This window comes from Rathayibacter sp. AY1B6 (assembly GCF_002932755.1).
In the GTDB taxonomy this organism is placed as follows: domain Bacteria; phylum Actinomycetota; class Actinomycetes; order Actinomycetales; family Microbacteriaceae; genus Rathayibacter.
Map to the genome: position 1 here is coordinate 1 of NZ_PSWL01000023.1, position 56,762 is coordinate 56,762.

Genomic DNA, 56,762 nt, shown 5'->3' on the forward strand with positions numbered 1-56,762 from the left:
GCTATCGCCCCGCCCGTAACCTGCGGATCGCCTGAGAATCGGATCCCCCGACCCGTCCGGGCCTTCCGGAGGCCCGGACGGGTCGGGGGATCCGATTCTCAGGCGATCCGCAGGTTACGGGCGGGGCGATAGCAGCGCCAGAGGAAGCGGGGCACGCGGGCTTAACGGGGGGTGACGCATCGGCGGGCTATTGCCGGGGAGGCCGGACGGCCGTGGTCCGAGGGGTCGATCCGGATGGCGCACTCGAGGAGCTCGGCGCTCCTCCACAGGGCGCGGATCAGCGCGGGCATCTCCGTGAAGCGATCGTGACGATCCGGAGCCCTCAGGACTCGGAGCCCCGCCGAACCCGCAGCCGCGTCTCCTCGAGGTCGAGCAGCGACTGGGCGTCGCGCAGGATGCGCTGCGGGTAGGCGCGGCGCGAGCGCGCGTCCAGCAGCGCCTCCCGCTCGGCGGCGACCACGGCGAGCCGCAGCGCCCGGTAGAGGCGGTGCGGAGTGTCGGCGACCGACCGCTCCGTGCCGCGCGAGCGCTCCCAGGCGGCCTCGGAGCGGAGGAACGACGTCTGGCGCACCCGCTCCAGGACGTCCGGAGCGACGGCGTCGGCGCCCTCGACGGCGTCGCCCGGGCGCTCGAGCACCGAGAGGCCCTTCTCGGTGATCTCGTCGAGCAGGCCCGCGAGCGCGCGCTGGTCCTCGGGCACGTCGATCCCGCGGATGCCCAGCGCCCGGATCAGCAGCGGCAGCGTGCTGCCCTGGACCAGCAGGGTCGCGACGGCCACGGTGAAGGCGATCAGCACGAGCTGCGGGCGGTACGGGATGTCCTCGGGCAGCGACTGCGCGGCCGCGAGGGTCACCACTCCGCGCATCCCGGACCAGCCGAGCACCAGACCGCCGCGCCAGCCGATGCCGTTGCGGCTGAAGTGCCGGTAGTCGCTGCGCCGCAGCAGGTAGCGCCGCTTCGCCCGGCCGCGCTCCTCCTTCGGCAGCTCCTGCGCCTCGGGCGACTCGAGCAGCTCCTTCTGCTCGCGGGCCCGGCGCTCGGCCCGGCGGGTCTGCCAGCGCTCGCCGAGGAGGACCGGGCCGACCCAGAGGAAGCGCACGACGATCAGTCCGACCACCGCGATCAAGCCGATCCCGACCGCTCCGGGCACGGAGAGGCGCGCGCTGTCGGCGTCGTGGATCAGCGAGCGGATCTCGAGCCCGATCAGCAGGAACACGCCGTTCTCGAGCAGGAACTGCACGGTCCGCCAGTTGATCCGGTCGTTCACCCGCGACTGCGCGGTGAAGGCGCGGGAGGAGGCGTGCCCGGTGTGCAGACCGGCGACGACCACGGCCAGCACGCCCGAGGCGCCCAGGCCCTCGGCGGGGATGAACGCGACGAACGGGACGATGAAGGAGAGGACGGTGTTGAGCACCGGGTCCTCGAGCCGCGAGCGGACGAAGACGGTGACCACGCTGGCCACGAACCCGACCACGACGGCCACGACGACCGCGTAGAGGAAGTCGCCGATCGCCGCCCACGGCGTCGCGAGCGTCCCCGCGGCGGCGGCGAGGGCCGAGCGGAGGAGGACCAGCGCGGTCGCGTCGTTGATCAGCCCCTCGCCCTCGAGCAGGGTGAGCAGCCGCGGCGGGAGGCCCAGCCGCCGGCCGACCGAGGTCGCGGCGACGGCGTCGGGCGGGCTGATGATCGCGCCCACGGCGATCGCCAGGCCCAGCCCGAGGTCGGGGAGGAGGAGGAAGAGGAGCGCGCCGACGCCGGCCGCCGAGATCAGCACCAGCACGACCGACAGGCCGGTGATGGTGGTGAGGTTCCGGCGGAAGTCGATGAACGGGACGCTGAGCGCCGCCGCGTACAGCAGCGGCGGCAGCACGCCGTCGAGCACCCACTCGTGCGGGACGACCACCTCCGGCACCCCGGGGATGTACGAGAGGCCGACGCCGGCGAGGACGAGGACGATCGGGGCGGCGACGCCGAGGCGCCGCGAGAAGACGGCGACCGCGACGAGGACCGAGACGCCGACGATCGCGGCGATGCCCAGCTCCATCAGCGGAGGCTCTCGAGGGCGCAGAAGGGCATGGTCTCGTCTCCAGGGGGTGGCGGGCGATCGCCCGGGACGAGTCTGCGCCTCTCGGCGGATGCGGTGCAGGGGGTTGCGAGCGCCCGGAGTCCCGCGCCGGGGTCAACCGTCGTCGCGAGCGGTGCGCCGGTCGAGCAGGCGGGCGAGCGCGAGGAGGAGCGCCATGGCGCCGAGCGCGGCGACGGCCAGCGCGAGCGCGGCGCCGGGCTCGAGCGTGATCCCGCGCTCGACGACCTGCGCGCGCAGCACCGGGTCGGCCGAGACGACGAGCAGGCCGATCGAGGCGGCGGCGAGGACGAGGCCGTAGAGGACGGCGCCGGCGCGGATCCGCGGGCGTGCCGGGCTCGGCGTCCGGGGTGGAGTCGTAGACGCGGATCGAGCCGCCCTCCTGGGCGATGCGGACGACGAACGGCTCGGCGTCCGGATCGCCGAAGGTCTGCGTCCAGAGCTGGCGGCCTCCGGAGGTGCGGACGTCGCGGGGCGCGTCGATCGCGCCTTCGTCGGCGTCGACGACCCAGAGGTCGGTGTCCTCGGTGGTCGCCTCCAGGCGGACCGCCGTGCCCTCCGTCGTGGCGACGGACACCTGCCCGTAGCCGATCCAGAGGTCCAGCGGCTCGCCGGAGTCCTCGGAGCCGGGAGCGACCGTCACCTGCAGGTCGCTCGCCACGAGGGTCGCGAAGCGGCCGGGAGCGGCGCTGGAGAAGCCGTACGAGCCCAGCACGGGGAGCAGCTCGCGGTCGGTCGGGAGCACGGCGGCGCAGGCGGCCGTCACCAGGGCGACCGTCGCGAGGGCGATCAGTGCGATCGCGCGCCTCCGGAAGAGGCCGGCGAGAACGATCACCACGGCCAGCACGAGCGCGGCGGAGGCGGCTCCGACGACGAGGGCCGTCGGTCCGGAGGCGGTGAGCGAGACCAGCGCGCCGGTCAGAGCCGCGGCCCCGAGGGCGAGCAGCGTGAGGCTCGCCCGCAGCCGGGGGTTCGCGGCGCGTCGGAGGCGCCGGCGCTCCAGGCGCGCAGCGGTGGCGGCGGCGGCGGCGAGTCGCGCCTCCTCCGCCCGGGCGCGGGCCGTCTCACGGGCCGACGCGCTCTGCTGGGCGCGGAACGCCTCCCGCTCGGCCCGCCACGCCTCCTGGCGCTCGCGCCACTCGGCGACGGCCTCGGGGGACGAGGGGCGCTCGTCCTGCAGTCCGGGGTCGGGTGCGGGGTAGCCCGCAGCGGCGGGCGCCGGGTACGGGAGCGTCGCGGAGGGGTGCGCGGACGGGGGGGCCTGGGCCGGGGCGGCGGCCGCGTCGTCCGATCGCCGGCTCCGCCGCACGACCCAGACCACGAACGCCACGATCAGCCCGAGCACCACGAGCGACCACAGCGTCCGCCCGGTCGCGGGCGCCCAGGGCATCGCCCCGGTGTAGGCGCCGCCGAGCGACCAGAAGCCCTGCGCCACCGGCAGCATCGAGGCGAGCACGAGGACGCCGATCCCGGCGTGCACCCGGTCGAGCGAGCCGCGCAGCAGCCGCTCCACCGGCAGGGCGCCGTCCTGGTCGGGCAGCAGCAGCCAGGCCGCGGCGTAGAGGAGGAGCGCGGGCCCGCCCAGCACCGCGACGACGAGCACGATGCCGCGCACGATCAGCGGGTCGATGCCCAGCCGGTCGGCGATCCCCGCGCAGACGCCGCCGATCCAGCCGGGACGGCGGGGCAGGTCGAGGCCGCGCAGCCAGAGCACGAAGCGGTTCTCGGGCGCGCGGGGCGGATCGGCGGGGCCGGGGGCTCCCGGGCCGGGGCGCTCGGGGCCGGCGCTGTCGGGGCCGTCGGCTCCGGGGTCCGTCGAGATCGGCGTCGTCGACGTGCTCGCCGCCTCCGCGCCGTCCGGCTCCGGGGAGCCCGGCGGGGTCGTGCTCTGTCCTGTCATGCTGCGAGTCTCCCGTGCGCTCCGCGGCCCGGGCCATCGGGGGAACCCCTGATCCGACCCCGAGAGCACCCCCGATCGTGCGGCCGACCTGTTTGGATGCAGGGGTGAGCACAGTCCCCGGCACCGCCGTCCGCCCCCCGCTGCGGCGCCCGCGGACGATGCTGCTCGGCGGAGTGTGCACCGCGGTCGCCGACCACCTCGGCTGGAGCGTGCGGAGGACCCGCCTCCTCGCTGTCCTCACGACCGCGCTCGGCGGCGGCGGCGCGCTCCTCTACCTCTGGCTCTGGGCGCTGGTGCCCCTCGCGCCGCTCGACTCGCGCGACGCGGATCCGGCCGTCCGCCGCTCCGCTCCCGTCGCCGGCCTGCTGACCCTCGCCGCCGCCGTCGCGGCGCTCGCCGTGCTGATCACCGTCGATCGCGGCGACGACGCCGACATCACGCGCGCGCTGGTCGCCGTCGGCCTGCTCGCGGGAGGCGCCGTCGGCTGGAGCCTCGGACTCGACCGCGGCGACGCCGTCCGCCCCGCCCGGTACGGCTCCGCGGTGCGCCTCGCCTCCTGCGCGCTGCTGGTGCTCGCCGGAGCGGCCGTGCTCACGGGCCGCCCGAGCGCCCTGAACGCGGTGCTCGCCGTGGGCGTGCTGCTGATCGCCGCCGGCGTGCTGGCCGCGCCCCGGGTGGTGACCCTCTGGTCCGAGCTGATGGGCGAGCGGGCCGCGCGCGTGCGCCAGGAGCAGCGGGCCGAGATCGCCGCGCACCTGCACGACTCCGTGCTGCAGACCCTCGCGCTCATCCAGAACCGCGCCGGAGCCTCGAGCGAGGTCGCCCGCATCGCCCGCGCCCAGGAGCGGGAGCTGCGCGACTGGCTGTTCGAGCGCGACGTCCCGGTCGCCAACGACCTGGCCGCCGAGGTCCGGGCGATCGCCGCCGCCGTCGAGCTCGACTACCCCGTGCACCTCGAGGTGGTGGCCGTCGGCGCCTCCGTGCCCGGCGCCGCCGCGCTCCTCGCCGCGACCCGCGAGGCCGTGCTGAACGCGGCCCGGCACGCGGGCGGCGACGTCTCGGTGTACCTCGAGTCCTCCGTGCAGGGCGTCGACGTCTTCGTGCGCGACCGCGGCCCCGGCGTCGTCCTCGACGAGGTCCCCGGCGACCGCCTCGGCATCCGCGAGTCGATCATCGGCCGGATGGCGCGCGCCGGCGGCAGCGCGACCGTGCGACCCGGGGTCGGCGGCACCGGCACCGAGGTGCACCTGCGGCTCCCCGCGGAGGTCGAGCGGTGACCCGCGTGCTGCTGGTCGACGACCACTCCATCTTCCGCTCGGGCCTGCGGGCCGACCTCGCTCCCGAGCTCGAGGTCGTCGGGGAGGCGGCCGACGTCGACTCCGCCGTCGGCCTGGTCGCCTCGCTCGCGCCCGAGGTGGTGCTGCTCGACGTGCACCTGCCCGGCGGCGCGGGCGGAGGAGGAGCGGAGGTGCTGCGGCGCAGCGCCGGCTCGTCGTCGCGGTTCCTCGCGCTCAGCGTCTCGGACGCCGCGGAGGACGTGGTCGGCGTGATCCGCGCCGGCGCCCGCGGCTACATCACCAAGGCCAGCTCCGGAGCCGAGGTGAGCCGGGCGGTGCTCGCGGTGGCGGGCGGGGACGCCGTGTTCTCGCCGCGCCTGGCCGGCTTCGTGCTCGACGCCTTCGGGGCGCTGACGGGCGAGCAGGCGGAGTCGGTGGACGAGCTCGACCGCCTCTCGGCCCGCGAGCGCGAGGTGATGCGCCTGATCGCCCGCGGCTACGCCTACAAGGAGGCGGCCGCCGAGCTCTTCATCTCGGTCAAGACGGTCGAGTCCCACGTCTCCGCCGTCCTCCGCAAGCTGCAGCTCTCCTCCCGCTACGAGCTCACCGCCTGGGCCTCGGCGCGGCGTCTGCTGTAGGAGTCGAGGGGGGCAGGCGTGCGCGCCGCTCCGGGTGCCACCGTGCGATTCGCAGGGGATCCGCCGCCCAGGAGCCGCGCCGCGCGGCGGAACGCCCTTCTCGACGCTGATCCCCTGCAGATCGCACGTTCGGCGGGCCTGCGAGGAGCGCCGCTCCGGGTGCCACTGTGCCATTCGCAGGGGATCCGCCGCCCAGGAGCTGCGCCAGGCGGCGGAACGCCCTTCTCGACGCTGATCCCCTGCAGATCGCACGTTCGGCGGGCCTGCGAGGAGCGCCGTGCCGGGTGCCACTGTGCCATTCGCAGGGGATCCGCCGCCCAGGAGCCGCGCCGGGCGGCGGAACGCCCTTCTCGACGCTGATCCCCTGCAGATCGCACGTTCGGCGGGCCTGCGAGGAGCGCCGCTCCGGGTGCCACTGTGCCATTCGCAGGAGATCTGCCGCCCAGGGGCTGCATCAGGCGGCGGAACGCCCCTTCGCGCGCGGATCCCCTGCGAATCGCACAGCCCGCCTCACACCTCCGGGTCGTCCTCGGCGGCCGCGCGGCGGCGCGCTCCGAGGCCGAGCGCGGTGGCGCCCGCTGCCAGGAGCGCGGTGGCGCCCGCGATCAAGCCGACGCTCTCGACTCCGGTCGAGGCGAGCCCGCCGCCCGACCCGCCGACGGGCAGCGGGGTCGGCGTGCCGGTCGGCGCGGCCGTGGGCACCGGGGACGGAGCCGCGGTGGGCGCCGCGGTCGGCCCGGCGGTCGGTGCCGCGGTCGGTGCCGTGGTGGGAGCCGCGGTGGGCGCGGTCGTCGGAGCCGTGGTGGGCCCGGCGGTCGGCGTCGGAGTCGGCGCCACCACCTGCGACGCCGGCAGGATCTGCACGATGGTCGGACGCGGTGCCGCCACCGCTCCCGCCGCCGTCGATCCGTAGTCCGGGAAGAACGAGGTCGGCGCCTCGAAGGTGCCCTCCTCGCCCGGGTGCTGCACCGCCACGAACACGTGCTGGTCGAGGTCGTGGACGATCGGCCCGCAGGTCTCGGCGTCGCGCGGCACCGAGAGGAACTGCTCCACCCTGCCGCGCGTCGCGCCCTCGAGCGCCACCGTGAAGAGTCCGTCGTTGTAGCCGATGCCGCTCGGGGCGCCGTCGGTCGAGATCCAGAGGTTCCCGACCGAGTCGAAGGCCAGGTTGTCCGGGCACGAGATCGGCGAGACCTGGTCCGCCGGGAAGCCGGAGAAGTAGACGACGTCGCCCTGCGCCTGGTCGCCGCAGAGCATCAGCAGATTCCAGGTGAAGGTGCGGCCGGCCTGGTCGCCGCCGTCCTCGATGATCTCGACGATGTGGCCGTCGCGGTTCTCGGTCCGCGGGTTGACCTCGGTCGCGCCCTCCTTGCTCCCCTCGGTGCCGCGGGCGGAGTTGTTGGTGCAGGCCACGTAGATCCGCCCGCTGACCGGGCTGGGCTGCACGTCCTCGCAGCGGTCCATCTTGGTCGCGCCCGCTGCGTCCGCCGCCTGGCGGGTGTGCACGAGCACCTCGGCGACGCTCATCCCGGCGATCGTCGAGGCGCCGTTCAGCACCAGGGGCAGCCACTCGCCGATCCCGTCGAACCCGCCGTCCGAGGGGACCGCGCCGGTGCCGGTGATCTCGGCCACGGGGGAGTCGCCGGTGAAGCGCGCGACGTAGAGGTCGCCCTCCTCCAGCAGGGTCTTGTTGTGGGCGCGGTCGCCCTCGATGTAGCCCTCCGTGGAGACGAACTTGTAGAGGTAGTCGAAGCGCTCGTCGTCGCCCTGGTACGCGACCACCCGGCCGTCCGGCGCGACGACGACGTTCGCGCCCTCGTGCTTCAGCCGGCCGAGAGCCGTGTGCTTCTTCGGCGTGGAGTCGGGGTCGAAGGGGTCGAACTCCACGATCCAGCCGAAGCGGTTCGGCTCGTTCTCGTAGCCCGGGGTGCGGGCGTCGAAGCGGGGGTCGTCGAGCTCCCAGAGGCGCGAGGTCTCGGAGTCGGCGAGGCCGTAGCGCTTCTCGGCGTCGCTCGTGCCGACGGCGCGGAAGTAGCCGTTGAAGTTCTCCTCGCCCGAGAGGATCGTGCCCCACGGCGTCGTGCCGCCGGAGCAGTTGCCGAGCGTGCCGAGCACGGTGCGGCCCTCGGGGTCGGCGACCGTCTTCAGCAGGTCGGTGCCGGCGGCGGCGCCGGTCACCTCGTAGGGGGTGTCGATCAGGTAGCGGCGGTTGCGCTCGCCCCCGCGGACGTAGGCCCACGGGCGGTCGACCGCGGTGCGGACCAGCTCGACGACGCTGAGGCCGTGGGCGGCGCGGCCGACGGCGCGCACGCGCTCCGGCTCCGCCTCGAGCTGCGCGGCCGGGAACATGATGCTCTCGTTCGTGTACTCGTGGTTCACGACGAGCAGGGCGCGGAGGCGCTTCGAGCCCGGGATCTCGACGATGTCGGTGTAGTCGTTGTTGTAGCCGAACTGCGCGGCCTGGGCGGCCTCCGTCTGGTCGGCGATGTCGAAGGCGGGGCTGTCGGCGAAGAGCGGGTCGCCCCAGCGGATGATCGGCTGCCAGGCGAAGCCCTCGGGGACGGTGAACCGGTCGACGGTGTACGGCACCGGAGCGATCGGAGTGAAGGCGAGCGGCGAGCCGTCGGCCGCGGTCGCCACGGCCGCCTCGGCGGTGGGCGCTCCTCCGGCGGAGGCGACGGCGACGGTGATCGCGCCGGCCAGGCCGAGGCCGAGGGCGCTGCGGCGGGAGAGCTGCGACGAGACGATGTCGCGGAAGTAGCTGTTGTGCGAGGTGTTGCAGGTCGCGGTGGAGCAGGCGTTGGCGCACTTCAGCGCGCAGGTGACGGGGCTGCGCTTGCCGCGCACGTGGCCGGCCATCGGGAGGAGGAGCGGGCGGCGGGCGGTGTCTGACATGGAGGTCCTTCGATCACGAGCAGGAGATGCGATCGAGGCAAGCAGGGGGAGGGGGCGCCGATGCCGCCGGGCGGAGGCTCCTCCCTGAACGGAATATGAACGTTCTCACAAGAAGGCGAGCCTCACCTTCCCTCCCGGCGGCCCTCCGAGCGGGCCTCCAGGACCGACCCGACGTTCCCCGCGATCCACTCGACGACCGGCAGCAGCCGCTCCGCCAGCTCCGCCCCCAGCGGCGTCAGCCGGTACTCGACGTGCGGCGGGACGACCGGCCGCGCCTCGCGGTGCACGAAGCCGTCCTCCTCCAGGGTCCGCAGCGTCTGGGCGAGCATCTTCTCGCTGATCCCGCCGATCCTGCGCCGCAGTCCGCCCCAGCGCAGCGTGCCCGGCGCGAGCGCCGCGAGCACCAGGACGCCCCACTTGCTGGTCACGTGCCCGAAGATCTCGCGGCTCGGGCAGTCAGCGGAGTAGACGTCCCCGACGAGCAGGGGGGAGTCGGCGATGGTCATGGGGCTCCTCGGGATCAGGGGTGGTGACAGTACTAACAAAATAGTGGGTACTGCATTCCGGGAAGCAGGAGGAGGATGCGCCGGTTGCACCCTCCTGGCGGCGGACCCCGCCCGCCCCACCCGTCAGGAAGGACCCCTCATGACCCTCGTCGTCACCGGAGCCACCGGCCACCTCGGCCGACTCGCCGTCGAGCACCTGCTCGCCCGCGGCACCGCCGCCTCCGACATCGTCGCCACCGGCCGCGACGCCGCGAAGCTCGAGGCGCTCGCCGCCGACCTCGGCGTCCGCACCGCCGTCGCCGACTTCGACGACCCCGCCTCGCTCGACGCCGCCTTCTCCGGCGCCGAGGCCGTCCTCCTCGTCTCGGGCTCCGAGGTCGGCAGGCGCGTGGCGCAGCACACCGCCGCGATCGAGGCCGCCGTCCGCGCCGGCGCGCGCCTGGTCTACACGAGCGCCCTGAAGGCGACCACGAGCCCGCTCATCCTCGCCCCCGATCACAAGGCCACGGAGGAGGCGATCGCCGCCAGCGGCGTCCCCGCCGTGATCCTCCGCAACGGCTGGTACAACGAGAACTACGAGCAGACCGTCGCCGAGCTCGCCGCCACCGGCAGCACCCTCTCGAGCGCCGGCGAGGGCCGCGTCGCCAGCGCCGCGCGCACCGACTACGCCGAGGCCGCCGCGGTCGCCCTGACCGACCCGTCCCTCGTCGGCACCGTGCACGAGCTCTCCGGCGACACCGCCTGGAGCTTCGACGAGCTGGCCGCGATCGTGGCCGAGGTCGCCGGACGCGACGCCGCGATCAGCCACGTCTCCTCCGACGAGCACGCCCGCGTCCTCACCGGCGCCGGCGTCCCCGAGGGCGGAGTCGGCTTCGTCGTCGGCCTCGACGCGAACATCGCCGACGGCCTCCTCGGCGGGACCGACGGCTCGCTCTCCCGTCTGATCGGGCGGCCGACCACGACGATCCGCGCGTACATCGAGGAGCAGCTCGGGCGCTGACGCTCCGGCGTCCCCGCCGGCCCCGTCCGGCTCGCGAGGAGCACCCCGCTCCCGCGAGCCGGACGCGGGCGCGCCCGTCCGGCCTCCCGGCGCCTGGCGCGCCCGGCCCGCCGCCCCTCGCGCCACCGTGTCGGCGCCCCGACGTAGGCTGTCCGCCATGACCTCGACGACGCCTCGCTCCGGTATCGACCGCTCCGAACTCGACCCCGCGACGCGCCCGCAGGACGACCTCTACCGGCACGTCAACGGGCTCTGGATCGACCGCACCGAGATCCCCTCCGACAAGGCGCGCTACGGCTCCTTCCACGTCCTCCAGGAGGAGGCGGAGAAGGCCGTGCGCGACATCATCGTCGAGGCGCAGACCGCGCAGCACGGCACCGAGGAGCGCCTGTTCGGCGATCTCTACGCCTCCTTCATGGACGAGGAGCGGGCCGAGGAGCTCGCAGCCACCCCGATCGCCGACGACCTCGCCGCCGTGCAGCGGGTCGACTCGATCCCCGGCCTGCTCCGCGCGGTCGGCGCCTTCGAGCGCACCGGCGTCCCCGGCCTCTTCGGCCTCTTCGTCGACAACGACCCGGGCAGCCCCGAGCGCTACCTCGTCTTCGTCAACCAGGGCGGCCTCGGCCTGCCGGACGAGAGCTACTACCGCGAGGAGGAGCTCGCCTCCGTCCGCGAGGCCTACACGCCGTTCGTCGCGCGGATGCTGGCGCTGGCCGGCATCGACGCCGCCGAGGCCCGCGCCGAGCGCATCGTCGCCCTCGAGACCGATCTGGCCGCCGCGCACTGGGACAAGGTCCGCAGCCGCGACAGCCAGGCGACCTACAACCTCCGCTCCTGGTCCGAGGTCGAGGAGCTCGCCGCGGGCGTCGACCTCGGCGTCTGGCTCACCGCGATGGGCGCTCCGGAGGGAGCGCTCGCCGAGGTCGTCGTCCGCCAGCCGAGCTTCCTCCAGGGCCTCGCGGGCCTGCTCACCGAGGACCGGCTCCCCGCCTGGCGCGACTGGCTGTCCTGGCAGGTGATCCGCGGAGCCGCGGCCTACCTGTCCAGCGGCTTCGTCGACGCCAACTTCGACTTCTACGGCCGCACCCTCACCGGCACCCCGCAGAAGCGGGAGCGCTGGAAGCGCGCCGTCTCGCTCGTCGAGGGCTCGCTCGGTGAGGCGGTCGGCCGCACCTACGTCGCCCGCCACTTCCCCGAGACCGCGAAGGCCGCGATGGACGTGCTGGTCGCCAACCTCATCGAGGCGTACCGCCGCTCCATCGTCGACCTGGAGTGGATGAGCCCCGCCACCCGCGAGCGCGCGCTCGAGAAGCTCGCGAAGTTCACGCCCAAGATCGGCTACCCGGTGCGCTGGCGCGACTACTCCGCCCTCTCGATCGACCCGGCCGACCTGCTCGGCAACGCGCGCCGCGTCGCCGAGTTCGAGTTCGCCCGCGAGCTCGGCAAGATCGGCCGCCCGCTCGACCGCGACGAGTGGTTCATGACCCCGCAGACGATCAACGCGTACTACAACCCCGGCTTCAACGAGATCGTCTTCCCGGCCGCGATCCTCCAGTTCCCCTTCTTCGACGAGGACCGCGACCCCGCCGCCAACTACGGAGCCATCGGCGCCGTCATCGGCCACGAGATCGGCCACGGCTTCGACGACCAGGGCTCGCGCTTCGACGGCGACGGCCGCCTCACCGACTGGTGGACCGAGGAGGACCGGGCCGCGTTCGAGGAGCGGACGAAGGCGCTCATCGCGCAGTACGACGCGCTCGCTCCCGCGACCACGCCCGGGCACCACGTGAACGGCGCCCTGACCATCGGCGAGAACATCGGCGATCTCGGCGGCCTCGGCATCGCGTGGAAGGCGTATGTGCTCTCGCTGGGCGGCGAGGAGCCGCCCGTCGTCGACGGCCTGACCGGCGCCGAGCGCTTCTTCCTCTCCTGGGCGCAGGCCTGGCAGCAGAAGTCGCGCGATGAGGAGACGATCCGCCTCCTCGCCATCGATCCGCACGCTCCGGCCGAGTTCCGGTGCAACCAGATCGTCCGGAACATCGACGAGTTCTACGCTACTTTTGACGTCTCCGAAGGCGACGCCCTCTGGCTCTCCCCGAGCGAGCGCGTCACCATCTGGTAGTCGCCGCCGACCACCTCCGCACCACGGACGAGGAGCCCCGGGCATCGAGAGCCGACCGATGCCGCGGGGTCGTCCGCCGATCGCGCGTCCTGCCGGCGCGTGAGGACCCAGGTCCCCCCTCCGCACGACCGCACTCCCGACCCGTAGAGGGGCCGTACCCGTGGTGATCCCCACCAGCGAGACCCGCCGTGAGAGCCGACGCAACCGCCGGGGGCGCCACAAGGGCGGCGGCGACCGCGAGAACTTCCAGCGCGGGTTCGACGCCCTCGGGCGTCTCGCGATCGACGGGGTCGTCGTCTCGGCTCGCGCCGTCGACCTGGCGACCGGCCGCACGCTCTTCGCGGTCGACGACTCCGTCTCGATGCCCACCGCCTCCCTCGGCACTGTCGTGCTGCTGATCGAGGTCGCCGCCCGGCTGGCGAACGAGCCGCAGGAGAACCTGCGCCTGGTCGACCGGACCGCGGCGGACGCGGTCTCCGGTTCCGGGCTCTGGCAGCACCTCCAGGTGCCGTCGATGCCGATCGCCGACCTCGCCGCCCTCGTCGGGGCCTCGAGCGACAACCTCGCGACCAACGTCCTGCTGCGCCGCGTCGGCCTCGACGCCGTGCGCGAGCGGGCCGAAGCGCTCGGCCTCTCCCGTACCGCCCTGCTCGACGTCGTGCGCGACGAGCGCGGCCCGGACGACGCGCCGCAGCTCTCGATCGGCTCCGCCCGCGAGCTGACCTGGCTGCTCGCCACCCTCGCGAACGGCGAGATCGTCGACGCCGCCGTGAGCTCGCGGGTGATCGGCTGGCTCTCGCTCGGCACCGACCTCTCGATGGTCGCCGCCTCGTTCGGGCTCGACCCGCTCGCGCACCGCCACCCCGACCACGGTGTCCTGCTCGTCAACGCGACCGGCACCGACGTCGGCGTCCGGGCCGAGGCGGGCGTCCTCCGCGGCCCGCGCGCCGGAGTCGCCTACGCCGTCGCCACCCAGTTCGACGACACGACCCTGCACTACCGCCTCGCAGTGCTGGAGGGCATGCGCACCCTCGGCGCCGACCTGCTCGAGTACGTGCACTGACGACTGCCGAGTCGGATGCTCCTCCGGGGCAGGCCGACCAGGCGGGGCCCCTCGTGCGCCTCGTCAAGTCCGTGACCGCCCGCGGGGGCGCGACCTAGGCTGCCCGCAGCGGCGCCGCCTCCCGGCGCACCGCGGAGAGGGAACCATGAGCAGCTTCGGCTTCGACGCCCCCGAGGACGTCACCGACACCACCCGCCCCGACGGCGACTCCCTGCCGGTCCCGCCGGAGGACCCGGCCGAGATCGACGACCCCGAGGCGATCGACGAGGCGCTCGACCAGGGCGCCGACGCCCGCCTCGACGACGACCAGGACCCGCCGGAGCACCCCTTCATCCCGTCGCCCAGCTGATCGGCGGGCCGGGCGCCCGAGCGGCGCCCGGCTTCCTCCGAACAGGCTGCTCCTCCGAGCGGACTACTCCTTCGAGCCCGGCTTCAGGCGTTGCGCGAGGCGCTTGATCGGGTGGGCGGGCTCGCGCTCCGCCGGGTCCTCGACCTCGAGGCCGTAGAACGTGCCGATGTCGCCGACGAACGCCTTGCGGCGGGCCCTGTCGTAGGCGCGGATCTCGCGGCGGAAGGCGATCACCGTCGCGACGCACATCAGGATCATCACGACGCTGAAGGGCAGGGCCGAGAGGATCGCCGCGGTCTGCAGGGCGTCGAGGCCGCCGGCGATCAGGAGCGACAGCGCGAGCAGCGCGGTGGCGACGGCGAAGAACACGCGGATGCGGTTGCGCGGCTCCGGTTCGCCGCCGGTCGCGATCATCGACATCACGAGCGCGCCGGAGTCGGCGGAGGTGACGAAGAAGACGCCGATCAGGAGGATGGCGCCGATCGTCAGCACCGATCCGGCGGGCAGTCCCTGCAGCATCGAGAAGAGCGCCAGGTTGGTGTCCACCGAGCCGTCGGCGCCGACGAGGCCGCCGTCGCCGTAGAGCTCGCGGTAGATGGCGGTGCCGCCGAGGACGCTGAACCAGAGGAAGGTCATGATCGTCGGCACGAGCAGCACGCCGCCGACGAACTCGCGGACCGTCCGGCCCTTGGAGACGCGCGCGATGAAGATGCCGACGAACGGCGCCCACGACATCCACCAGCCCCAGTAGAACGTGGTCCACGTGGCCTGCCACTGCTCGCCCTCGCGGCCGGCGTAGGCGCTGACCGTGAAGGTCAGGCCGATGAAGTTCTGGAGGTAGTTGCCGAGCGACTGCACGAACTCGCGCAGGAGGAACTGGGTCGGGCCGGCGACGAGCACGAAGACGAGGAGCGCCGCCGCGAGCAGCAGGTTGCCGGTCGAGAGCCACTTCATGCCCTTGCCGACACCCGAGATCAGCGAGAGGACGGTCAGGCCCGTGACCACGGCGATGACCACGATCTGCACGGTGAGCGACGACTCCACGATGCCGCTCGCCTCCAGGCCCGCGGAGATCTGGGTGACGCCCAGGCCGAGCGAGGTGGCGACTCCGAACATGGTGCCCACCAGGGCGACCACGTCGATCGCGTTGCCCCAGCCTCCGCGGACCCGGCGGCCCAGCAGCGGCTCCAGCGCCCAGCGGATCGACACCGGCCGCTTGCGGCGGTGGATCGCGTAGGCGAGGGCGAGGCCGACCACCACGTAGATGGACCAGGCGTGGACGCCCCAGTGCAGGTAGGTCTGCGAGATGGCGCTCTGCGCGAGCTCCGTCTCGGTGCCGGTGACGCCCGGGCGCGGAGTGGCGAAGTGGGTGAGCGGCTCCGCGACTCCGTAGAAGACGAGGCCGATGCCCATGCCGGCGGCGAAGAGGAGCGAGATCCAGGCGAGCATCGAGAACTCGGGCTCGTCGTCGTCGGCGCCGAGCTTGATGTCGCCGAAGCGGCTGACGCCCATCCAGATGGCGAAGGCCACGAAGACCGCGGCGATCAGCACGTAGTACCAGCTGAACGTGTTGACGACGGTGGTCTGCAGCGTCGAGAACACGGAGGTCGCGGCGTCGGGCGCGAGGATCGCGAAGGCCGCGATCGACAGCGTGAGGACCGCGGCGGGCCAGAAGACCCACCGCGCGAGGCGGTGCGGAGGGGCGGTCGTGCCCGCGGTGGCGGGGGCGGTGTCCGGGGAGGACGGGTGCTCGGACATGGGGTCCTCTCGTCGGCGGCAACCGTCCACGGTACACGGGGGCCCGTCGGCGGCCCCGGCCGGGGGAGCCGGGCTGGCACGATCCGGCCCTGGTGCGGGAGGCTGGACCCGTGCAGTTCAGAGTCTTCACCGAACCCCAGCAGGGCGCGAGCTACGAGGATCTCCTCGCCGTCGCGCAGGCCGCCGAGAGCCTCGGCTACGACGGCTTCTTCCGCTCCGACCACTACCTCCGGATGGGAGACGGCGACCCCGGAGTCGGCCCCTCCGACGCGTGGACGACGCTCGCCGGCCTCGCCCGCGAGACCGAGCGGATCGCGCTCGGCACCCTCGTCTCCTCCGTCACCTACCGGCCGCCGGGGATCCTCGCGATCCAGGTCGCCCAGGTCGACGCGATGTCCGGGGGCCGCGCCGAGCTCGGCCTCGGCACCGGCTGGTTCGAGCAGGAGCACGCCGCGTACGGCATCCCCTTCCCTCCGCGCCGCTTCGACCTGCTCGAGGAGCAGCTCGAGATCGTGACCGGCCTGTGGTCGACGCCGATCGGCGAGCGCTACTCCTTCACCGGCGAGCACTACACGCTGACCGACTCCCCGGCCCTGCCCAAGCCCGCGCGCCTGCCGCTGCCGGTGATCGTCGGCGGCGGCGGCCCCAAGCGGACCCCGGCGCTCGCGGCGCGGTTCGCGAGCGAGTTCAACCTGCCCTTCCCCGAGTTCGACGCGATCCCGGGCGCCTTCGAGCGCGTCGACGAGGCGTGCCGCGCGATCGGGCGCGAGCCCTCGTCGCTCGTGCACTCGGTCGCGCTGATCGCGGTCGGCGGAGGCGACGAGGCGGAGTTCACGCGTCGTGCAGCGGCGATCGGCCGCGAGCCGGTCGAGCTGCGCGAGCACGGAGTGGCCGGCGGCGTCGACGAGGCGGTCGACCGCCTCGAGGCCCTCCGCGAGGCCGGCTGCGAGCGCGTCTACCTGCAGTTCATGGACCTGCAGGACCTCGACCACCTCGACTTCTTCGCCCGGGAGGTCCTGCCGCGCCTGTCGGCCTAGGGCGGGCGCCGCTGCCAGGTCGGCCGCTGCTGCCGGCGTGGCCGCTTCTGCCGCCGGCTCCGCGCCGACTGTTCAGGAGTTGTCGCACTCGCGCTCGACTGCGACAACTCCTGGCATCTCGCGATCTCCGCCCACGCGCGGCTCCGCGCCGACTGTTCAGGAGTTGTCGCACTGGACGCCGAGTGCGACGACTCCTGGCCTCTCGTGGTCCCCGTCCACGCGACTCCGCGCTCGACGGTCGCCGGCTCCGGCCCGCGCGCTCGGGCGCCCGCCCGCGCCGCCGCCTACGCTGGAGGGATGGCGGACACGATCGAGCGCGCGGACGAGCGCCTGGCGACCCGCTCGGCGGCCGAGGTCCCGTGGATCGTGCTGGTCTGGGACGACCCGGTCAACCTGATGTCGTACGTCTCGTACGTCTTCCGCAGCTACTTCGGCTTCGGCCGGGCCGAGGCGGAGCGGCTGATGCTGCAGGTGCACACCGAGGGGCGCGCGGTCGTCGCGACCGGCAACCGCGAGGAGATGGAGCGGCACGTGGAGGCGATGCACGGCTACGGCCTGTGGGCGACGCTGCAGAAGGCCGACGCATGAGCGTCCCGCTGAGCCCCGCCGCAGCGGGGACGAGAGAGCACCCCGACCGCGGCACCCGGGGGCCCCGCTGATGCGCGCGTTCCGCCGTGACTCCTCCGGAGCGGCCGTCGCCCGCTTCGACCGCGAGGAGGCCGGGATCCTCCGTCATCTGGCCGGCGAGATGCTCGAGCTGCTCGACCGCGGGGCGTCCTCGGACCAGGCCCGCTCCGATCCGGCGCTCGCCCGCCTCCTGCCCGACGCCTACCGGGACGACGCCGAGGCGGCCGACGAGTTCCGCCGCTTCACCGCTCCGGACCTCGCCGCCCGCAAGATGGACGACGCCCGCGCCGTCACGGCGGCCCTCGACGCCGGCGACGGGACGAGCCACGGCCGGATCTTCGAGGGGCTGGGCGAGGTCGCGGTGCGTCTCGAGGAGCCGCAGGCGATCGCCTGGCTCCGCGCACTCACCGACATGCGGCTCGCTCTGGCCGTGCGGCTCGGCATCGACGACACCGACGACGTCGTCCCGAAGGAGGGCGGCGCGGCCGCGATCCGCAGCGTCTACGACTGGCTCGGCGGCGTCCAGGACGGACTCGTCCGCGCCGTCGACGTGTGATCCGCTCGTCCTTCCAGCGATTCCACAGCTGTGGACAACCCTGTGGAAAGGTGTGGAGAACCGGCTCCGGGAGCACCTCGGAACGGCGGAGCGCCGGGCGCGGGGGTGTGGAAACGCGTAGCGTCCACCCTGTGAACACTCCGAGCACCGCCGACGCCCAGCGCACCGCCGACGACATCCAGGACTCGCGGGCGGTGCGGACCCTCGCCCGCGGCGGCTTCGCGGCGAACGGCCTCGTCCACCTCCTGATCGGAGTGATCGCGCTCGGCGTGGCCCGCGGCGGCGGAGGCGACGCCGACCAGAGCGGTGCCCTCGGCGCCCTCGCGGCGCAGCCCGGCGGTCTGGTGATCCTCTGGATCTGCACGGTCGGCCTCTTCGGCCTGGCGCTCTGGGGGCTGCTCGAGGCGTTCCTCGTCCGCCCGCGCGAGAGCGCCCTGAAGACCTGGGGCAGCCGGCTGAAGGAGGCGGGCAAGGCCGTCGTCTACGGCGCCCTCGGCGTGACGGCGCTGAAGTTCGCGACGGGCGGCGGGTCGAGCTCGTCCGAGTCGTCCGAGAGCGCGAGCGCCCAGGTCCTCGCGGCGCCGGGCGGAGTGGTGCTGCTCGTGATCGCGGGACTTGCCGTCCTCGCGGTCGGCGGCGTCTTCGTGTACCGCGGAGCGAGCCGGAAGTTCCTCGAGAACGTCGCGGAGCCGGGCGGCACGGCGGGCACCGTCGTCACCGTGCTCGGCGTCGCCGGCTACGTCGCCAAGGGCGTGGTCCTCGGCGCGCTCGGCGTGCTGCTGATCGTCGCCGCCGTCACCCACGATCCGGAGCAGGCGGGCGGGCTCGACGAGGCGCTGAAGTCGCTCGTGGAGCTGCCGGCGGGCGTGTTCATCCTCGGCTTCGTCGCGGTCGGCCTCATCGCCTACGGGCTCTTCTGCTTCGCCCGCGCGCGCTGGCCGCGCCTCTGATGTCGGAGAGCGGATCCGCTCCATACCTGTCACCCCCCTTCCGCGCAACTGGTCCCGCCGTCCCGGAGTCGGTGACACGCTGAGGCCTGTGAGTGCTGGAGGCGAGGACGCGACCGGAGGACGGGTGCGTCCGCCGCTGACGCAGGACGCCGCTCGTCTGCTGGCCCGCTCCGCCACAGGGGACGCCTCCGCTCTGGGAGAGCTCGTCGACCGCTTCGGCGGCCTCGTCTCGGCGTGCGTCGGCACGGTCCAGGCCGACCCGGCCGGCCGCGACCGCCTCTGCACCGACGTCTTCACCGCCGTCTGGCGCCGCTCCCGCGAGGGCGCCCGTTCGACGGAGCCCGTGCTCTGGGTGCTCGAGGTGCTCTGCGAGACCCTCGGCTCCGCGCAGGAGCTCGCCCGGCGTCCGCTCGGCAGCGGCCTGCTCGCCCTCGACTGCCCCGACCGCGAGCTCCTGCTGCTGGCTGCGGCCGGCGGCTTCTCGCAGGCCGAGATCTCGGCGCTGACCGGGATCGACGAGTTCCGGCTGCGCTCGATCCTGCGGACCGCGCTCGAGGCGCTCCAGGGCCGCGGCAGCGATCTTCTGACGGCCTGACCGCCGGAGCCGTCGCGGGAGTAAAGTTGAGTCCGTCGAACTCAACTTTCGAGCCACGGAGGAGACCACCATCATGCAGGCCGGTCGGATGCCCCAGCAGGACGAGAAGTCCGCTCTCGAGCAGTACGGCGTCAACCTTACCGCCATCGCGGCGAGCGGCAAGCTCGACCCGGTGATCGGGAGGGACGCCGAGATCCGGCGCGTCAGCCAGGTGCTCACGCGCCGCACCAAGAATAACCCCGTCCTCATCGGAGAGCCCGGCGTCGGCAAGACCGCCGTCGTCGAGGGGCTCGCCCAGCGGATCGTCGCGGGCGACGTCGCCGAGAGCCTCAAGGGCAAGCAGCTCGTCAGCCTCGACCTCTCGGCCCTGATCGCCGGAGCGAAGTACCGCGGCGAGTTCGAGGAGCGGCTGAAGGCCGTGCTCCAGGAGATCGAGGAGTCCGACGGCCGGATCATCACCTTCATCGACGAGCTGCACACGCTGATGGGCGCGGGCGGCGGGGAGGGGTCGGTGGCGGCCGCGAACATGCTCAAGCCCATGCTGGCCCGCGGCGAGCTGCGGATGATCGGCGCGACGACGCTCGACGAGTACCGCCAGTACATCGAGAAGGACGCCGCTCTCGAGCGCCGCTTCCAGCAGGTCTTCGTCGGCGAGCCGACCGTCGAGGACACCGTGGCGATCCTCCGCGGGCTGAAGGAGCGCTACGAGGCGCACCACAAGGTGGCGATCGCCGACTCCGCCCTGGTCGCCGCCGCATCGCTCTCGAACCGCTACATCACCTCCCGTCAGCTGCCGGACAAGGCGATCGACCTGATCGACGAGGCCGCGTCACGGCTGCGCATGGAGATCGACTCCGCCCCGGTCGAGATCGACGAGCTGCGACGCTCGGTCGACCGGCTGAGGCTCGAGGAGCTGGCGCTGAAGAAGGAGAAGGACGAGGCCTCGAAGGCGCGTCTGGAGAAGCTGCGCGAGGACCTGGCCCGCCGCGGCACCCAGCTCGAGGAGCTGCAGGAGCGCTGGGAGCGCGAGCGCGCCTCCCTCAACCGCGTCGGCGAGCTCAAGAACCGCCTCGACGCCCTGCGGATCGCCGCCGAGCGGGCGCAGCGCGAGGGGAAGCTCGAGCGCGCGTCGAAGCTGCTCTACGGCGACATCCCCGTGATCGAGCGCGAGCTCGCGGCCGCCGAGGCGGAGGAGGAGCCGGCCGAGGGCCGCATGGTCAACGAGCAGGTGACGGCCGACGACATCGCCGCGGTGATCGCCGCCTGGACCGGCATCCCCGTCGGGCGCCTCCTGCAGGGCGAGACCGAGAAGCTGCTGCACCTCGAGACCGAGCTGCACCGCCGGCTGATCGGCCAGGACGAGGCGGTGTCGGCCGTCGCGGACGCGGTGCGCCGCACCCGCGCGGGCATCTCCGACCCCGACCGGCCGACCGGCTCCTTCCTCTTCCTCGGGCCGACCGGCGTCGGCAAGACCGAGCTGGCGAAGGCGCTCGCCGACCACCTCTTCGACGACGAGAAGGCGATGGTCCGCATCGACATGTCGGAGTACGGCGAGAAGTTCGCCGTCTCGCGGCTGGTCGGCGCCCCTCCCGGCTACATCGGCTACGAGCAGGGCGGCCAGCTCACGGAGGCGGTCCGCCGCCGCCCGTACTCGGTGGTGCTCCTCGACGAGATCGAGAAGGCGCACCCCGAGGTGTTCGACGTCCTGCTGCAGGTGCTCGACGACGGCCGCCTCACCGACGGCCAGGGGCGGACGGTCGACTTCCGCAACACGATCCTCATCCTCACCTCCAATCTGGGGTCGCAGTTCCTCGTGGACCCGGCGCTGTCGCGGCCGCAGAAGGAGGAGGCGGTCCAGCAGATGGTGCGCCAGGCCTTCAAGCCCGAGTTCGTGAACCGGCTCGACGACATCGTGATCTTCGACGCGCTCGACCGCACGGAGCTCGGCGAGATCGTGTCGCTGTACGTCGACCGGCTGTCGAGGAGGCTCTCGGAGCGACGGCTCGACCTGGCAGTGACGCCCGCGGCCCGCGGATGGCTGGCCGAGCGCGGCTACGACCCGCAGTACGGGGCGCGGCCGCTGCGCCGGCTGATGCAGCGGGCGATCGACGACCAGCTGGCGACGGCGCTGCTCGGCGGCGCGGTGCGCGACGGGGACGTGGTGCTGGTGGACGTGGCGCCGGACGGCGAGAGCCTGTCGGTGACGGCGGGGATGCCCGCGTCGGGCTGACCAGGGCGCCCGGCGCCTGACTTCTGCGCTCTCGCAGGGGCGACCGCGGGGGCGGCGACGGGACGTCCCTCCACAGGGCACACGAGTGCGGCGGTCATCCACAGTCGCGGGATCCACGGTCCGCGCGTCCAGCGGGCTCCGTAGCGTCGGCGGCATGTCCTTCGAAACGCCCGGCCCCCGGATGGCCGACCTCCCTCCCGAGGAGCGGCCGAGGGAGCGCCTCCGCGCCCACGGACCGGAGGCGCTCACCGACGCCGAGACCCTCGCCGTGCTCATCGGGGCCGGCGTCCGCGGCGCGAACGCGACCGTCGTCGCGCAGCGCCTCCTCGCGCGCTTCGGGGGCATCGACGCCGTCGCCCGGGCCGGGGTGGCCGATCTGATGCGGCACCGCGGAGTCGGCGAGGTCGCCGCCTGCCGCCTGGTCGCCTCCTTCGAGCTGCGGCGGAGGATGAACCGCGCCGCGCGCGCCGCCCGCGTGACCGACGCCGCCGGCCTGGCCGGGCTCGTCGCTCCGCTGCTGGCCGCCCGGCCGCTCGAGACCGTGCTGGCGGTGGCGCTCGCCGAGTCCGGAGCCGTCCGCGACGTCCTGACGCTGGCCGACGGAGCTCCGGCGCACGCCGAGATCCCCGTCGCCGCCGTGCTCGCCGAGGTGCTCGCGAGGGGCGCTGCGGGAATCGGCCTGGCGCACAGCCACGCGGGCGAGGCCGCGGTGCTCCCCTCCGACCGAGCGGCGACGCGGGCGATCGCCGACGGGGCCGAGGCGTGCGGCCTGCGGTTCCTCGCGCACGTCGTGATCGGACGCGACGGGTGGGCGGAGGCGCTGCCGTGACGCGGCGCAGGGCCGCTCCGGGGCCGCTCCGGTCCGACACGACGCCTCCCGGCCGGCCGCCGGACCGCCCCCGGTGGCGCCCGGCGCCCCGCCCGTGGAGCGTCGGCGCGCGTTCGTGCAAGCCCCCCGCCTCTCCGGCGCCCGAGGCCGGTCGCGGGCGTACCGTGGACGCCGACCCCACCCCCCTCCCGACCAGGAGCACCCATGCGAGCAACACTCATCCACGGCGAGCGCGACATCCGACTCGAGGAGGTCCCCGACCCGCAGCTCTCGACGGGGCGCGACGCGATCGTCCGCGTCACCGCCGCCTGCGTCTGCGGCTCCGACCTGTGGCCCTACCGCGGCGTCACTCCGACCGAGGAGGCGCACCGCATCGGCCACGAGTTCGTCGGCGTCGTCGAGCAGATCGGCGACGACGTGCACGACGTCGCGGTCGGCGACTTCGTGATCGCGCCGTTCTACGTCTGCGACGGCACCTGCGCGAACTGCGCCAACGGCGTCTCCACCTCGTGCCTCACCGGCGGCTGGTGGGGCGCCGAGGTCCGCGAGGAGGGCTTCGCGGACGGCGCCCAGGGCGAGAAGGTGCGCGTCCCCCTCGCCGACGGCACGCTCTTCCGCGTGGGCATCGACCCGGACCCGGCGCTCATCCCCAGCCTGCTCACCCTCGCCGACGTGATGGGGACCGGCCACCACGCCGCGGTCTCGGCCGGCGTCACCGCGGGCTCGACCGTCGCGGTCGTCGGCGACGGCGCGGTCGGCCTCTGCGCCGTCCTGGCGGCCAAGCGCCTCGGCGCGACCACGATCATCGCGATGTCGCGGCACGAGTCGCGGCAGAACCTCGCCCGCCGCTTCGGCGCGACCCACATCGTCGAGACCCGCGGAGACGAGGGCGTCGCGCGCGTCCGCGAGCTGACCGGCGGGATCGGCGCCGACTGCGTGCTCGAGTGCGTCGGCACGAAGGAGTCGATGCAGCAGGCCCTCGACTCCGCCCGCCCCGGCGGCATGGTCGGCTACGTCGGCGTCCCCAACGGAGGCCCCGAGCTGCCCGTCCGCCAGATGTTCGGCTCGAACGTGGGCGTGAACGGCGGAGTCGCGCCGGTCCGCGGCTACATGGCCGAGCTGCTCCCCGACGTGCTCAGCGGTGCGATCGAGCCCGGTCTGGTCTTCGACCTCGAGCTGCCCCTCGAGGAGATCGCCGAGGCGTACGCCGCCATGGACGAGCGCCGCGCGATCAAGACCCTCGTGCGTCCGTAGTCCCGCCGAGGGGCGCCGGCACGGCCGCGAGGAGTAGCCTCCCGCGCATGACCGCGTCAGCCCGCACCGCCGCGACGGCGCCCCTCTTCCACCCCGACCTCGCGCTCGGCCGCTTCCTCCCGCCGATCGTCCTCGGCCCGCGACTGCTGCGCCTCGCCACGCGACGCGCGGCCGAGGGAGGCGAGGCCCCGCCCGACATGGTGGTCGACGACCTGGAGATCCCCGTCGCCGGAGCCCCTCCCGTCCGGGCCCGCAGCTACCGGCCGCGCATCCTCCGCGGCACCGCTCCCGCGCTCCTCTGGGTGCACGGCGGCGGCATGGTGCTCGGGAGCCACCTCCAGGACGAGGCGTCCTGCATCGACTTCGCCCGCACCCTGGGCATCACGGTCGTCTCCGTCGACTACCGCCTCGCGCCCGCGCATCCCGCACCGGCGGGCGTCGAGGACGTGCTGGCCGTGTTCGACCGGCTCGTCGAGCACGCGGAGGAGCGCGGCGTCGATCCGGCGCGCATCGCCGTCGGAGGCGCGAGCGCGGGCGGCGGGATCGCCGCGGGTGCGACCCTCCTCGCCCACGACCGCGGAGGAGTGCAGCCCGCGTTCCAGCTGCTCGTCTACCCGATGCTCGACGACCGCACCGTCACCCGGCCGGGTCCTACTCCGCGCGGTGTCCGCGTCTGGACCCCGGGCAGCAACCGCTTCGGCTGGACCGCCTACCTCGGCGGTGAGCCCGGCGCTCCCGGCGTCCCGGCGTACGCCGCCCCCGCCCGCCGCGACGACCTCACGGGCCTCCCGCCGGCCTGGATCGGCGTCGGCAGCCTCGACCTCTTCCACGACGAGGACGTCCGCTACGCCGAGCGCCTGCGCGCGGCCGGAGTGCCGTGCGGGCTCGAGATCGTGGAGGGCGCCTTCCACGGCTTCGACGCCCTGTTCCGCCGCACCGGCGTGGCGAGGCGCTTCTGGGCGGCGCAGGCCGCGGCGCTCGGCGGGGCGCTCCTCGCCTGACCCCCGCCTCGACGCCCCGCCTCGACGCGCCGCGCCGATTCCGTCTCCGGCGCTCGGCACTGCGAGGCTGAGGGGCGGCGGCCGCCGCCGTCCGCGCGCCACCTGCGCCGCACGTGCGCCGGACCCGTCTCCGCCCCGCCGACCCGCCCGTCTCCAGGAGGACCCATGGACATCGACCGCCTCGCCACCCGCTACGAGATCGCCCTGCCCGCCTGGATCGGGGACGCCCTCCGCGACGTCCCCGAGGTCCTCCCGAGTCTCGAGGACCGGATGGCCCTCGTGCACGCGCTCGCCGACCGCAACTTCCGGGAGGGGAACGGCGGCCCGTTCGCGGCGATCGTCGTCGAGCGCGACTCCGGTCGTCTCGTCTCGGTCGGAGTGAACGTCGTCCTCGGCAGCGGAGTCTCGTCCGGCCACGCCGAGGTCACGGCGCTCGGGCTCGCGCAGACCGCGCTCGGCACCTGGGACCTCGGCGGCGAGGGCCTCCCCGCGCACGACCTGGTCGTCAACTGGCGCCCCTGCGTGCAGTGCTACGGAGCGACGATGTGGTCGGGAGTGCGCCGCCTGGTCGTCGCGGGCTCCGGCCCCGAGCTCGAGGAGATCAGCACCTTCGACGAGGGGCCGATGCGCGAGGACTGGGCCGCCCAGTTCGAGGCCCGCGGCATCGAGGTCGTCGACGGCGTGCTCCGCGACGAGGCCCTCGACGTGTTCCGCGCCTACCGCGCCTCCGTCGACTCCGGCGAGGTGCTCGTCTACAACGCCCGCGCCGACTCCTGACTCAGCAGGGCCCCGTGCGGTCCTGAGCCGCGGGACCGCTGGAGGCGGTCAGCGGCGGCTCAGCGCCACCAGTCGTCGAACACCGACAGCGGCACCTGGCGCTTGTGCTCGGTCGCGGCGTACCGCGCCTCGATCGCCTCGGCGACGGCCCGGTCGACCTCGCCGCCCTCGAGGTAGGTGTCGAGGTCGGCGTAGGTGAGCCCGAGGTTCGTCTCGTCGGTCTGGCCGGGGCTGTCGTCGAGCAGGTCCGCCGTCGGCGCCTTCTCGTAGAGCCGGGCGGGAGCGTCCAGGTGCTCGAGGAGCGAGCGGCCCTGCCGCTTGGTGAGCCCGGTGAGCGGGAGGACGTCGGCGCCGCCGTCGCCGTACTTCGTGAAGAAGCCGGTGACCGCCTCGGCCGCGTGGTCGGTCCCGACGACGAGCATCCCGGCCTGGCCGGCGATCGCGTACTGCGCGATCATGCGCATCCGCGCCTTCACGTTGCCCTTGACGAAGTCGCTGATCGGCTCGTCGACCGCGTCGCCGAACGCCGCGGCCACGCCGTCGACGCCCTGGTGGATGTCGAAGACGACCTGGCGGTCCGGGCGGATGAACGTGAGGGCGAGCTGGGCGTCCTCCTCGTCGGCCTGCACCTTGTAGGGCAGGCGGACCGCGATGAAGGAGGCGTCGACGCCGCTCGCGCGGACCTGCTCGACCGCGAGCTGGCAGAGGCGCCCGGCGAGGCTCGAGTCCTGGCCGCCGCTGATGCCGAGGACGAGGCCCTTCGCGCCGGTGCTGCGGAGGTAGTCGGCGAGGAAGCCGCTGCGCCGTTCGACCTCGGCGGCCGGATCGACGGCGGGGGAGACGTGGAGCTCGGAGATGATCTGCTGTTGGACGTCGCGCACGGCTCAACGCTACTCCGGATGCTCCCCGGCGGCCCCTCCTCGCCGCGGACGCGCAGGCTCCGGACGTCTCCCCGAAACAGGCGCCGCCCGCGCCCCGTCGCGTCCCGCGTCGCGCCCTGCGTCGACACACCGCCCCGCCTTCCGAGACGCCGCTGCCTCGTCCGCTCGGCGCGGCGCCTACCCGCGCTCGGCGACGATGCGGGCGATGCGCGCCGGGACGGTGTCGTCCTGGAGGCTCGTCACGTCTCCGAGCGGTCGGCCGTCGCGGATGTCGCCGAGCAGCCGCCGCATGATCTTGCCGGAGCGGGTCTTGGGCAGATCCGGCACCACGACCACGTCGCGCGGCTTGGCGATCGGCCCGATCGCGACCGCCACGTGGTCGCGCAGGACCGCCGAGAGCGTCGTGCCGAGCGCGGTCCAGTAGGCCGGGTCCTCCTCGGCGCGGTCGACGGCCTCGTCGGAGGGGATGACGAACGCCGCGATCGCCTGCCCGGTCGTCGCGTCGGCGACTCCGACGACTCCGGCCTCGCCGACGGCCGGATGGGCGACGAGGGCCGACTCGATCTCGATCGTGGACAGGCGGTGCCCGGAGACGTTGATGACGTCGTCGACGCGGCCGAGCACCCAGACGTCGCCGTCGGCGTCGTACTTCGCGCCGTCTCCGGAGAAGAACCACCCCTGGGACGCGTAGCGGGCCCAGTAGGAGTCGCGGTAGCGCTCCGGGTCTCCCCAGACGGTGCGGGCGAGCGCCGGCCCGGTCCGGTCGACCACGAGGTAGCCGCCGGAGCCGTTCGGCACGCGCTCGCCGTGCTCGTCCACCACGAGGACCCCGAGCCCGGGCAGGGCTCCGAGCGACGATCCCGGCTTGAGGGTCGAGACGCCCGGCAGCGGGCACATCACCGCGGCGCCGGTCTCGGACTGCCACCAGGTGTCGACGATCGGGCAGCGCCCACCGCCGATCGCCTCGTGGAACCAGACCCAGGCCTCGGGGTTGATGGACTCGCCGACCGTGCCGAGCAGGCGCAGGCTCGACAGGTCGTACTGCGCGGGCACGCCGTCGGGGAACCAGGTCATCAGCGTGCGGATCAGCGTCGGCGCCGTGTAGTAGACGGTCACCCCGTACCGCTCGATGATCTCGAAGTGCCGGGCCGTGTGCGGGGTGCTCGGGGTGCCCTCGTAGATCACCTGGGTGAGCCCGTTCGAGAGCGGTCCGTAGATCTCGTAGGTGTGCGCGGTGACCCAGGCGAGGTCGGCGGTGCACCAGTGCACGTCGTCCGGCTTCGCGTCGAACACCGCCCAGTGCGTCCACGAGGCCTGCGTGAGGTAGCCGCCGCTGGTGTGCACCAGCCCCTTCGGCTTCCCCGTCGTGCCGGAGGTGTAGATGATGAACAGCGGCGTCTCGGAGTCGAAGGCCTCGGCCTCGTGGACGTCGCTCTGCGCGTCGACCAGCTCGTGCCACCAGACGTCGCGGCCCGGGGTCCAGGGGACGTCGGTCTCACCGGTGCGGCGGACGACGAGGACGTGCTCGATCGAGGCGACGCCCTCGACCGCCCGGTCGGCGCCCGCCTTGACCGGCACCGCCGCTCCGCGCCGGAACTGCCCGTCCGTGGTGACCAGGAGCTTCGCACCGGTGTCCTCCACGCGGAACCGCACCGCCTCGGCCGAGAAGCCGCCGAAGACGAGCGAGTGGATCGCTCCGATCCGCGCGATCGCGAGCGTGATGACGATGGTCTCGGGGATCACCGGCAGGTAGACGACGACGCGGTCGCCCTTGCCGATCCCGAGCGCGGTCAGCGCGTTCGCAGCGCGGGAGACCTCGCGCTGGAGCTCGGCGTAGGTGATCGACCTCCGGTCGCCGCGCTCGCCCTCGAAGTGGAGGGCGGTCTTCCCGCCGCGTCCCGCGTCCACGTGGCGGTCGACGCAGTTGACGGCCACGTTCAGCCGTCCGCCCTCGAACCAGGTCGTGCGCGGCACCGAGAGCGAGCCGTCGGGCAGCGGAGCGGCCGGCTCCCAGCTGTGCGCGGTGTGCCACGGCTCCGCCCACTCGAGGCGGCGGGCCGCCTCCTCCCAGAACGCGACCGGATCGGCGGCGGCGCGCGAGTACTCCTCCGCGCCGGCGTTCGCCTGTGCGGCGAAGTCCGCGGGCGGCGGGAACCGGCGGTGCTCGTCGAGCAGGTTGGCGATCGTCCCGCTCACGCTCCGAGCTCCTTCCCCGGCGCTCACGCCCACTTCCTCACGGCGTAGCGCTGGAACACGCCGACGACGGCGTCGGTGAGCTTGCCGAGCACGGCCAGCAGGACGATCGCCAGGAACACCCGGTCGATCCGGCCGTTGTTCTGGCTGTCGATGAGGCGGAAGCCCAGGCCCATCGAGGAGGCGATGAGCTCGGAGGCGACCAGGAACAGCCACGACTGAGCGAGCGCGAGGCGCAGCCCGGAGATCACGGAGGGGATCACCGCGGGCAGCTGCACCGTCGTGAAGAGCCGGACGCCCGAGAGCCCGAAGGCGCGGCCCGCCTCGACGAGGTGCCGGTCGACGTGGCCCAGCGCGGTGGCCACCGTGGTGAAGACGGGGAAGAACGCGCCGATCGTGATCAGGGTGATCTTCGACTCCTCGCCGATGCCCATCCAGAGCAGCAGCAGCGGGACCCAGGCCAGCGACGGGACCGCGCGGATCGCGCCGAGGGTCGGCCCGAGGACGACCTCCCAGACACGGGAGAGCCCGAAGAGCGCGCCGACCACGAGCCCGAGCGCCGACCCGAGCGCGAACCCGATGAGCACGCGCTGCGTCGAGATGGCGACGTCCTGGCCGAGGTCGCCGCGCTGGGCGAGGTCGACGCCGGCCGCCCAGACCATCGCGGGCGAGGGGAAGACAGCGACCGAGACCATCCCGGTCGTCGTCGCGATCTGCCAGGCGGCGAGCAGCAGAACGGGCAGGACGGCGCCTCCCGCGACGACGAACCACCGCCGCGACGTGAGCGGGCGGGAGCGGTCCTCGCGGAGCCGGCGCTGGGAGGCCGCGACCGACGGGCCCGCCGTCACGAGTCCGGGCGCACCCGGCATCAGCGCGGACAGCGCGCTCCGGCGCAGCACATCGGCGTCGGTCGCGGTGTCGTCGTCGCGGATCGTCATCGTCGGTCTCCTCGGATCGCGGGGGTCGGGGGCGGAGGGCCGGGCCCTCAGGCGCCGATGGCGCTCGGGTCGGCCGCCAAGGCGTAGGTGTCGTCGAGCAGCGAGTCGAGCGCGTCGTCGACCTGCTGCTGCGAGGCGACGTCGCCGTTCTCGACGAAGATCGGGCCGATCACGGCGAGCACGTCGGTCTGCGCGGAGCCGGGGACGTTGTCGACGTCGAGGTTGCTGCGCTCGGTGATGACCGTCGTCGCCACCGCCACGTCGAGGCCGGCGACGGAGGCGAGGATGCTCGCCGTCTCGTCCTGGTTCTCGAGCGCCCAGGCGCGGGCGTGCTCGTACGCGTTCACGACGGTCTGCGCGAGGTCCGGCTTCTCCGCGAGGAAGCTCTCGGTCGCGTTGAGCAGGCCGTAGGAGTTGAAGTCGACGTTGCGGTACAGCAGGGTCGCCCCGGCCGCCTCGGCGCCGGCCATGATCGGGTCCAGGCCCGCCCAGGCGTCGACGGAGCCGTTCTGCAGCGCCGCCCAGCCGTCGGCGTGCTGCAGGTTCTGCACCGTCACGTCGCCGATGCCCAGCCCGGCGGCCTCGAGCGCCTGCACGAGGAAGAAGTAGGGGTCGGTGCCCTTGGTGGCCGCGATCTGCTTGCCCTTCAGCTGCTCGACCGAGGTGATCGCCGAGCCGGCGGGGACGACGAGGGCCGACCACTCCGGCTGCGAGAAGATGTCGATCGTCCTGATCGGCGAGCCGTTCGAGCGGGCGAGCAGCGCGGCGGAGCCGGCGGTCGAGCCGACGTCGATCGCTCCGGCGCGCAGGGCCTCGTTGGCCTTGTTCGAGCCGGCCGACTGCACCCAGGCGACGGTGACCTGCTGATCGGCGAGGGCGGCCTCGAGCCAGCCCTTCTCCTTGATGACCAGGCTCAGCGGGTTGTACGTCGCGAAGTCGAGCGTGAGCGTGCCCCCCTGGGTTCCTCCGGAGGCGGCGTCGGCGGTCGCGGCCGCCGCTCCTCCTCCGCCCTCGCCCTGCACGCAGCCCGCGAGGAGCGGGACGGCGGCGGCGGTGAGCAGACCGGCGAGTGCGGCGCGGCGGGTGAGCGGGGAGCGGGTGAACGACATGGGGGCCTCGGCTTCGGGGATGCGGTGACAGTGAGTGTGGACGCTGCGGGGGAGGGGCGGTGAGGGGAGGTGCTCGTGCGGTGGAGAGCGGGAGGAGGAGGCGGCTGGGGAGGGAGGTCGTGCCGCCCGGACCGTGCCGCCCGGCTGGAGGGACGCGGGTCGATCCGTCCGGGTTCAGTGCCGCTCGATGCCCAGCCCCGCGAGGAGCTCGGCCCGGTGCTCGGCGAGCTCCGCCGAGCCGCGGTCGCGGGGGCGCGCGCCGGGGACGGTGACGATCCGCTGGATGCGCGAGACGCCTCCGGGCTCGTCGCGTCCGAGGAGCACGATGCGGTCGGCCAGCTGGAGGGCCTCGTCGACGTCGTGGGTGACGAGCAGGATCGTCGCCGGAGCCGCCGCGTGCACGTCGAGCAGCAGGTCCTGCATCCGCAGGCGGGTCAGCGCGTCGAGCGCCCCGAAGGGCTCGTCCAGGAGGAGCACGCCGGGGTTCCGGGCGAGAGCGCGGGCGAGGGAGGCGCGCTGGGCCATCCCTCCGGACACCTCGCGGGGCCGCGAGCGGGCGTGCGCGGTGAGGCCGACCAGCGAGAGCAGCTCGTCGACGGCGGCGCGGGCGGCCGGGCGCGGGGTGCCGCGCGGGAGGCCGAGCGCGACGTTGTCGGCGATGCTCCGCCAGGGCAGCAGCCGCGGCTCCTGGAACGCCACCGCGCAGCGCGGGTCGATGCCGGAGACGGGAGCGCCGTCGATGAGGACGGACCCCTCGGAGGCGGTGTCCAGGCCCGCTGCGATGCGCAGCAGCGTCGACTTGCCGCAGCCGCTCGGGCCGAGGATCGCGATGACCTCGCCCGCGGCGGCCTCGAGCGTCACGTCCGTCAGTACCGGGGACCCGGGCGCGAAGGTGCGGCCGACCCCCTCGAAGCGCACGGGGAACGCCGACTGGCCGAGCTCGGCGTCGAAGGCCAGGCTCGTGCGGGCGGCGGGGGTGGCGGGCATGTCTCTCCGGACGGCGGGGCGGGCGGGCGGATCGTCCGATCGTACGGAGAGCCTCCCGGCGGCACAGCGGGGACCGACACGGGGAGTAACACAGGGTGGGACGCGGAAGGCCTCCCCGGTCCGTGGACGGGGGAGGCCTTCTGCGGGAGGGCTACGCCTGGACGAGCACGAGCTCCTCGAGGGGCAGGCGGGTGCGCGGCGCGGTCTCGCGCTCGCGGAGGGTCTCGTTCGCCAGCGCGTCGGCGTCGGCCGCGACTCCCACCGCGGCGATCGTCACGGGGTCGAAGCGCTCGTCGACGCCGAACGCGGCGCGGACGGCGTCCTTGTCGAAGCCGGCCATCTGGTGCACGTGCAGGCCCTCGTGGTGCGCCTGGACGCTGAGGTGGGCGATCGACTGGCCGAGGTCGTAGACGGCCCAGGGGCGCGGCTTCCCCTCGGAGTCGACGGTCTCGGCGAGGGCGACGACCAGGACGGCGGCGGAGCCGGCCCAGGCGCCGTTGAAGCCGGCGAGGGTCGCGACGATGCTGTCGAACTCGTCGGTCCCGCGGCGGGCGACGATGAAGCGCCACGGCTGCGAGTTGCTGGCGGAGGGGGACCAGCGCGCGGCTTCGAGGAGGGATGCGAGGGTCTCGTCCGAGACGGTCGCGGTCGCGTCGTAGGAGCGGGGGCTCCAGCGCTCCGCGAGGACGTCGAGGATCGGGGCGCTGGTGCTGGCGGTGCGGGAGGCGGTGGCGGACATCGCGGGGCTTCTTCCGTGCGGGGGACTGGGGGAGGGGCTCCGTCGCCCGAGGAGCCCAACCGTCCCCGCCCCGCAGGCATTCCCGCGCGCGCCCGTCCGGCGTCCGCGCGCGCGTTCGCCCACGGAGGAGCGGGCCGCCTCCGAGCCCCGGAACGGTACGGTGGGAGACGGCGTGGTCACCCCGCGCACCACCATCCACGACTCTGGAGGATCATCCATGGCCCAGCACTTCGACGTCGTCGTCCTGGGGGCAGGCCCCGGCGGATACGTGGCCGCGATCCGCGCCGCCCAGCTCGGCAAGTCCGTCGCCGTCGTCGAGAAGCAGTACTGGGGCGGTGTCTGCCTCAACGTCGGCTGCATCCCGTCCAAGGCGCTGCTGCGCAACGCGGAGCTCGCCCACCTCTTCCACACCCAGGCGAAGCAGTTCGGCATCTCGGGCGACGTCTCGTTCGACTTCGGCGCGGCGTTCGACCGCAGCCGCTCGGTCGCGGACGGCCGCACCAAGGGCGTCCACTTCCTGATGAAGAAGAACAAGATCGCCGAGTTCGACGGCGTCGGCTCCTTCACCGGCCCGCAGGGCCTCGACGTGCAGCTGAGCAAGGGCGGCACGGAGTCGTTGACCTTCGACGACGCGATCATCGCGACCGGCGCGAGCGTCCGCCTGCTCCCCGGCGTCGAGCTCTCCGAGAACGTCGTCACCTACGAGACCCAGATCATGACCCGCGAGCTCCCCGACACGATGGCCATCGTGGGCGCGGGCGCGATCGGCATGGAGTTCGCCTACGTCCTCAAGAACTACGGCGTCGACGTGACGATCATCGAGTTCATGGACCGCGCCCTCCCCAACGAGGACCCGGACGTCTCCAAGGAGATCCAGAAGCAGTACAAGAAGCTCGGCGTCGAGATCCTGACCTCGACCAAGGTCGAGTCGGTCGTCGACAAGGACGGCTACGTCACGGTCACCTACACCGCGAAGGACGGCACGCAGTCGACCCTCGAGGTCGACAAGGTGCTCATGTCCATCGGCTGGGTCCCCCGCACCGAGGGCTTCGGCCTCGAGAAGACGGGCGTCGAGCTCACCGAGCGCGGCGCGATCGCGATCGACGACCACATGCGCACCAACGTGCCGCACATCTACGCCATCGGCGACGTCACCGCGAAGCTCCAGCTCGCGCACGTCGCGGAGGCGCAGGGCGTCGTCGCCGCCGAGACCCTCGCGGGCGCCGAGACCCAGACGCTGGGCGACTACCGGATGATGCCGCGCGCGACGTTCTGCCAGCCGCAGATCGCCTCCTTCGGCCTCACCGAGAAGCAGGCGACGGACGAGGGCCACGAGATCACCGTCTCGACCTTCCCCTTCATGGCGAACGGCAAGGCCCACGGCCTCGGCGAGCCCACCGGCTTCGTGAAGCTCATCGCGAGCAAGAAGTACGGCGAGCTCCTCGGCGCCCACATGATCGGCCCGGACGTCTCGGAGCTGCTCCCCGAGCTCACGCTCGCCCAGAAGTGGGACCTCACCGCGACGGAGCTGGCCCGCAACGTGCACACCCACCCGACGCTGTCGGAGGCGCTGCAGGAGGGCTTCCACGGCCTCAAGGGGCACATGATCAACATGTAGGGCCCGTCCCTCCACGGCCTCCGGCCCGCAGGATCCCGCTCGGCTCGTCCGCCGCGGATCCTGCGGGCCGGACCCGTCTCCGGGGGCGTCTGCGGGGCTCCGGCGCCGCTCCCGCTCCCGCTACCGTGGCCCGATGGATCCGCGCCTGCTCGACCGCCTCGCCGCCGACGCCTGGCCCGCGCTCGTGCGGCGCCCCCTCGGTGCGTGGGAGCTGCGCGCCTCCGCGGGAGTCACCAAGCGCGCGAACTCCGTGCTCGCGTCCGGCGACGTCGTCGACCAGGAGGCGGCCCTCGACGCGGCGGAGGCGTTCGCCCGCGAGCACGGGATCGCGCCCCTCGTGCAGATCGGCCCGCCGAGCCCCGCCGGTCTGGCCGGGCTGCTCGCCGAGCGGGGCGCCGCGCCGATCGACCGGACGCTCGTGCTGACGGGATCGGTGCAGGAGGCGCTCGCCGCGCTGTCCGCACCGTCCAGGTCCGCACCGTCAGGATCCGCGCCGCCGCCTCGCGTCCGCCTCGCCCCGGCTCCCGACGAGGACTGGCTCGCCCTCTGGTGGTCGGTCGACGGACGCGGCGGAGCGGAGGAGCGCGCGGTCGCCGAGCGCATCCTCGTGGGCTGCCCCTCCTCCTACGCTCTCGTCGTCGACGGGGACGGCCCGGCCGCGACCGGCCGCCTCGCGCTCGTCACGGCGCCGGACGGCGAGCTCTGGGGCGGCCTCTTCGCCCTGGCGACCCGCCCGGACGCCCGGCGCCGCGGCCTCGCCTCCGCCGTGATCGGCGCCCTCCTCGAGGACGCGTCCCGCCGGGGCGTCGCGCGCTTCTGGCTCCAGGTGCTGGCCGACAACGCCGGCGCCCGCCGCCTCTACGCGTCCCTCGGCTGCCGCGAGTCGTCCTGGTACGAGTACTGGCGCTGACCCGTCCGTCCGCCTCCGCGAGATGCCACTCCGGTACGCGACACGCCGGTGGAGGCGTACCGAAGCGGCATCTCGCGGGGAGGAGCGGGGCGGCCGGTCAGGCGTTCGCGAGCACGGCGCGGGCGACGGCCTCGGCCTTCGCCGCGTCGCCGGTGACGGTCACCCGCCACCACACGTCGTCGGCCAGCGCGTCGATCTCGCAGACGCCCGCCGCGCAGCCGGTGAGGGCCTTCTCGCCGAAGCCGTCGAGCGGCTCGAGCGGGATCGCCAGGCCCGAGGTCAGCGAGAGGTTCCGCCAGCCGTCGTCGCCGTTCGGGAGCGCGTCGACCGTCACGCCCGAGTAGGCGGCGCTGGAGGCGTCGCTCCAGCTGCAGGAGGCGTACCCGGCCCGGGCGGCGGCAGCGGCCGACGCGGTCGTCGGCGTCCCGGTCCCGGTCCCCGCGGTCGCCTGCGCGAGACCGGCGGCACCGGACAGCTGCTCGGCCGTCAGGACCTCGGTGCAGACGGGCGCCGTCGCGGTGACCGGCTCGTCGAGGGTGCCGAGCGCGGCGGAGGCGGTGCCGGTCGCCAGCGCGGCGAGGTCGACGGCCGCGGGGGCGCCGCGCAGCTGCAGAGTCACCCAGGTGGCGCCGGCGAGCAGGTCCAGGTCGCAGCTGCCGTCGGTGCAGGAGCCGTACGCCTCGACGTCGGTCTCGAGGCGCGGTCCGGGACGGCCGGCGAACGCCTCGGCGGCGTCGTCGACCGCGGCCGCGGTGACGGAGGCGTCCTCGTCGTACCAGGCGCAGCGGAGCACTCCGCCGTTCTCCTCCGCGGCCTCGCGGATCAGCTCTCCCGAGGAGCGCGTCGTCACCTCGCGGCTGCCCTCCAGAGCGCTGCGGGAGACCCCCAGCGCCGAGGCCGCCCGCGCGGCGGGGAGGAGGGAGTCGCAGCCCAGGCGGGTCCAGGCCGTGGGCGAGGGCGTCGGAGTCGCGGAGGGAGTCGGAGCGACGCTCTCGGACGCCGACGGGGTGGCCGCCACGTCGGCGCGCTCGGCCGTCGTGCAGCCCGTCAGCGCGACGAGCACGGCGAGCGCGGCGCCGACCGTCGCCAGCCGCGGGAGGCGGGCCCTCACGCGGCCAGCTCGCGCTCGATCGCGGCCGTGAACGCGTCGATGTCGTCCTCCGTGGTGTCGAAGGAGCAGACCCAGCGGACCTCGCCGGTCGCCGGGTTCCAGTCGTAGAAGCGGTAGGCGGCACGGAGCCGGTCCGCGACTCCGGGCGGCAGCGTCGCGAACACCGCGTTGGCCCGGGTCTGCTGCGTGAACTCGAGCCCGGTGATCCGTCCGGCCGCGATCGCCTCCTCGAGCCCCGAGCGCAGACGCGCCGCCATGGCGTTCGCGTGCCGGGCGGAGCGGAGCCACAGGGGCTCCTCCGTGCTGCCGTCGCCGAGCAGCGCGAGCAGCTGCGCCGAGATGAAGCGCATCTTGGAGGAGAGCTGCATGTTGGTCTTGCGGAGGAAGGTCAGCCCGGTGGAGGCCGCCGGGTCGAGGACGACGATCGCCTCGCCGAGCAGGATGCCGTTCTTCGTGCCGCCGAACGAGAGCACGTCGACGCCCGCGTCGGTGGTGAAGGAGCGCAAGGGCAGGCCGAGAGCGGCCGCGGCGTTGGCGATCCGCGCCCCGTCCATGTGCAGCCGCATGCCGAGGCCGTGCGCGTGGTCGGCGAGCGCGCGCACCTCCTCGGGGGTGTAGACGGTGCCGAGCTCGGAGGACTGGGTGATCGAGACCACGAGCGGCTGGGCGCGGTGCTCGTCGCCGAAGCCCCACGCCTCCTGGTCGACCAGAGCCGGGGTCAGCTTGCCGTCGGGCGTGGGGACCGTGAGGATCTTGATCCCGCCGACCTTCTCGGGCGCTCCGCCCTCGTCGGAGGTGATGTGCGCGGTGCCCGCCGAGACGACGGCGCCCCAGCGCGGCAGCATCGACTGCAGGCCGGTGACGTTGGCGCCCGTGCCGTTGAAGACGGGGAAGGCCTGGGCCTGCTCGCCGAACTCGCGGCGGAACGCCTCCTGCAGGCGCTCGGTGTAGACGTCCTCGCCGTACGCGATCTGGTGCGCTCCGTTGGCCGCGGCGATCGCGGCGAGGACCTCGTCGTGCACTCCGGAGTAGTTGTCGGAGGCGAAGCCGCGGACGTCGGGATCGTGCAGAGCGCTCATCCCTCCATCTTCGCAGCCCGCCGCCCGGAGGAGCCCCGGAGGCGCCCTCCGCGACGCCCCTCCTGCCTCCCGCGTGTTTCGGGCAGGTGAACGGACGACGACCCGAAAGCCGATCTCCGTCAAGAAGTTGGTATCGGCTGGGAGGCAGGCCACTCTTTACCTATGCGCATGGACACGACGGGAGCTGTTCGCGACATGCCCGCCCCTCCCGGGGTGGACGAGATCGCGGCTCGCTTCGGCGATCCCGTCCTCGCGTTCGCGCCTCAGCCGAGGCTGGAGGAGTTCGCCGCAGCGCAGACGATGGCGCTCGGCCGCTTCGTCGAGATCTCGCTCTCGTACTCGTTCTACAAGAACCCGCGCAACCGCGCCGACCCCGTCAACCACGTCCTGCTGACCCCCGAGCAGAAGCGCGCGATCGAGCGCGCCGAGAACGACCACCTGCCGCCGTGGATGGTCGACCAGGTGACGCGGATGCGGTACCCGGTCCTCTGGGAGGCGGTCCGCACCTCCGTGCCGATCCCTGCCGAGCGCAGCCGGCCCCTGGAGTCCCGCCTCGCGGCCCACATGGGCGACGTGCTCCGCAACACCTTCCCGGGCCGCGTGCGCAGCCGACGAGGCGGGATGCCGGTGGTCGCCGCCGCCCTCCGCGACGAGGACGTCGTGCGCGGCGTCCCGGTGATCGTGGACGGCGAGGCGCTGCGCGGCTACCGCGTGGACACCGACCCGGACGTGGTCGCGATCGGCGCCCGCGTCGACGGCCGCTACATGACGGTCGTGCTCGACCGGAAGATCGTGCCGGAGATCCGGATGGAGTTCGTCCGCCGCACCCCGCCGCGCCCGGCCTCGAGCCAGCCCCGCCGCTGACAGCCCGCCGCTGACAGCCCGCCGCTGACCGCCCGACCGCCCACCGCTCAGGGGCGGCCCGGCACCGCGATCCCGTGCTCGTAGGCGAACACGACCGCCTGGATGCGGTCGCGCACGCCGAGCTTCATCAGGATCTTCGAGACGTGCGTCTTCACCGTCGCCTCGCCCACGAACAGCTCGGCCGCGATCTCGGCGTTCGACCAGCCCCGCGCCAGGTGCACGAGCACCTCGCGCTCGCGGTCCGTCAGGTCGGCGACTCCGGAGTGCTCCGCGGCGGCGGGCGTGCGCTCGGGCACGGACGCGAACCGCTCGATCACCCGCCGGGTGACGTCGGGGGCGAGCATCGCGTCGCCGCGGGCGACCACCTGCACGGCCTCCACCAGCTCCTCCGGCGACGCGTTCTTGAGCAGGAACCCGCTGGCGCCGGCCGAGAGCGCCTCGAAGAGGTAGTCGTCGCGGTCGAAGGTGGTGAGGATGAGCACCCGCGAGCACAGGCGCGGGTCGGCCACGATCTCGCGGGTCGCGGCCAGGCCGTCGAGCCCGGGCATCTGCACGTCCATGCAGATCACGTCGGGGTGGAGCTCGGAGGCGCGCTGCAGGGCCTCGAGCCCGGTGCGGGCCTCGCCGACCACCTCGATCCCCGGCTCCGACTCGAGGATGATGCGGAAGCCCACGCGGACGAGCTCCTGGTCGTCGACGAGCAGCACGCGCACGTGCTCGGTCATGGGCGGCCCCCGCTCGCTCGATCCTGACGCCCCCGCGACGTCTCCGACGACGGTACCGGGTCGCCGCCGTCCGGCACGCTCGCCCGGACGGGGGACAGCGGGACCCGGGCGTGCACGAGGTAGCCTCCGCCCCTCGGCCCCATCTCGATCCAGCCGCCGACCGCGGCCGCGCGCTCACTCATGCCGGTGTGCCCGAGTCCGCAGGAGGCGGGGGCGCTCGGGTGCGGGCCGGACCCGCCGTCGTCGGCGATCTCGAGCTCGACCGCGTCGGGGGCGTAGCGGAGGCGCACCTCGGCGTGCGCGCCGCGTCCCGCGTGCTTGCGGACGTTCGTGAGCGACTCCTGCGCGATGCGGTAGAGGCTGAGGCCCACCGTCGCGGGGATCTCGCGGGGCGTGCCGAGGGTGAGGAAGACGGTGGGCAGGCCCGACCCGCTGGACGCCGCGACCAGCTCCTCGAGCTGGGCCACCCCACGGGTCGAGGCGGCGTCGGTGAGCGGATTCGGCGCTGCGTCCTCGGCGCGCAGCGCGACCAGGATGCGGTGCAGCTCCTCGATCGCCGAGCGCGCGTCGCCCTCGATGGCGCCGAGCGAGGCCGCCGCCTGCTCCGGATCCCGCGCCAGCACCCGCCGCGCCGCTCCCGCCTGCACGCCCATCACGCTGACGTGGTGCGCGACCACGTCGTGCAGCTCGCGGGCGATCCGCAGCCGCTCGGAGGACACGGCCTGCCGGGAGGAGCGCTCCCGCTCGTCGTCGAGCTCGGCCGTGCGCGTCTCGAGCGCCTCCAGCCGGCGGGCCGACTGCCACGACGCCTCGCCGAAGACGTAGGCGCTGCCGAAGTAGAGCAGGTTCGACACGACCGCGAGGGCCGACTCCGCCGCGTAGGGCGAGAGCAGGCCGGGGGAGTCGTCGACCGGCACGGAGCTGCCGAAGTACTCGCCCGTGGCGAGGGTGGTGAGCAGCCAGCCCAGCATCCCGACCGCGATCGCCACCCGGACGACGAGGGCCGTGCGCCGGTTCCGGCCCCACGCACCGACCGTGTACAGCGCGAGGAACAGGCAGATCTGGCCGAAGAGCGACTCCGGCACCTGGAGCACGATCCCCAGCGCGTAGACGACGGAGAGCCCGGCCGCCACGCTCGCGGGGAACCGGCGGCGCAACGCGAGCGGCAGGGTCATCAGGACGGCCCAGTGGGCGCTGACGACGGGGTGCGCCGCGTCGGGGAAGCCCGCCGAGGAGTACAGCGCGACGGAGACGATCGTCGCCACCAGCATGATCCCCGCGGTGACCGCGTCGTGCACGTATCCGGCCCGGCTCGGCGCTCGCCGGATCCAGCCCGCGTCGAGCGGGTCCGCGGCTCCGTCACCTGAGGGCATGCGCCCCACGCTAACCGACGCCGGTCGGACGGGGCCCCGGGAGGCGGAGGAGCGCACCCCGCCGCCTCCCGGGCGCGACGTCAGTCCCGGCCGGTGATGCCCCGGGTCGAGGCGATCACGTCGCCCATCTTCTTCCCGAGGGCCTCGTAGAACATCGACAGCGGGAACTCGTCGTCCAGCACCGCGTCGGTGAGGCCGCGCGGGGCGCCGAGCAGCACCTCCTCCGGCAGCCCGCGGGCCCAGGCGGAGGCGGGGTGCGGAGTGAGAGTGGCCGCGATCAGCTCGTGCGCGGCCAGCCAGTGCGCCGTCTTGGGCCGGTCGATCGAGCGCCAGTAGAGCTCGTCGATGGCGTCCGAGAGGGCGACGACCACGTCGGCGACACCGTCCCACTCGAACGCCAGCCGGGTGTCGGTCCAGTGCAGGACGCCGTGCTGGTGCAGCCAGGCGAAGAGCAGCTGGCCGCCGAGGCCGTCGTAGTTGCGCACCCGCGACCCGGTGAGCGGGAAGCGGAAGAGCCGGTCGAACAGGATCGCGTACTGCACGAAGCGCGAGCGCTCGGCCAGCGCCTCCTCCTCGTCGTCGCGGCGGTCCAGTGAGCCGAGGCGGCGCTCGATGGCGACGGCCTCGCGGAAGGCGGTGAGGTCGCACCGCAGCTCCTCCAGCGAGTAGAGGAAGAAGGGCATCCGCTGCTTGATCATGAACGGGTCGAACGGCAGGTCGCCGCGCATGTGGGTGCGGTCGTGGATGAGGTCCCACATCACGAAGGACTCCTCCGCCAGGCGCTGGTCAGCCAGCAGGCGCTGCGCGTCCTCCGGGAGCTCGAGCCGGGTGATCCGAGCCGCCTCCGTGACGACGCGGCGGAACCGTGCCGCCTCGCGGTCGGCGAAGATCGCGCCCCAGGTGAAGGACGGGACGGAGCGCATCGCGACCGTCTCGGGGAACAGCACGGCGCTGTCGGTGTCGTAGCCGGCGGTGAAGTCGACGAAGCGCACGGGCACGAAGAGGGCGTTGGAGTAGTCGCCCGCCTCCAGCTCGGCGACGAACCGCGGCCAGACGACCTCGACGAGGACGGCCTCGACGTGGCGGTCGCGGCTGCCGTTCTGGGTGTACATGGGGAAGACGACGAGGTGGCGGCGGCCGTCGACGCGCTCGACCTGCGGCTGGAACACGGTGAGCGAGTCGAGGAAGTCGGGCAGGCCGAGGCCGTCCGCGCTCCAGCGCTCGAGGTCGACGACCAGCGCGTCGAGGTAGGCCGCGTCGTGAGGGAACGCGGGGGCGAGGGTGCGGACGCCGGCGACGATCCGCTCGACGAGGGTGCGCGCCTCGTCGAGCCGCTCGGGCTCGGCGAGCGAGCCGTCCTGGGACTGGAGCGGCTGCAGCGCGGCGGCGGCCGCCTTCAGGTCGAGCCAGGCGGCGGAGTCCTCCACGCGGTCCTCGACGACCTCGGGTTCTCCGACGACGGTGCTCTGCACGGCTTGCGACATGGTGATCCTCCTCACGCTGGTGATACGGGGCTGCAGGAGCGGAACGCGCTCCGACTCCGAGCGTATGGGCTCGTGCGCGCGCTTTTCTTGCGTCTAGGCGGAGCGAAGCAGCGACCTCACGGGGGCGGGCGCACGTCTCCGCCACCCGTCGGGAGCCCCGCGGTCAGCGGCTGCCCAGGTGTTGTGCAGGTGTCACCCCCCGTCCGGGGCTAGATTCCTCAGGCTTCCGTTTCCCTCCCCTGATCGGGTCGAAGATGGGGCGACACCGTGTCCGCATCCCGAGTGCGGAGACATCCGATCGGACCGGCGCGCCGAACCCCTGGCGGCGCGCTCGATCGGCGAGCCATCCTGAGAGAGAGGATCGGAGCGCGTGACGGGACCCGAACCCGGAAGCGACCAGAGAACAGCCAGCATCGACCACCACCCCGAGAACCTCCGCCTGGTCCCCTGGCCGCAGGCGGACGCCTCCGTCCTGCGCGACACCCTCGCGCACGCAGGCGGCGGACTCGAGAGCGAGAGCGAGATCCTCCTGCGCCACGACCGCTACCTGCGCGGTTGGGCGGACGGCGACGCGTTCTTCTACGTGGTCGAGCTGGACGGACTCTCCGTCGGCTCCATCGGCTATTGGTACGGCTGCTCGCGCGGCGTCGTCGCCTACGAGGCGGCGTGGAGCATCGCTCCGCACGCCCGCGGCGTCACGGCGGACTCCGTGCGCATGCTGCTCGAGGAGGCGGCGGCGTTCCCCGTGCCCCGCTTCGTGCACGCCTTCGTGGCGGAGAGCGATCTGGACGCCGGAGCGACCTGCGTCGAGACCGGCTTCGACCGGGTCGATCTCGTCGAGCAGGGCGAGCCGCCGGAGCTCTACGTGGACTGGGCGTTCGACCTGGCCGCCGTGGCCTGATCAGATCCCGTGGCGCTCCAGCCACGGCCGCAGCACCGCGAGGAACTCCTCGGGGTGCTCGAGGCTGGGCAGGTGCGCCGCGTCCTCGAGCACCTGCAGCTCGGCACCGCTCACCGCGGTGGCGAGGTGCTCGCAGACCGGCAGCGACTCCGAGAGGTCGTGCGCACCCGCCACGACGAGGGTCGGCACGGCGATCTCCCCGAGCCGATCGCCCGCCGGCCCGGACGGCTCGACCGGGCGCGGAGCCTCCGATTCGTGGCCGACGCCCGTGAGCGCGAGCTCCCGGACCCGCGCGAGGAACTCCGGAGCCACGTCGTCGGCGGAGCGGTCGGGGCCCACGGCCCAGAGCTCCGCCTCGACGATCGCCGCGGCCTCCCGCTCGCCCGCGAGCTCCAGCGCCTCGACCTCGCCGAAGCGGCGCTCCTCCTCCGCCGTCAGCGCCGGGTAGTCGAAGCCCGCCAGGCCCGGGGCGATCGCGACCAGGCCGGTCACCCGCTCCGGATGCTCCAGCGCCAGGTCCAGCGCGAGGGTGCCGCCCCGTGAGCAGCCGACGACCACCGCGCGCTCGACGCCGAGGTGGTCGAGCACGTCCAGGGCGTCCCGGCGCGGGTCGTACTCCACGTCCTCCGTGCTCGTGCCGCCGGCGCCGCGGACGTCGTAGCGGACCACCAGCCGGTCGCGCGAGAGGTCGGGGACGAGCGGGTCCCACATCCGCAGATCGGCGATGCCCGCGTGCACGAGCAGCAGGGCGGGGGCGGAGGCGCGGCCGTCCGCCTCCCAGTGGAGGGTCGCGCCGGGGACCTCGAGATGCGGCATGCCGCACACCGTAGGCGCGTCGGGCCGGCGCTGCAACGCCCGGGCACTGCCTAGGGTGGAGGCGCGACAGCGGACGGACCGCGGCGGAGAGGCGGCGGCGTGGAGGGCGTGCTCACCGGCTTCTCGATCATCGGGGTCGTCATCGCGGTCGGCTACCTGATCGCGCGGTTCCGGATCGTCCCGCCCGAGAGCCGGCTGATCCTGTCGCGGATCGCCTTCTTCGTCACGACGCCGGCGCTACTGTTCACCGTGCTCTCGCGGGCCGACGTCTCCGTCCTCTTCTCCTCGTTCCTGCTCGTCTCGCTCCTGACGGTGCTGACCGTCGCCCTGCTCTACGTGCTCGCGTCGCGGCTGCTCTTCCCCCGTCCGCTCCCCGAGACGGTGATCGGGACCGCGGCCTCCTCCTACGTCAACGCCAACAACATCGGACTGCCGGTCGCCATCTACGTGCTGGGCGATCCGCAGTGGGTGGCCCCGACGCTCCTGCTGCAGCTGATCGTCCTCGCGCCGACGATCCTGACGCTGCTCGACGTCTCGACGAGCGGGCGGACCTCGGTCGGCGCGATCCTCACGCAGCCGCTGCGGAACCCGATGATCATCGCCTCCGCCCTGGGCCTCGTCGTCGCCCTCACCGGCGTGGAGCTGCCCGCGCCCGTGCTGCAGCCGTTCTCGATCATCGGCAACGCGTCGATCCCGCTGGTGCTGATCGCCTTCGGGATGTCGCTGCGCGGGCAGCGGCCGCTGGAGGCGGGGCCGGCGCGGGTCGAGGTGGTCGTCGCCTCCGTGCTCAAGTCGCTGGTGATGCCGGCGGTCGCGCTGCTGCTGGGGCGCTTCGCGTTCCACCTCGACTCCGAGCACCTCTTCGTGGTGACGGTGACCGCCGCGCTGCCGACCGCGCAGAACATCTTCACCTTCGCCTCGCGCTACGACCGGGGCGTCGCCGTCGCCCGGGACACGGCCCTCGTGACCACGGTCGCCGCGGTGCCCGTGCTCATCGGGGTGTCCCTCCTGCTGGGCTGAGCGGAGCAGCCTCCCCGGCTCCCGCGCGACCCCGGCGGAGGAGCCGGACGGCCCGCGCATCAGCGTCGCGTGTCCCTCGTCCTGGGTCGGGGACGGTGGCGCGGGCCCGGTCGCACTCCGCCGACCGTCGCTTAGGCTCTCTCCAATGAGCACCACCACGTCCGCCGACCGCCCCGCCCGCGGCAGGCCGCGCCGCCGTCGCGGCCTCTGGATCACGCTGATCGTCCTCCTGGTCCTGCTGATCGGAGCCGTCGTCGCAGTGCTCCTCGGCGTGCGCACCTACGACAAGGCGATGACCGTCCGCGACAAGCTGACCGAGGCGATCCCGCTCGTGTCGCAGGTGACGGACAGGCTGACGACCTTCGACACCTCGGGGGCCGGGGAGACCGCGGCCCAGATCGCGACCCTCACCGGCGAGGCGCGCGACGAGACCGACGACCCGGTGTGGCGGGTGATGGAGGTGGTGCCCGTCCTCGGCCCGAACCTGTCCGCCGTCCGTGCCGCGACCGAGATCGCCGACGACGTCTCCGGCCGGATCGTCACGCCGCTCTCCACGACCTCGCTCGACATCCTCAAGCCCGTCGACGGCAGGGTCGACCTCGCGGCGATCACCGAGCTGTCGCAGAAGATCACCGTCGCCAAGGAGGTCGTCGACGCCGCGCAGACCCGCGTCGAGGGCATCGACCGCGGCCCGCTGGTGCCGCAGGTCGCCTCGGCCCTCGACTCCTTCACTCCGCAGCTGGCCACCGCCACCGCCGCGATGGAGCAGGTCGAGCCGCTCACCGCGATCCTCCCCGACTCCCTCGGAGCCTCCGGTCCGCGCCACTACCTGGTGATGTTCCAGAATCTGGCGGAGTCGCAGGCTCTGGGGGGCGGTGCGTCCTCGGTGATGCAGCTCGACGTCGACGGCGGCGCGATCTCGATCGGCCGTCAGCTGGGCAGCGGCGACTTCCGCGGGCTGGCGCCCGTCACCGTCGACCAGAGCGCGCTCGACACCATCGGCGAGAACCTGGCGACGACCTTCAACGTCTCGACCAGCCGCCCCGACTTCCCGACGGCGGCCTCGATCGCCTCGCAGTTCTGGGCGCAGAAGTTCCCCGAGCAGAAGATCGACGGCGTCCTCGCGATCGACCCCGTCGCCCTCTCCTACCTCCTCGGCTCGACCGGGCCGGTGACCCTCACCGACGGCACGGTCCTCACGAGCGAGAACACCGTCTCGACCCTGCTCAACGAGGTCTACTTCCGCTACCCGGAGTCGGTCGTGGCCGAGCGCACCGACGAGTTCTTCTCGGAGGCGAGCGCGACGATCCTGGGCAAGATCCTCGGAGGGGAGATGGAGCCGACGAAGATGCTCCCGGCGATCGTGAAGGCGGTCGACGAGAGCCGCATCCTCGCCTACAGCTCCGACGCCGACGAGCAGGCGCTCCTCGCACCCACGCCGATCGCAGGGGTTCTGCCGCAGACGACGACCGACGGCACGACCACCGGAGTGTTCTTCCAGGACGCCTCGCGCGGCTCGAAGATGGACTACTACCTGAGCACGGCGGTCGCGCAGTCGAGCACGGGCCGGTGCGCCGCCTCCGGCGCGGTCTTCACCACCTCCGTCACCGTGACCAACACGATCTCGAAGGCGGTCGCGCGGACGCTGCCCGCCTACGTCGCCGCGGCCGGCGGGCGGGGTGCGTACCCCCTGGGCGACTTCGTCACCAACATCTACGTCTACGGCCCTCCCGGGACCACGGTGTCGAGCGCGGCCTGGGCCGACGGCACGGGCTACGAACCGGAGAGCCTCGACGACCTCGGCCGTCCCGTCTCGAAGGTCGCCGTGCAGCTCTCGCCCGGTCAGTCCGAGACGTTCGACGTTCAGTTCAGCGCCGGCGACGCCTCCGGCTTCGGCGACCAGGCCGTCCGGGTGACCCCGATGATCAACCCCACCGCGGTGACGCTGAACGACGAGCCCGCCTGCGGCTGACGCTCCTCCCGGGTCGGTGCTGGGCCGGCGCCGAACCACGCCCGTGGTCGGCACCACCCCGGGTCGGTGCTGGGCCGGCGCCGAACCACGCCCGTGGTCGGCACCACCCCGGGTCGGTGCTGGGCCGGCGCCGAACCACGTTCGTGGTCGGCACCACCCCGGGTCGGTGCTAGACCAGCGCCGAACCGGGGATCGAGCTCGTCACGAGCGAGGAGGCGAGGAACGCGGTGGCGATGCAGAGCACGAACCCGATGACCGGCACGAGGAACGCGCGGCGGCCCACGAGGTAGCGCACGACCGTCACGACCACGGCGATCAGCGTCAGCGCGGGCGGCCCGATCAGCGCGATCGAGACGCCCCAGTCGATCCGGTCGAAGTCGCAGGCGAAGTTCTGGCCCTCGCACTGCGCGGGGAAGACCGAGAGGATCGCGGCGAGGTAGCCGAGCACGATCGTGAGCAGGCCGAGGGCGAGGCAGCCGAGGATCGAGAGCACGAGGTCCCAGCGGCGCCGGCGCGGCTTCCCGGCGGCGATGATCTCGCCCACCGAGCGGTAGGCGTCGGACCGGAACTCGTCGTGGGCGGCTCCGGGGCGGACGGCTCCGGGGCGGGCGGCTCCGGGGCGGGCCGACGCCGGCCGAGCGGGGCGGGCCGCACCGCCCGAGGCGCCCTGGGCCCGCGCGCGCTTCTTCTTCGACGAGGCCATGCTCAGAAGATCATCGGGCGGTCGTCGTCGAGGGTCGTCTCGAGGTCGAGGTCGACCACCACCGGGACGTGGTCGCTCGGGGCGTCGCCCTTGCGCTCGTCGCGGTGGATCGAGGCTCCGGTGACGAGCTCGCCGAACGCGTGGGAGCCGAGCACGAAGTCGATCCGCAGCCCCTCGTTGCGCGGGAAGCGGAGCTGCTTGTAGTCCCAGTAGGTGTAGCCCTCGGGCACGAGCGGGCGGACGACGTCCCGCAGGCCGGCGTCCTCGAAGGCGGCGAAGGCGGCGCGCTCGGGGATCGAGACGTGCGTGGATCCGGGGCCGAGGCCCGGGTCGCCCACGTCGCTGTCGAGCGGCGCGACGTTCCAGTCGCCGACCAGGGCGAGCGGCAGGTCGGGCTCGGCGGCCAGCCACTCGCGGGTGCTCGCCTCCAGGGCCGCGAGCCACTCGAGCTTGTAGAGGTAGTGCGGGTCGTCGACCGCGCGGCCGTTCGGGACGTAGAGGCTCCAGACGCGCACGCCGTCGACCGTGGCGCCGATCGCGCGGGCCTCGAGCGGGTAGGAGCCGTCGGCCGCCGCCTCCTTCGCGAAGCCGGGCATGCCCGGGAAGCCGATCCGCACGTCCTCCATCGGCAGGCGCGAGGCGATGCCGACGCCGTTCCACTGGCTGAGCCCGACCATCTCGACGTGGTAGCCGGCGTCGGCGAAGGCCTCGTGCGGGAACTGCTCGGGCTTGCACTTGAGCTCCTGCATGGCGAGGACGTCGACGTCCTCGCGCACGAGCCAGTCGACGACGCGGCCGGTGCGGGCCCGGATGGAGTTCACGTTCCAGGTGGCGATGCGCATCCTGGAAGTGTAGGAGCCGCCGCCGACACGTCTCCTGCGCGTCCCCCGCGCTCCGGCGGCCGCGGGCCGGGGGAGTCATCCCCTCGGCGGATTGCGGAACCGGTGTCGGTGGTCGATGGTTGTCTAGCGCCGTCCCGACCGGCCGTTCGTCGAGCCGTCCGGACGCCGCCGCCGCCCGCGCCGTGCGGGCCCGACGGGCTCCCCGGCGCTCCGCGCTCCCCAGCCCGGTCCCCTCCCCTGCCGCTCCTGCTCCGCCCCTCCGGAGGACCCATGATCCTGCTCCGCCTCGCCTCCGCCTACGCGAAGCCCTACGCGCGCTGGGTGGCCGCCGTCGTCGTGCTGCAGCTCGTCGCGACGCTCGCCGCGCTCTACCTGCCGAGCCTCAACGCCGAGATCATCGACCAGGGCATCGGCCGCGGCGACACCGACTTCATCTGGGGCACCGGCATGACCATGCTCGGCGTCTGCGTCGTGCAGGTCGCCGCGGCGATCGGAGCCGTCTACTTCGGCGCCCGCACCGCCATGTCCGTCGGCCGCGACCTGCGCCGCGACGTCTACCGCCGCGTCGACTCGCTCAGCGGGCTCGAGGTCGGCGGCTTCGGTACGGCCACCCTGATCACCCGCGGCACGAACGACGTGCAGCAGGTGCAGATGCTCGTGCTGATGACCCTCAACTTCATGGTGTCCGCGCCGATCATGTGCGTCGGCGGCATCGTCTTCGCCCTGCGCGAGGACGCCGGCCTCTCCTGGCTGGTCTGGGTGTCGGTGCCGCTGCTGTTCGTCGTGGTCGGCTTCCTGGTGTTCCTGCTGCTGCCGCTGTTCCGCCTCATGCAGGACCGGATCGACGGGATCAACAGCGTGCTCCGCGAGCAGATCACGGGCATCCGCGTGGTGCGCGCCTTCGTGCGCGAGCCGTTCGAGTCCGAGCGGTACCGCAAGGCCAACGCGGCGATCACCGAGGTGTCGATCAAGGTCGGCAACATCTTCGTGCTGATGTTCCCCGCGATCATGATGATCCTGCACCTGGCCACCGCGGCCGTGCTGTGGTTCGGCGGGCAGCGCGTCGACGCCGGTCAGATGCAGGTGGGCTCGCTCACCGCGTTCCTGCAGTACCTCCTCCAGATCCTCACCGCCGTGATGATGGGCGTCTTCATGGTGATGATGATCCCGCGCGCGGTCGTCTGCGCCGAGCGGATCCAGCAGGTCCTCGACGCCCGCACCAGCCTCACCACGCCCGAGGGCGGGGTCCCGACGCCGACACGGGGCCGCGTGGAGTTCTCGGGGGTCGTCTTCGGGTACCCCGGCGCCGAGCGCCCCGTGCTCTCGGGCATCGACATCCTCGCGGAGCCGGGCCGCACCACGGCCGTCGTCGGCTCCACCGGCGCCGGCAAGACGACCCTGCTCGGCCTCGTGCCCCGCCTGTTCGACCCGCAGGAGGGCACCGTCACGATCGACGGCGTGCCCGTCTCCTCCCTCGACCGGGCGCAGCTCGCCGAGGTGGTCGGGCTCGTGCCCCAGCGCCCCTACCTCTTCTCGGGGACGATCGCCTCGAACCTGCGCTTCGGCCGCCCCGACGCGACGGACGCCGAGCTGTGGGAGGCGCTGCGCATCGCCCAGGGCGAGGACTTCGTGCGGAGCAAGGAGCACGGGCTCGACGAGCCGGTCTCGCAGGGCGGCACCAACGTCTCCGGCGGGCAGCGCCAGCGGCTCTGCATCGCGCGGGCCCTCGTCGCGAAGCCGCGGGTCTACCTGTTCGACGACTCGTTCTCGGCGCTCGACGTCGCGACCGATGCGCGGCTGCGGGAGTCGCTGGCCGACGCCACCACCGACGCGACCGTGATCATCGTGGCCCAGCGGGTGTCGACCATCCGCCACGCCGACCAGATCGTCGTGCTCGACGCGGGCCGCGTCGTCGGCCGCGGCACGCACGACGAGCTCCTCGAGACGAACGCGACCTACCGCGAGATCGTCGAATCCCAGCTGAGCGTCGAAGGAGTGTCCTGAGATGGCGCGCACACGCGACACCACCGCGCCCGAGGAGACGACGTCCCTCGAGCCCGAGTTCGAGCCCGGCGAGGGCGACGGCGGCATGTTCGGGGACGGGCCGCCCGCCCGCAAGGCGCAGAACTTCTGGCCGTCCGCCAAGCGCCTCTTCTCGCTGCTCGGCCCCGAGCGCGCCCGAATGGTCCTCGTGGTCGCCCTGGTCTCGCTGTCGGTCGTCCTCACCGTCATCGCGCCCAAGATCCTCGGGCAGGCGATGGACACGATCTTCAACGGCGTGATCGGCTCGCAGCTGCCGGCCGGCGTCCCGCTCGAGCAGATCATCGAGCAGCAGCGCGCCTCGGGCAACGGCACCTTCGCCGACATGCTGGCCAAGACCGACATCGTGCCCGGCGCGGGCATCGACTTCGTGGTCCTCGGCCGCCTGATCATCATCGTGCTGCTGATGTACGTGGTCGCGTCGGTGCTCATGTGGGCGCAGGGCTACATCCTCAACGGCCTCGTGATGCGGGTGGTCTTCGGTCTCCGCCAGGACATCGAGGCGAAGCTCAACCGCCTCCCGCTGCGCTTCTTCGACACCCGGCAGCGCGGCGACGTGATGTCGCGCGTCACGAACGACGTCGACAACATCCAGACGGCGCTGCAGCAGGCCTTCTCGCAGCTGGTGCAGTCGGTGCTCACCATCATCGGCATCGCCGCGATGATGTTCATCGTCTCGTGGCAGCTCGCGCTGATCGCGCTGATCTCGATCCCGCTCTCGGGCGTGATCGCGGGCGTGATCGGCGCCCGCTCCCAGAAGCTCTTCGCCGCGCAGTGGAAGAACACGGGCGCGCTCAACGGCCACATCGAGGAGACCTTCTCCGGGCTCGAGATCGTCCGCGCCTTCGGCCGCGACCGCGAGATGCTCGAGGAGTTCGACCGCCGCAACGACAGCCTCTACACCGCCTCGTTCGGAGCGCAGTTCGTCTCGGGCATGATCATGCCCGCGATGACCTTCGTCTCCTACCTCTCCTACGTGCTCATCGCCGTGGTCGGCGGGCTGCGGGTCGCCTCGGGTCAGCTGACGCTCGGCGACGCGACCGCGTTCATCCAGTACTCGCGCGAGTTCACGCAGCCGGTGACCCAGCTCGCGAGCATGGCGAACATGCTGCAGTCCGGCGTCGCTTCGGCCGAGCGCACGTTCGAGCTGCTCGACGCCGAGGAGCAGGAGCCGGAGACGGCGACCGCGTCGCTCCCGCAGCGCACCGACGGCCACGTGGAGTTCGAGGGCGTCTCGTTCTCGTACGACCCGGAGCAGCCGCTGATCGAGGACCTGACCTTCTCTGCCCAGCCCGGGCAGACGGTCGCCATCGTCGGTCCGACCGGCGCCGGCAAGACCACGCTGGTCAACCTGGTCATGCGCTTCTACGAGCTCACGGGCGGACGCATCCTGCTCGACGGCGTCGACATCACGAGCCTCGCGCGCGGCGATCTGCGCTCGCGCGTGGGCATGGTGCTGCAGGACGCGTGGCTCTTCCAGGGCACGATCCGCGAGAACATCCGCTACGGGCGCCTGGACGCCACCGACGAGGAGATCGTCGACGCGGCGAAGGCCACCATGGTCGACCGCTTCGTGCGCCAGCTGCCCGACGGCTACGACACGGTGCTCGACGCCGACGGCGGCAGCGTCTCGGCGGGCGAGCGGCAGCTGATCACGATCGCGCGCGCGTTCCTCGCGAACCCGTCGCTGCTGATCCTCGACGAGGCCACCTCCTCGGTCGACACCCGCACGGAGCTGCTGGTGCAGCACGCGATGAACGCCCTGCGCACCGACCGGACCTCGTTCGTCATCGCGCACCGGCTCTCCACGATCCGCGACGCCGACACCATCCTGGTGATGGAGTCGGGGCGGATCGTCGAGCAGGGCGCGCACGAGGCGCTCCTGAAGCAGCGCGGCGCCTACTACGAGCTCTACATGACCCAGTTCCGCGGAGGAGGCGACGAGGCGGGCGAGCACGCCGCAGCGGGCGCGCTCCCGAGCGGGGGAGGGGTCGCCCCGTAGAGTAGGCGCGTGACCGACGCACGCCAGCAGCTCATCGAGTACATCGGCTCCGACGCCGTCTTCCACGGGGACTTCACCCTCACCAGCGGCAAGAAGGCGTCGTACTACGTCGACCTGCGCCGCGTGAGCCTCGATCACCGCGTCGCGCCGTTGATCGGGCAGGTCATGCTCGACCTCATCGCGCCGATCGAGCGCGTGGACGCCGTCGGCGGCCTCACCATGGGCGCCGACCCGATCGCCGCCGCGATCCTCCACCAGGGGGCCGCCCGCGGCCTCGCCTACGACGCGTTCGTCGTGCGCAAGGAGCCCAAGGACCACGGCCGCGGCCGGCAGGTCGAGGGCCCCGACCTCGAGGGCAAGCGCGTCGTCGTCGTCGAGGACACGTCCACCACTGGCGGCTCGCCGCTGAAGGCGATCGAGGCCCTGCTGAAGGTCGGCGCCGAGATCGCGGGGGTCGCCGTCGTCGTCGACCGCGCGACCGGGGCCCGCGAGATCATCGAGGAGGCCGGCTACCCGTACTTCGCCGCGATCGGTCTGGCCGACCTCGGCCTGAGCTGATGGTCGACGACGGGGGACGCGACGGGGGCCCGGGAGGCGGCGAGCACCCGGATCGGGAGCGCCGCGGGTCCGAGGACCGCGAGCCGGAGCGTGCCGGATCGGAGACCGCCGAGCCGGAGCGTCCCGAGGCGGAGCGTCCCGGGGCCGAGCGTCCCGTCGGCGGCAGCGAGTGGCTGCTCCAGCAGCTCAGCGGCGGCCGTCTGAAGAGCATCTTCGATTCGCCCCGCCCCTCCCCTCCCGCGGAGGAGCCGCGCGCGGAGCGGACGTCCGGTCCTGCTGGGTCCGCGGCCGACGAGGCCCACGCCTCAACGGAGGAGCGGAGCGACACGAGCGAGTCGGCCTCCTCCGCCGACGCGGCCGGACCGTCCTCGGACGACGGCGACTCCGGTGCGGTGCCGCCCCGTGCCCCCGCCGCTCCGGTCGGCCTGTGGCCGGGGGAGCCCGTGCTGAGCGCGACGCCCGCCCCCGAGGAGGCCCACGACGATCGTCCGACCTCTGCGGACGCCCCCGCTCGGGTGGAGGATCGCGACGACGACGACCGCGGCACTGTCGCGGAGCCGGAGCGCTCCTCCGACCGCGACGGAGTCTCCGCCGGGGGACGGGATACCCGGGGCGGTGACACGGGTGTCCCCGCCGCGGGGGCCCGGGACACGGGATCGCCCGCGACCGGTGCCGGCGAGACCGGTGCCGGCGAGACGGGTGTCCGCGAGACGAGTGCCCGCGGGACGAATGCCCGCGAGACCGGCGCCTCCGGTGCGGACGTGTCCGACGAGGACGCCTTCGACGCGTTCTTCGCCCCCCTCCGCGACGACGCGGACGACGCCGACCCCCACGCCGACTCCGACCGCTCCGCCGACGCCGGCCGCACCGAGGTGCACCGCCGCGGGGCCGACTCCGTGCGTCCGGTCCTGCCGCACACCGACCCTCCCGCCGACCTGCCGACCGCACCCGCCGGGCTGCGCAGCGCCCACCGGCCGGACGACGAGCCCGATGCCGGATCCTCGACCGACGTCGATCCCGCGGGCCGCTCCGCCGCCCGCTACCCCGCCGACGGACGCCCGGTCGGCGCGACCCCGCCGACTCCGCGCGAGCCGACTCCGCCCGCCGTCTACGAGTGGCCCGACCCGCGCGGGGACTGGGACCAGCCGCCCGTGTGGGAGCAGGTCGTCGCTCCGCGTGACGAGCCCGACGAGGACGGCGGTGACGAGGAGCTGTGGCGCGAGACCGCCGGCGCCTACTCGTGGAACCTCGAGCCGGCCGCCGAGCCCACCGACCGCGCCGAGCCCGCGCCCTTCCGCACCGCTCCCGCGGCCGCCCACGTCAACGCCGCTCCGCCGCGGAAGAGCCGCTCCGCCCGGTCCCGACCCGAGCGCCGCGAGCGCGACTCGGCGCCCGCCGGAGCGCCCGCATGGCGCACGCTCAGCCGGCGCCGACTCCTGATCGGCCTGATCGCGGCGGGTGCGGTGATCCTCCTCGCCGGGCTCTTCGCGATCGGCATCGCCGTCGGGAGCGCCGGCGGCCGGGCCGAGCCGCAGGCCGCACCGGTCGTCAGCGAGACGCCCGCGGCGGAGCCGACCCCCTCGCCCACCCCGACCGCGACCCTCCCGACCGTCGGACCGCTGCCCGTCGGCACCTGGGCCTGGAGCGCGCTCCTCGGCGGCGAGTGCATCGATCCCTTCGACTCCGTCTGGGCGGAGGAGTTCACCGTCGTGGACTGCGCGAGCGCCCACTCCGCCCAGCTCGTCGCCACGGCGGAGCTGACCGACGCGGCGTTCCCCGGCCAGGACGCCCTGGCCGTCACCGTCTCCTCGCTCTGCCAGGCGCAGGGCGTCGTGGACGTCGCCGCGGCAGAGACCTACGGCGACGTGCAGGTCGCCGGCGCGTTCCCCGTCACCCAGGAGCAGTGGGACGCGGGCGAGCGCAGCTACTACTGCTTCGTCGACCGCGCGGGCGGCGGCGAGCTGACCGGCTCCCTCGCCGGCACTCCCGCGGCCTGACGCGCGCCGTCGCGTCGGCCCGGGGGATGCCGCCGTGCCCCTGCTCTGCGCACCCGGCCGAGCCGGGGAGCGCCCAGTAGGATCGCTCGTCGTGCAGGAGAACGAGGCGACCCCCGCGACCGGACCAGCCGCCTCCGTGGAGCTCACCACGAACGGCGTCGGCCCCTGGCAGGGGGAGTGGCCCGAGGACGACCGTCTCGACCCGGAGCTGCTGGAGCGCGGCGACGCGCGCAACGTGATCGACCGGTTCCGCTACTGGCGGATGGACGCGATCGTCGCGGAGCTCGACCGCACGCGGCACCCGTTCCACGTCGCGATCGAGAACTGGCAGCACGACATGAACATCGGCTCGATCGTCCGCAGCGCCAACGCCTTCGGCGCGGAGGGCGTGCACATCGTCGGCCGGAGGCGCTGGAACAAGCGCGGCGCGATGGTCACCGACCGCTACCAGCACGTCCAGCACCACGAGACGGTGGCCGACCTCGTGCAGTGGGCCGCGGAGGAGGAGGTGCCTCTCCTCGCCGTCGACAACGTCCCCGGCTGCGTGCCGCTCGAGACCTACCGGCTGCCCGAGCGCTGCCTCCTGCTGTTCGGGCAGGAGGGGCCCGGCCTCTCGGAGGAGGCGATCGCCGCCTCGGAGGCCGTGCTCGAGATCTCGCAGTTCGGCTCGACCCGGTCGATCAACGCCTCGGCGGCGGCGGCCGTCGCGATGCACGCCTGGGTGCTGCAGCACGTCCGCTTCTGACTGCCCCGCCCTCGACGGCACCGAGGGAACCCCGAACCGTCGAGACAGCCTCGTGGAGCGGGTTCCCTCGACGGTCCGGGGTTCCCTCGGAGGCGGTGCGAGGCTCGGGACTCAGACCGCGGAGTCCGGCGGGAACTCCGACTCCAGCGGCTCCGACGACAGGAGCTCGTGCACCCCGCTCAGCACCTCGTCCGGGCGGAACGGGTAGCGCTCGATCTCGGCCTCGTCGCTGATCCCCGTGAGCACCAGCACGGTGTGCAGGCCCGCCTCGATGCCCGCGACGATGTCGGTGTCCATCCGGTCGCCGATCATCCCGGTGTTCTCGCTATGCGCACCGATCTTGTTCATCGCCGAGCGGAACATCATCGGGTTCGGCTTGCCGACGACGTACGGATCCTTGCCCGTCGCCTTCGTGATGAGCGCCGCGATCGCCCCCGTCGCCGGGAGCACGCCCTCGGCGCTCGGCCCCGTCGCATCGGGATTGGTGACGATGAAGCGCGCACCCGCGACGATCAGGCGGATCGCCTTCGTGATCGCCTCGAAGCTGTAGTTGCGGGTCTCGCCCACGACCACGTAGTCCGGCGCCGTCTCCGTCATGATGAAGCCCGCCTCGTGCAGCGCGGTGGTGATCCCCGCCTCGCCGATCACGAACGCGCTCCCACCCGGCATCTGCGACGCGCAGAAGTCCGCCGTCGCCAGAGCGCTCGTCCAGATCCGCTCCTCCGGCACGTGCAGCCCCGACCCGCGCAGCCGCGCCGCCAGATCCCGCGGCGTGAAGATCGAGTTGTTCGTCAGCACCAGGAACGGGGTGCCCGAATCCGTCCACTCCTGGATCAGCTCGGGCGCGCCGGGGAGCGCCTTGTTCTCGTGCACCAGCACGCCGTCCATGTCCGTGAGCCAGGCCTCGACTTCACTGCGGTTCGTCGCCATGGGTCGATGCTATCGGCGGCACCCCCGCACACGACGGCGACGACCGGCGAACCACCCGGCTCCCCCCGCGGACGCCCCGGAGGACGGACGACCGCCGTGCGCCGGACGGCCGGACCCCGGACCCGCACAGCCGCGAGCGGGATAGCCTGGGACGCATGAGTGGCGAGAACCTGCTGGGCCCCGAACCGACCCTCCTCCCGGACGAGCCCGCGGTCACCGCGGCCCTCGCGAAGCACGCGAACCCGGGAGCCGTCGAATTCGCCGCCCTCGCCGCCGCCCACCCGCGCTCCCCGCTGGCCTGGGCGCTCCTCGCCGACAGCGTCTGGGGCATCGACGCGGCCCTCCCCTCCTACGCCTACGCCCGCGTCGGCTACCACCGCGGCCTCGACCTCCTCCGCGGAGCCGGCTGGCGCGGCCAGGGCCCCATCCCCTGGCGCCACGGACCCAACCGCGGCTTCCTGCTCTCCCTCTACGCCCTCCGCCGCGCCGCCGACTCCATCGGCGAGACGGAGGAAGTCACCCGCCTCACCCGGTTCCTCCAGCAGGCCGACCCGATCGCCATCGAGGAGATCGAGCGGTACCACGAGGACGCGTTACCCCCTACCGCCGCCATCATCATCCTCGGCAACGACTAGGCGACGCCCGGGTGCGGTTCTGGCGGCGTTGTCGTCGGGCGCCGTAGCGCCGCTACGGCTTCCTCCTCCGCCTTGCCAGAACCGCACCCGGACGCCGCCTAGCCCTGTGCTGGTGGGTGGGCGCCGTGCCTTCGGGCACGAGC

General features: G+C 73.5%; 47 protein-coding genes and 2 pseudogenes. 28 read left to right on the forward strand and 21 right to left on the reverse strand.

Features of this window, described 5'->3' with window-relative positions; all coding sequences use genetic code 11:
• Positions 1 to 322: 322 nt before the first annotated feature.
• The 3 genes and pseudogenes from C5D08_RS12450 to C5D08_RS17535 all read right to left on the reverse strand — a co-directional run.
• Positions 323 to 2,044, reverse strand: coding sequence for a sodium:proton antiporter (locus tag C5D08_RS12450; RefSeq protein ID WP_104277301.1), 1,722 nt, complete (start codon positions 2,042 to 2,044; stop codon positions 323 to 325).
• 135 nt (positions 2,045 to 2,179) lie between these two features.
• Positions 2,180 to 2,326: a hypothetical protein gene (locus tag C5D08_RS17055; protein WP_181126236.1), complete on the reverse strand. Its 147-nt coding sequence runs from the start codon at positions 2,324 to 2,326 to the stop codon at positions 2,180 to 2,182.
• A 1,300-nt stretch (positions 2,327 to 3,626) separates the two neighbouring features.
• Positions 3,627 to 3,983: pseudogene (locus C5D08_RS17535) on the reverse strand (PspC domain-containing protein); the annotation flags it as partial.
• A 104-nt stretch (positions 3,984 to 4,087) separates the two neighbouring features.
• Here C5D08_RS17535 and C5D08_RS12465 point away from each other — a divergent pair.
• Positions 4,088 to 5,260, forward strand: a complete 1,173-nt coding sequence (locus C5D08_RS12465; protein ID WP_104277303.1) for a sensor histidine kinase — start codon at positions 4,088 to 4,090, stop codon at positions 5,258 to 5,260.
• Positions 5,257 to 5,898, forward strand: coding sequence for a response regulator transcription factor (locus C5D08_RS12470; protein ID WP_104277304.1), 642 nt, complete (start codon positions 5,257 to 5,259; stop codon positions 5,896 to 5,898). The genes C5D08_RS12465 and C5D08_RS12470 overlap by 4 nt, the downstream gene beginning before the upstream one ends.
• Before the next feature lie 855 nt (positions 5,899 to 6,753).
• On the opposite strand, the pseudogene C5D08_RS12475 reads toward C5D08_RS12470, so the two are convergent.
• Together C5D08_RS12475 and C5D08_RS12480 are read right to left on the reverse strand one after the other, a co-directional pair.
• Positions 6,754 to 8,793: pseudogene (locus tag C5D08_RS12475) on the reverse strand (PhoX family phosphatase); the annotation flags it as partial.
• Positions 8,794 to 8,915: 122 nt separating this feature from the next.
• A complete protein-coding gene (locus C5D08_RS12480; RefSeq protein WP_104277306.1) occupies positions 8,916 to 9,299 on the reverse strand; it encodes a helix-turn-helix domain-containing protein in 384 nt (127 codons plus the stop codon).
• 139 nt (positions 9,300 to 9,438) lie between these two features.
• Between C5D08_RS12480 and C5D08_RS12485 the strand changes: the two genes are divergently transcribed.
• The 4 genes from C5D08_RS12485 to C5D08_RS12500 all read left to right on the forward strand — a co-directional run bounded on the left by C5D08_RS12485 (position 9,439) and on the right by C5D08_RS12500 (position 13,833).
• On the forward strand, positions 9,439 to 10,299 hold the full coding sequence (locus C5D08_RS12485; RefSeq protein ID WP_104277307.1) for an SDR family oxidoreductase: 861 nt from the start codon (positions 9,439 to 9,441) through the stop codon (positions 10,297 to 10,299).
• Between the two features lie 157 nt (positions 10,300 to 10,456).
• The gene (locus C5D08_RS12490) at positions 10,457 to 12,421 is read left to right on the forward strand and encodes a M13 family metallopeptidase (RefSeq protein ID WP_104277308.1); all 1,965 of its coding nucleotides are present in this window, start codon (positions 10,457 to 10,459) and stop codon (positions 12,419 to 12,421) included.
• A 160-nt stretch (positions 12,422 to 12,581) separates the two neighbouring features.
• Positions 12,582 to 13,484, forward strand: coding sequence for a serine hydrolase (locus C5D08_RS12495; RefSeq protein WP_104222833.1), 903 nt, complete (start codon positions 12,582 to 12,584; stop codon positions 13,482 to 13,484).
• Between the two features lie 145 nt (positions 13,485 to 13,629).
• Positions 13,630 to 13,833: a hypothetical protein gene (locus tag C5D08_RS12500; RefSeq protein ID WP_104277309.1), complete on the forward strand. Its 204-nt coding sequence runs from the start codon at positions 13,630 to 13,632 to the stop codon at positions 13,831 to 13,833.
• A 63-nt stretch (positions 13,834 to 13,896) separates the two neighbouring features.
• Here the strand turns inward: C5D08_RS12500 and C5D08_RS12505 are convergent, their stop codons facing one another.
• The gene (locus C5D08_RS12505; protein WP_104277310.1) at positions 13,897 to 15,591 is read right to left on the reverse strand and encodes a BCCT family transporter; all 1,695 of its coding nucleotides are present in this window, start codon (positions 15,589 to 15,591) and stop codon (positions 13,897 to 13,899) included.
• A gap of 110 nt (positions 15,592 to 15,701) precedes the next feature.
• Here C5D08_RS12505 and C5D08_RS12510 point away from each other — a divergent pair, with 110 nt between their 5' ends.
• From C5D08_RS12510 to C5D08_RS12555, 10 genes are all read left to right on the forward strand, one after another.
• Positions 15,702 to 16,628: an LLM class F420-dependent oxidoreductase gene (locus C5D08_RS12510; RefSeq protein ID WP_104277311.1), complete on the forward strand. Its 927-nt coding sequence runs from the start codon at positions 15,702 to 15,704 to the stop codon at positions 16,626 to 16,628.
• A gap of 297 nt (positions 16,629 to 16,925) precedes the next feature.
• Positions 16,926 to 17,216: an ATP-dependent Clp protease adapter ClpS gene (clpS, locus tag C5D08_RS12515; RefSeq protein ID WP_104222829.1), complete on the forward strand. Its 291-nt coding sequence runs from the start codon at positions 16,926 to 16,928 to the stop codon at positions 17,214 to 17,216.
• 70 nt (positions 17,217 to 17,286) lie between these two features.
• Entirely contained in the window at positions 17,287 to 17,811 is a 525-nt protein-coding gene (locus C5D08_RS12520) for a DUF2017 domain-containing protein (protein ID WP_104277312.1), read from the forward strand.
• A gap of 131 nt (positions 17,812 to 17,942) precedes the next feature.
• Entirely contained in the window at positions 17,943 to 18,761 is an 819-nt protein-coding gene (locus C5D08_RS12525; protein WP_104277313.1) for a DUF1206 domain-containing protein, read from the forward strand.
• Positions 18,762 to 18,849: 88 nt separating this feature from the next.
• A complete protein-coding gene (locus tag C5D08_RS12530; protein WP_146086145.1) occupies positions 18,850 to 19,356 on the forward strand; it encodes an RNA polymerase sigma factor in 507 nt (168 codons plus the stop codon).
• Between the two features lie 73 nt (positions 19,357 to 19,429).
• The gene (locus C5D08_RS12535) at positions 19,430 to 21,586 is read left to right on the forward strand and encodes an ATP-dependent Clp protease ATP-binding subunit (protein ID WP_104277315.1); all 2,157 of its coding nucleotides are present in this window, start codon (positions 19,430 to 19,432) and stop codon (positions 21,584 to 21,586) included.
• A gap of 154 nt (positions 21,587 to 21,740) precedes the next feature.
• Positions 21,741 to 22,415: a RadC family protein gene (locus tag C5D08_RS12540; protein ID WP_146086146.1), complete on the forward strand. Its 675-nt coding sequence runs from the start codon at positions 21,741 to 21,743 to the stop codon at positions 22,413 to 22,415.
• Between the two features lie 204 nt (positions 22,416 to 22,619).
• Positions 22,620 to 23,669 carry a zinc-dependent alcohol dehydrogenase family protein gene (locus C5D08_RS12545; protein ID WP_104277317.1) on the forward strand — a complete coding sequence of 350 codons (1,050 nt, stop codon included), beginning with the start codon at positions 22,620 to 22,622 and terminating at the stop codon, positions 23,667 to 23,669.
• Between the two features lie 47 nt (positions 23,670 to 23,716).
• Positions 23,717 to 24,670, forward strand: coding sequence for an alpha/beta hydrolase (locus C5D08_RS12550; RefSeq protein ID WP_104277318.1), 954 nt, complete (start codon positions 23,717 to 23,719; stop codon positions 24,668 to 24,670).
• A 165-nt stretch (positions 24,671 to 24,835) separates the two neighbouring features.
• Positions 24,836 to 25,447, forward strand: a complete 612-nt coding sequence (locus C5D08_RS12555; protein ID WP_181027247.1) for a nucleoside deaminase — start codon at positions 24,836 to 24,838, stop codon at positions 25,445 to 25,447.
• A gap of 59 nt (positions 25,448 to 25,506) precedes the next feature.
• On the opposite strand, the gene nadE is transcribed toward C5D08_RS12555, so the two are convergent.
• The 6 genes from nadE to C5D08_RS12585 all read right to left on the reverse strand — a co-directional run bounded on the left by nadE (position 25,507) and on the right by C5D08_RS12585 (position 32,294).
• Positions 25,507 to 26,328, reverse strand: coding sequence for an ammonia-dependent NAD(+) synthetase (gene nadE, locus C5D08_RS12560; RefSeq protein WP_104277319.1), 822 nt, complete (start codon positions 26,326 to 26,328; stop codon positions 25,507 to 25,509).
• A gap of 177 nt (positions 26,329 to 26,505) precedes the next feature.
• Positions 26,506 to 28,524 carry an acetate--CoA ligase gene (acs, locus tag C5D08_RS12565; protein ID WP_104277320.1) on the reverse strand — a complete coding sequence of 673 codons (2,019 nt, stop codon included), beginning with the start codon at positions 28,522 to 28,524 and terminating at the stop codon, positions 26,506 to 26,508.
• Between the two features lie 23 nt (positions 28,525 to 28,547).
• Entirely contained in the window at positions 28,548 to 29,459 is a 912-nt protein-coding gene (locus tag C5D08_RS12570; protein WP_258065352.1) for an ABC transporter permease, read from the reverse strand.
• Positions 29,460 to 29,506: 47 nt separating this feature from the next.
• Positions 29,507 to 30,568 (reverse strand): aliphatic sulfonate ABC transporter substrate-binding protein, encoded by a 1,062-nt coding sequence (locus C5D08_RS12575; protein WP_104277321.1) that lies wholly within the window; start codon positions 30,566 to 30,568, stop codon positions 29,507 to 29,509.
• A gap of 174 nt (positions 30,569 to 30,742) precedes the next feature.
• On the reverse strand, positions 30,743 to 31,555 hold the full coding sequence (locus tag C5D08_RS12580) for an ABC transporter ATP-binding protein (RefSeq protein ID WP_104222820.1): 813 nt from the start codon (positions 31,553 to 31,555) through the stop codon (positions 30,743 to 30,745).
• A gap of 151 nt (positions 31,556 to 31,706) precedes the next feature.
• Positions 31,707 to 32,294 carry a nitroreductase family protein gene (locus C5D08_RS12585; protein WP_104277322.1) on the reverse strand — a complete coding sequence of 196 codons (588 nt, stop codon included), beginning with the start codon at positions 32,292 to 32,294 and terminating at the stop codon, positions 31,707 to 31,709.
• A gap of 217 nt (positions 32,295 to 32,511) precedes the next feature.
• Here C5D08_RS12585 and lpdA point away from each other — a divergent pair, with 217 nt between their 5' ends.
• Positions 32,512 to 33,912, forward strand: coding sequence for a dihydrolipoyl dehydrogenase (gene lpdA, locus C5D08_RS12590; protein ID WP_104222818.1), 1,401 nt, complete (start codon positions 32,512 to 32,514; stop codon positions 33,910 to 33,912).
• 133 nt (positions 33,913 to 34,045) lie between these two features.
• Positions 34,046 to 34,822 (forward strand): GNAT family N-acetyltransferase, encoded by a 777-nt coding sequence (locus C5D08_RS12595; protein WP_104277323.1) that lies wholly within the window; start codon positions 34,046 to 34,048, stop codon positions 34,820 to 34,822.
• Between the two features lie 97 nt (positions 34,823 to 34,919).
• Here the strand turns inward: C5D08_RS12595 and C5D08_RS12600 are convergent, their stop codons facing one another.
• Both C5D08_RS12600 and C5D08_RS12605 read right to left on the reverse strand, forming a co-directional pair.
• On the reverse strand, positions 34,920 to 35,933 hold the full coding sequence (locus C5D08_RS12600) for a hypothetical protein (RefSeq protein ID WP_104277324.1): 1,014 nt from the start codon (positions 35,931 to 35,933) through the stop codon (positions 34,920 to 34,922).
• Positions 35,930 to 37,012, reverse strand: coding sequence for a low specificity L-threonine aldolase (locus tag C5D08_RS12605; protein WP_104277325.1), 1,083 nt, complete (start codon positions 37,010 to 37,012; stop codon positions 35,930 to 35,932). Before C5D08_RS12605 ends, C5D08_RS12600 begins: the two co-directional genes overlap by 4 nt.
• A gap of 168 nt (positions 37,013 to 37,180) precedes the next feature.
• On the opposite strand from C5D08_RS12605, the gene C5D08_RS12610 reads away from it, so the two are divergent.
• Positions 37,181 to 37,876, forward strand: a complete 696-nt coding sequence (locus C5D08_RS12610) for a hypothetical protein (RefSeq protein WP_146082643.1) — start codon at positions 37,181 to 37,183, stop codon at positions 37,874 to 37,876.
• Between the two features lie 47 nt (positions 37,877 to 37,923).
• On the opposite strand, the gene C5D08_RS12615 is transcribed toward C5D08_RS12610, so the two are convergent.
• The 3 genes from C5D08_RS12615 to C5D08_RS12625 form a co-directional block, all read right to left on the reverse strand.
• On the reverse strand, positions 37,924 to 38,601 hold the full coding sequence (locus tag C5D08_RS12615) for a response regulator transcription factor (protein WP_104277327.1): 678 nt from the start codon (positions 38,599 to 38,601) through the stop codon (positions 37,924 to 37,926).
• Complete coding sequence (locus tag C5D08_RS12620; RefSeq protein ID WP_104277328.1) at positions 38,598 to 39,974, reverse strand: sensor histidine kinase; 1,377 nt, start codon at positions 39,972 to 39,974, stop codon at positions 38,598 to 38,600. The genes C5D08_RS12615 and C5D08_RS12620 overlap by 4 nt, the downstream gene beginning before the upstream one ends.
• Positions 39,975 to 40,054: 80 nt before the next feature.
• On the reverse strand, positions 40,055 to 41,458 hold the full coding sequence (locus C5D08_RS12625; protein WP_104277329.1) for a DUF6421 family protein: 1,404 nt from the start codon (positions 41,456 to 41,458) through the stop codon (positions 40,055 to 40,057).
• A gap of 370 nt (positions 41,459 to 41,828) precedes the next feature.
• On the opposite strand from C5D08_RS12625, the gene C5D08_RS12630 reads away from it, so the two are divergent.
• Positions 41,829 to 42,359: a hypothetical protein gene (locus C5D08_RS12630; RefSeq protein ID WP_104277330.1), complete on the forward strand. Its 531-nt coding sequence runs from the start codon at positions 41,829 to 41,831 to the stop codon at positions 42,357 to 42,359.
• Here the strand turns inward: C5D08_RS12630 and C5D08_RS12635 are convergent, their stop codons facing one another.
• Positions 42,360 to 43,175, reverse strand: a complete 816-nt coding sequence (locus C5D08_RS12635; RefSeq protein WP_104277331.1) for an alpha/beta fold hydrolase — start codon at positions 43,173 to 43,175, stop codon at positions 42,360 to 42,362.
• Between the two features lie 99 nt (positions 43,176 to 43,274).
• On the opposite strand from C5D08_RS12635, the gene C5D08_RS12640 reads away from it, so the two are divergent.
• Positions 43,275 to 44,195: an AEC family transporter gene (locus C5D08_RS12640; RefSeq protein ID WP_104222809.1), complete on the forward strand. Its 921-nt coding sequence runs from the start codon at positions 43,275 to 43,277 to the stop codon at positions 44,193 to 44,195.
• Between the two features lie 145 nt (positions 44,196 to 44,340).
• Entirely contained in the window at positions 44,341 to 46,167 is a 1,827-nt protein-coding gene (locus tag C5D08_RS12645; RefSeq protein WP_104277332.1) for a DUF4012 domain-containing protein, read from the forward strand.
• Positions 46,168 to 46,336: 169 nt separating this feature from the next.
• Here the strand turns inward: C5D08_RS12645 and C5D08_RS12650 are convergent, their stop codons facing one another.
• Positions 46,337 to 46,870, reverse strand: coding sequence for a hypothetical protein (locus tag C5D08_RS12650; RefSeq protein WP_104277333.1), 534 nt, complete (start codon positions 46,868 to 46,870; stop codon positions 46,337 to 46,339).
• Positions 46,871 to 46,872: 2 nt separating this feature from the next.
• Positions 46,873 to 47,712: an exodeoxyribonuclease III gene (locus tag C5D08_RS12655; protein ID WP_104277334.1), complete on the reverse strand. Its 840-nt coding sequence runs from the start codon at positions 47,710 to 47,712 to the stop codon at positions 46,873 to 46,875.
• 270 nt (positions 47,713 to 47,982) lie between these two features.
• Here C5D08_RS12655 and C5D08_RS12660 point away from each other — a divergent pair, with 270 nt between their 5' ends.
• The 5 genes from C5D08_RS12660 (at position 47,983) to C5D08_RS12680 (ending at position 55,054) form a co-directional block, all read left to right on the forward strand.
• Positions 47,983 to 49,716 (forward strand): ABC transporter ATP-binding protein, encoded by a 1,734-nt coding sequence (locus tag C5D08_RS12660; protein ID WP_104277335.1) that lies wholly within the window; start codon positions 47,983 to 47,985, stop codon positions 49,714 to 49,716.
• Position 49,717: 1 nt separating this feature from the next.
• Entirely contained in the window at positions 49,718 to 51,754 is a 2,037-nt protein-coding gene (locus C5D08_RS12665; protein WP_104277336.1) for an ABC transporter ATP-binding protein, read from the forward strand.
• 9 nt (positions 51,755 to 51,763) lie between these two features.
• Complete coding sequence (pyrE, locus tag C5D08_RS12670; RefSeq protein WP_104277337.1) at positions 51,764 to 52,312, forward strand: orotate phosphoribosyltransferase; 549 nt, start codon at positions 51,764 to 51,766, stop codon at positions 52,310 to 52,312.
• Positions 52,312 to 54,309: a septum formation family protein gene (locus C5D08_RS17500; protein WP_104277338.1), complete on the forward strand. Its 1,998-nt coding sequence runs from the start codon at positions 52,312 to 52,314 to the stop codon at positions 54,307 to 54,309. Before pyrE ends, C5D08_RS17500 begins: the two co-directional genes overlap by 1 nt.
• Before the next feature lie 91 nt (positions 54,310 to 54,400).
• Positions 54,401 to 55,054, forward strand: coding sequence for a TrmH family RNA methyltransferase (locus C5D08_RS12680; protein WP_104277339.1), 654 nt, complete (start codon positions 54,401 to 54,403; stop codon positions 55,052 to 55,054).
• Between the two features lie 111 nt (positions 55,055 to 55,165).
• On the opposite strand, the gene C5D08_RS12685 is transcribed toward C5D08_RS12680, so the two are convergent.
• The gene (locus C5D08_RS12685) at positions 55,166 to 55,984 is read right to left on the reverse strand and encodes an HAD-IIA family hydrolase (protein WP_104277340.1); all 819 of its coding nucleotides are present in this window, start codon (positions 55,982 to 55,984) and stop codon (positions 55,166 to 55,168) included.
• Between the two features lie 155 nt (positions 55,985 to 56,139).
• On the opposite strand from C5D08_RS12685, the gene C5D08_RS12690 reads away from it, so the two are divergent.
• Positions 56,140 to 56,619, forward strand: coding sequence for a DUF3151 domain-containing protein (locus C5D08_RS12690; RefSeq protein WP_104277341.1), 480 nt, complete (start codon positions 56,140 to 56,142; stop codon positions 56,617 to 56,619).
• Positions 56,620 to 56,762 lie beyond the last annotated feature (143 nt).

What these genes read in the sequence shown, in the direction of transcription:
- C5D08_RS12450 (WP_104277301.1), bottom strand. Translation starts at nt 2,044, where the DNA reads ATGGAGCTGGGCATCGCCGCGATCGTCGGCGTCTCGGTCCTCGTCGCG.
- C5D08_RS12480 (WP_104277306.1), bottom strand. Translation starts at nt 9,299, where the DNA reads ATGACCATCGCCGACTCCCCCCTGCTCGTCGGGGACGTCTACTCCGCT.
- C5D08_RS12485 (WP_104277307.1), top strand. Translation starts at nt 9,439, where the DNA reads ATGACCCTCGTCGTCACCGGAGCCACCGGCCACCTCGGCCGACTCGCC.
- C5D08_RS12490 (WP_104277308.1), top strand. Translation starts at nt 10,457, where the DNA reads ATGACCTCGACGACGCCTCGCTCCGGTATCGACCGCTCCGAACTCGAC.
- C5D08_RS12500 (WP_104277309.1), top strand. Translation starts at nt 13,630, where the DNA reads ATGAGCAGCTTCGGCTTCGACGCCCCCGAGGACGTCACCGACACCACC.
- C5D08_RS12505 (WP_104277310.1), bottom strand. Translation starts at nt 15,591, where the DNA reads ATGTCCGAGCACCCGTCCTCCCCGGACACCGCCCCCGCCACCGCGGGC.
- clpS (WP_104222829.1), top strand. Translation starts at nt 16,926, where the DNA reads ATGGCGGACACGATCGAGCGCGCGGACGAGCGCCTGGCGACCCGCTCG.
- C5D08_RS12520 (WP_104277312.1), top strand. Translation starts at nt 17,287, where the DNA reads ATGCGCGCGTTCCGCCGTGACTCCTCCGGAGCGGCCGTCGCCCGCTTC.
- C5D08_RS12535 (WP_104277315.1), top strand. Translation starts at nt 19,430, where the DNA reads ATGCAGGCCGGTCGGATGCCCCAGCAGGACGAGAAGTCCGCTCTCGAG.
- C5D08_RS12540 (WP_146086146.1), top strand. Translation starts at nt 21,741, where the DNA reads ATGTCCTTCGAAACGCCCGGCCCCCGGATGGCCGACCTCCCTCCCGAG.
- C5D08_RS12545 (WP_104277317.1), top strand. Translation starts at nt 22,620, where the DNA reads ATGCGAGCAACACTCATCCACGGCGAGCGCGACATCCGACTCGAGGAG.
- C5D08_RS12550 (WP_104277318.1), top strand. Translation starts at nt 23,717, where the DNA reads ATGACCGCGTCAGCCCGCACCGCCGCGACGGCGCCCCTCTTCCACCCC.
- C5D08_RS12555 (WP_181027247.1), top strand. Translation starts at nt 24,836, where the DNA reads ATGGACATCGACCGCCTCGCCACCCGCTACGAGATCGCCCTGCCCGCC.
- C5D08_RS12570 (WP_258065352.1), bottom strand. Translation starts at nt 29,459, where the DNA reads ATGACGATCCGCGACGACGACACCGCGACCGACGCCGATGTGCTGCGC.
- C5D08_RS12575 (WP_104277321.1), bottom strand. Translation starts at nt 30,568, where the DNA reads ATGTCGTTCACCCGCTCCCCGCTCACCCGCCGCGCCGCACTCGCCGGT.
- C5D08_RS12580 (WP_104222820.1), bottom strand. Translation starts at nt 31,555, where the DNA reads ATGCCCGCCACCCCCGCCGCCCGCACGAGCCTGGCCTTCGACGCCGAG.
- C5D08_RS12585 (WP_104277322.1), bottom strand. Translation starts at nt 32,294, where the DNA reads ATGTCCGCCACCGCCTCCCGCACCGCCAGCACCAGCGCCCCGATCCTC.
- lpdA (WP_104222818.1), top strand. Translation starts at nt 32,512, where the DNA reads ATGGCCCAGCACTTCGACGTCGTCGTCCTGGGGGCAGGCCCCGGCGGA.
- C5D08_RS12595 (WP_104277323.1), top strand. Translation starts at nt 34,046, where the DNA reads ATGGATCCGCGCCTGCTCGACCGCCTCGCCGCCGACGCCTGGCCCGCG.
- C5D08_RS12605 (WP_104277325.1), bottom strand. Translation starts at nt 37,012, where the DNA reads ATGAGCGCTCTGCACGATCCCGACGTCCGCGGCTTCGCCTCCGACAAC.
- C5D08_RS12610 (WP_146082643.1), top strand. Translation starts at nt 37,181, where the DNA reads ATGGACACGACGGGAGCTGTTCGCGACATGCCCGCCCCTCCCGGGGTG.
- C5D08_RS12615 (WP_104277327.1), bottom strand. Translation starts at nt 38,601, where the DNA reads ATGACCGAGCACGTGCGCGTGCTGCTCGTCGACGACCAGGAGCTCGTC.
- C5D08_RS12620 (WP_104277328.1), bottom strand. Translation starts at nt 39,974, where the DNA reads ATGCCCTCAGGTGACGGAGCCGCGGACCCGCTCGACGCGGGCTGGATC.
- C5D08_RS12625 (WP_104277329.1), bottom strand. Translation starts at nt 41,458, where the DNA reads ATGTCGCAAGCCGTGCAGAGCACCGTCGTCGGAGAACCCGAGGTCGTC.
- C5D08_RS12635 (WP_104277331.1), bottom strand. Translation starts at nt 43,175, where the DNA reads ATGCCGCATCTCGAGGTCCCCGGCGCGACCCTCCACTGGGAGGCGGAC.
- C5D08_RS12645 (WP_104277332.1), top strand. Translation starts at nt 44,341, where the DNA reads ATGAGCACCACCACGTCCGCCGACCGCCCCGCCCGCGGCAGGCCGCGC.
- C5D08_RS12650 (WP_104277333.1), bottom strand. Translation starts at nt 46,870, where the DNA reads ATGGCCTCGTCGAAGAAGAAGCGCGCGCGGGCCCAGGGCGCCTCGGGC.
- C5D08_RS12655 (WP_104277334.1), bottom strand. Translation starts at nt 47,712, where the DNA reads ATGCGCATCGCCACCTGGAACGTGAACTCCATCCGGGCCCGCACCGGC.
- C5D08_RS12660 (WP_104277335.1), top strand. Translation starts at nt 47,983, where the DNA reads ATGATCCTGCTCCGCCTCGCCTCCGCCTACGCGAAGCCCTACGCGCGC.
- C5D08_RS12665 (WP_104277336.1), top strand. Translation starts at nt 49,718, where the DNA reads ATGGCGCGCACACGCGACACCACCGCGCCCGAGGAGACGACGTCCCTC.
- C5D08_RS17500 (WP_104277338.1), top strand. Translation starts at nt 52,312, where the DNA reads ATGGTCGACGACGGGGGACGCGACGGGGGCCCGGGAGGCGGCGAGCAC.
- C5D08_RS12685 (WP_104277340.1), bottom strand. Translation starts at nt 55,984, where the DNA reads ATGGCGACGAACCGCAGTGAAGTCGAGGCCTGGCTCACGGACATGGAC.
- C5D08_RS12690 (WP_104277341.1), top strand. Translation starts at nt 56,140, where the DNA reads ATGAGTGGCGAGAACCTGCTGGGCCCCGAACCGACCCTCCTCCCGGAC.